The sequence below is a fragment of the Acinetobacter sp. Swhac1 genome (assembly GCF_013390985.1).
Classification (GTDB): Bacteria; Pseudomonadota; Gammaproteobacteria; order Pseudomonadales; family Moraxellaceae; genus Acinetobacter; species Acinetobacter towneri.
Genome location: NZ_JACASN010000007.1, coordinates 57,672 through 115,342, shown reverse-complemented (window position 1 = coordinate 115,342; position 57,671 = coordinate 57,672). Strand labels below are relative to the sequence as shown.

59 protein-coding genes and 1 pseudogene (2 of these 60 cut by a window edge) are annotated in these 57,671 nt (G+C 40.6%); 30 read left to right on the top strand and 30 right to left on the bottom strand.

Annotated features, from left to right (window positions below):
- Positions 1–731 carry the 3' portion of a TrkH family potassium uptake protein gene (locus HX743_RS05455; protein WP_004973423.1) on the top strand. It extends 610 nt beyond the left edge of the window, so the window shows 731 of its 1,341 coding nt (coding positions 611–1,341); its start codon lies beyond the left edge, outside the window; the stop codon is at positions 729–731.
- Positions 732–827: 96 nt separating this feature from the next.
- On the opposite strand, the gene HX743_RS05450 is transcribed toward HX743_RS05455, so the two are convergent.
- The 3 genes from HX743_RS05450 to HX743_RS05440 form a co-directional block, all read right to left on the bottom strand.
- Positions 828–1,976, bottom strand: a complete 1,149-nt coding sequence (locus tag HX743_RS05450) for a phospholipase A (RefSeq protein ID WP_178318695.1) — start codon at positions 1,974–1,976, stop codon at positions 828–830.
- 34 nt (positions 1,977–2,010) lie between these two features.
- On the bottom strand, positions 2,011–4,950 hold the full coding sequence (locus HX743_RS05445) for an insulinase family protein (protein ID WP_178318694.1): 2,940 nt from the start codon (positions 4,948–4,950) through the stop codon (positions 2,011–2,013).
- A gap of 151 nt (positions 4,951–5,101) precedes the next feature.
- Positions 5,102–5,551: a GNAT family N-acetyltransferase gene (locus tag HX743_RS05440; RefSeq protein WP_004973417.1), complete on the bottom strand. Its 450-nt coding sequence runs from the start codon at positions 5,549–5,551 to the stop codon at positions 5,102–5,104.
- 139 nt (positions 5,552–5,690) lie between these two features.
- On the opposite strand from HX743_RS05440, the gene HX743_RS05435 reads away from it, so the two are divergent.
- The 8 genes from HX743_RS05435 (at position 5,691) to HX743_RS05400 (ending at position 11,685) form a co-directional block, all read left to right on the top strand.
- Positions 5,691–6,695 (top strand): adenosine kinase, encoded by a 1,005-nt coding sequence (locus HX743_RS05435; protein WP_178318693.1) that lies wholly within the window; start codon positions 5,691–5,693, stop codon positions 6,693–6,695.
- Positions 6,696–6,709: 14 nt separating this feature from the next.
- A complete protein-coding gene (locus HX743_RS05430; protein WP_171287411.1) occupies positions 6,710–7,021 on the top strand; it encodes a Rieske (2Fe-2S) protein in 312 nt (103 codons plus the stop codon).
- A 152-nt stretch (positions 7,022–7,173) separates the two neighbouring features.
- Positions 7,174–7,782, top strand: coding sequence for an OB-fold-containig protein (locus HX743_RS05425; RefSeq protein ID WP_096900848.1), 609 nt, complete (start codon positions 7,174–7,176; stop codon positions 7,780–7,782).
- Positions 7,783–8,335: 553 nt separating this feature from the next.
- The gene (gene cydP, locus HX743_RS05420) at positions 8,336–8,527 is read left to right on the top strand and encodes a cytochrome oxidase putative small subunit CydP (RefSeq protein ID WP_070155611.1); all 192 of its coding nucleotides are present in this window, start codon (positions 8,336–8,338) and stop codon (positions 8,525–8,527) included.
- Positions 8,527–10,107 (top strand): cytochrome ubiquinol oxidase subunit I, encoded by a 1,581-nt coding sequence (locus tag HX743_RS05415; RefSeq protein WP_096900849.1) that lies wholly within the window; start codon positions 8,527–8,529, stop codon positions 10,105–10,107. Before cydP ends, HX743_RS05415 begins: the two co-directional genes overlap by 1 nt.
- A 2-nt stretch (positions 10,108–10,109) precedes the next feature.
- Positions 10,110–11,255, top strand: a complete 1,146-nt coding sequence (gene cydB, locus HX743_RS05410) for a cytochrome d ubiquinol oxidase subunit II (protein ID WP_178318692.1) — start codon at positions 10,110–10,112, stop codon at positions 11,253–11,255.
- Positions 11,256–11,279: 24 nt separating this feature from the next.
- Positions 11,280–11,381 carry a cytochrome bd-I oxidase subunit CydX gene (cydX, locus tag HX743_RS05405; RefSeq protein ID WP_004860610.1) on the top strand — a complete coding sequence of 34 codons (102 nt, stop codon included), beginning with the start codon at positions 11,280–11,282 and terminating at the stop codon, positions 11,379–11,381.
- A 4-nt stretch (positions 11,382–11,385) separates the two neighbouring features.
- The gene (locus tag HX743_RS05400) at positions 11,386–11,685 is read left to right on the top strand and encodes a cyd operon YbgE family protein (protein WP_004973403.1); all 300 of its coding nucleotides are present in this window, start codon (positions 11,386–11,388) and stop codon (positions 11,683–11,685) included.
- A gap of 251 nt (positions 11,686–11,936) precedes the next feature.
- On the opposite strand, the gene aroC is transcribed toward HX743_RS05400, so the two are convergent.
- The 3 genes from aroC to HX743_RS05385 all read right to left on the bottom strand — a co-directional run bounded on the left by aroC (position 11,937) and on the right by HX743_RS05385 (position 14,542).
- Positions 11,937–13,031, bottom strand: coding sequence for a chorismate synthase (gene aroC / locus HX743_RS05395; protein ID WP_178318691.1), 1,095 nt, complete (start codon positions 13,029–13,031; stop codon positions 11,937–11,939).
- 13 nt (positions 13,032–13,044) lie between these two features.
- Positions 13,045–14,055, bottom strand: a complete 1,011-nt coding sequence (gene prmB, locus HX743_RS05390) for a 50S ribosomal protein L3 N(5)-glutamine methyltransferase (protein ID WP_178318690.1) — start codon at positions 14,053–14,055, stop codon at positions 13,045–13,047.
- A 106-nt stretch (positions 14,056–14,161) separates the two neighbouring features.
- Positions 14,162–14,542 (bottom strand): hypothetical protein, encoded by a 381-nt coding sequence (locus HX743_RS05385; protein WP_178318689.1) that lies wholly within the window; start codon positions 14,540–14,542, stop codon positions 14,162–14,164.
- A gap of 230 nt (positions 14,543–14,772) precedes the next feature.
- Between HX743_RS05385 and HX743_RS05380 the strand changes: the two genes are divergently transcribed.
- Together HX743_RS05380 and HX743_RS05375 are read left to right on the top strand one after the other, a co-directional pair.
- Complete coding sequence (locus tag HX743_RS05380; RefSeq protein ID WP_154320717.1) at positions 14,773–15,078, top strand: hypothetical protein; 306 nt, start codon at positions 14,773–14,775, stop codon at positions 15,076–15,078.
- Positions 15,079–15,221: 143 nt separating this feature from the next.
- On the top strand, positions 15,222–16,595 hold the full coding sequence (locus tag HX743_RS05375; RefSeq protein ID WP_178318688.1) for an AarF/ABC1/UbiB kinase family protein: 1,374 nt from the start codon (positions 15,222–15,224) through the stop codon (positions 16,593–16,595).
- A 182-nt stretch (positions 16,596–16,777) separates the two neighbouring features.
- On the opposite strand, the pseudogene HX743_RS05370 reads toward HX743_RS05375, so the two are convergent.
- Together HX743_RS05370 and lpxB are read right to left on the bottom strand one after the other, a co-directional pair.
- Positions 16,778–17,017, bottom strand: a pseudogene (locus HX743_RS05370) (integrase core domain-containing protein); the annotation flags it as partial.
- A 31-nt stretch (positions 17,018–17,048) separates the two neighbouring features.
- Entirely contained in the window at positions 17,049–18,224 is a 1,176-nt protein-coding gene (gene lpxB, locus HX743_RS05365) for a lipid-A-disaccharide synthase (RefSeq protein ID WP_026438134.1), read from the bottom strand.
- Positions 18,225–18,449: 225 nt separating this feature from the next.
- Between lpxB and HX743_RS05360 the strand changes: the two genes are divergently transcribed.
- The 3 genes from HX743_RS05360 (at position 18,450) to HX743_RS05350 (ending at position 21,182) form a co-directional block, all read left to right on the top strand.
- On the top strand, positions 18,450–19,337 hold the full coding sequence (locus tag HX743_RS05360; protein ID WP_178318687.1) for a sulfite exporter TauE/SafE family protein: 888 nt from the start codon (positions 18,450–18,452) through the stop codon (positions 19,335–19,337).
- Positions 19,338–19,507: 170 nt separating this feature from the next.
- Positions 19,508–20,599: a 3-deoxy-7-phosphoheptulonate synthase gene (locus HX743_RS05355; RefSeq protein ID WP_042068745.1), complete on the top strand. Its 1,092-nt coding sequence runs from the start codon at positions 19,508–19,510 to the stop codon at positions 20,597–20,599.
- Positions 20,600–20,660: 61 nt separating this feature from the next.
- Positions 20,661–21,182, top strand: a complete 522-nt coding sequence (locus HX743_RS05350; RefSeq protein ID WP_178318686.1) for a protein tyrosine phosphatase family protein — start codon at positions 20,661–20,663, stop codon at positions 21,180–21,182.
- A gap of 34 nt (positions 21,183–21,216) precedes the next feature.
- On the opposite strand, the gene ispF is transcribed toward HX743_RS05350, so the two are convergent.
- Positions 21,217–21,705, bottom strand: a complete 489-nt coding sequence (gene ispF, locus HX743_RS05345) for a 2-C-methyl-D-erythritol 2,4-cyclodiphosphate synthase (RefSeq protein WP_019837276.1) — start codon at positions 21,703–21,705, stop codon at positions 21,217–21,219.
- A gap of 98 nt (positions 21,706–21,803) precedes the next feature.
- Between ispF and HX743_RS05340 the strand changes: the two genes are divergently transcribed.
- On the top strand, positions 21,804–22,454 hold the full coding sequence (locus HX743_RS05340) for a hypothetical protein (RefSeq protein WP_004973366.1): 651 nt from the start codon (positions 21,804–21,806) through the stop codon (positions 22,452–22,454).
- Between the two features lie 28 nt (positions 22,455–22,482).
- On the opposite strand, the gene HX743_RS05335 is transcribed toward HX743_RS05340, so the two are convergent.
- The 7 genes from HX743_RS05335 to HX743_RS05305 form a co-directional block, all read right to left on the bottom strand.
- A complete protein-coding gene (locus HX743_RS05335; RefSeq protein WP_154320714.1) occupies positions 22,483–23,391 on the bottom strand; it encodes an AEC family transporter in 909 nt (302 codons plus the stop codon).
- A 194-nt stretch (positions 23,392–23,585) separates the two neighbouring features.
- Positions 23,586–24,722, bottom strand: coding sequence for a rod shape-determining protein RodA (rodA, locus tag HX743_RS05330; protein WP_096900860.1), 1,137 nt, complete (start codon positions 24,720–24,722; stop codon positions 23,586–23,588).
- A gap of 127 nt (positions 24,723–24,849) precedes the next feature.
- Positions 24,850–25,581, bottom strand: a complete 732-nt coding sequence (ispD, locus tag HX743_RS05325) for a 2-C-methyl-D-erythritol 4-phosphate cytidylyltransferase (protein WP_178318685.1) — start codon at positions 25,579–25,581, stop codon at positions 24,850–24,852.
- Positions 25,538–25,942: a septum formation initiator family protein gene (locus HX743_RS05320; protein ID WP_070154623.1), complete on the bottom strand. Its 405-nt coding sequence runs from the start codon at positions 25,940–25,942 to the stop codon at positions 25,538–25,540. The genes ispD and HX743_RS05320 overlap by 44 nt, the downstream gene beginning before the upstream one ends.
- Before the next feature lie 13 nt (positions 25,943–25,955).
- The gene (gene eno, locus HX743_RS05315) at positions 25,956–27,245 is read right to left on the bottom strand and encodes a phosphopyruvate hydratase (protein ID WP_178318684.1); all 1,290 of its coding nucleotides are present in this window, start codon (positions 27,243–27,245) and stop codon (positions 25,956–25,958) included.
- A gap of 73 nt (positions 27,246–27,318) precedes the next feature.
- Positions 27,319–28,176 carry a 3-deoxy-8-phosphooctulonate synthase gene (gene kdsA, locus HX743_RS05310; RefSeq protein WP_004973345.1) on the bottom strand — a complete coding sequence of 286 codons (858 nt, stop codon included), beginning with the start codon at positions 28,174–28,176 and terminating at the stop codon, positions 27,319–27,321.
- 31 nt (positions 28,177–28,207) lie between these two features.
- Positions 28,208–29,848 (bottom strand): CTP synthase, encoded by a 1,641-nt coding sequence (locus HX743_RS05305; RefSeq protein ID WP_004973343.1) that lies wholly within the window; start codon positions 29,846–29,848, stop codon positions 28,208–28,210.
- 226 nt (positions 29,849–30,074) lie between these two features.
- Here HX743_RS05305 and HX743_RS05300 point away from each other — a divergent pair, with 226 nt between their 5' ends.
- Positions 30,075–30,494, top strand: coding sequence for a hypothetical protein (locus HX743_RS05300; RefSeq protein ID WP_004973341.1), 420 nt, complete (start codon positions 30,075–30,077; stop codon positions 30,492–30,494).
- 197 nt (positions 30,495–30,691) lie between these two features.
- On the opposite strand, the gene HX743_RS05295 is transcribed toward HX743_RS05300, so the two are convergent.
- The 3 genes from HX743_RS05295 to HX743_RS05285 all read right to left on the bottom strand — a co-directional run bounded on the left by HX743_RS05295 (position 30,692) and on the right by HX743_RS05285 (position 34,467).
- Positions 30,692–31,798 carry a YheT family hydrolase gene (locus HX743_RS05295; RefSeq protein WP_026438425.1) on the bottom strand — a complete coding sequence of 369 codons (1,107 nt, stop codon included), beginning with the start codon at positions 31,796–31,798 and terminating at the stop codon, positions 30,692–30,694.
- A gap of 90 nt (positions 31,799–31,888) precedes the next feature.
- The gene (locus HX743_RS05290; RefSeq protein ID WP_004973337.1) at positions 31,889–32,302 is read right to left on the bottom strand and encodes a nuclear transport factor 2 family protein; all 414 of its coding nucleotides are present in this window, start codon (positions 32,300–32,302) and stop codon (positions 31,889–31,891) included.
- Positions 32,303–32,442: 140 nt separating this feature from the next.
- Complete coding sequence (locus HX743_RS05285) at positions 32,443–34,467, bottom strand: NADPH-dependent 2,4-dienoyl-CoA reductase (protein WP_004973335.1); 2,025 nt, start codon at positions 34,465–34,467, stop codon at positions 32,443–32,445.
- Between the two features lie 134 nt (positions 34,468–34,601).
- On the opposite strand from HX743_RS05285, the gene HX743_RS05280 reads away from it, so the two are divergent.
- The gene (locus tag HX743_RS05280; protein WP_004973333.1) at positions 34,602–35,153 is read left to right on the top strand and encodes a PadR family transcriptional regulator; all 552 of its coding nucleotides are present in this window, start codon (positions 34,602–34,604) and stop codon (positions 35,151–35,153) included.
- Positions 35,154–35,278: 125 nt separating this feature from the next.
- Entirely contained in the window at positions 35,279–36,187 is a 909-nt protein-coding gene (locus HX743_RS05275) for an alpha/beta fold hydrolase (RefSeq protein ID WP_096900864.1), read from the top strand.
- Positions 36,188–36,265: 78 nt separating this feature from the next.
- Here the strand turns inward: HX743_RS05275 and HX743_RS05270 are convergent, their stop codons facing one another.
- The gene (locus HX743_RS05270) at positions 36,266–37,507 is read right to left on the bottom strand and encodes an acyl-CoA dehydrogenase (RefSeq protein WP_178318683.1); all 1,242 of its coding nucleotides are present in this window, start codon (positions 37,505–37,507) and stop codon (positions 36,266–36,268) included.
- A 264-nt stretch (positions 37,508–37,771) separates the two neighbouring features.
- Between HX743_RS05270 and HX743_RS05265 the strand changes: the two genes are divergently transcribed.
- The 4 genes from HX743_RS05265 (at position 37,772) to HX743_RS05250 (ending at position 40,657) form a co-directional block, all read left to right on the top strand.
- Positions 37,772–38,473 (top strand): NAD-dependent deacylase, encoded by a 702-nt coding sequence (locus HX743_RS05265; RefSeq protein ID WP_178318682.1) that lies wholly within the window; start codon positions 37,772–37,774, stop codon positions 38,471–38,473.
- A 162-nt stretch (positions 38,474–38,635) separates the two neighbouring features.
- The gene (gene trmA, locus HX743_RS05260; RefSeq protein WP_178318681.1) at positions 38,636–39,718 is read left to right on the top strand and encodes a tRNA (uridine(54)-C5)-methyltransferase TrmA; all 1,083 of its coding nucleotides are present in this window, start codon (positions 38,636–38,638) and stop codon (positions 39,716–39,718) included.
- A gap of 241 nt (positions 39,719–39,959) precedes the next feature.
- Complete coding sequence (locus tag HX743_RS05255) at positions 39,960–40,184, top strand: hypothetical protein (RefSeq protein WP_004973321.1); 225 nt, start codon at positions 39,960–39,962, stop codon at positions 40,182–40,184.
- Positions 40,185–40,408: 224 nt separating this feature from the next.
- Positions 40,409–40,657 (top strand): hypothetical protein, encoded by a 249-nt coding sequence (locus HX743_RS05250; protein ID WP_004973320.1) that lies wholly within the window; start codon positions 40,409–40,411, stop codon positions 40,655–40,657.
- Positions 40,658–40,687: 30 nt separating this feature from the next.
- Here HX743_RS05250 and HX743_RS05245 read toward each other — a convergent pair whose 3' ends face one another.
- Positions 40,688–41,440 carry a phosphodiester glycosidase family protein gene (locus tag HX743_RS05245; protein ID WP_250316202.1) on the bottom strand — a complete coding sequence of 251 codons (753 nt, stop codon included), beginning with the start codon at positions 41,438–41,440 and terminating at the stop codon, positions 40,688–40,690.
- A 135-nt stretch (positions 41,441–41,575) separates the two neighbouring features.
- Between HX743_RS05245 and HX743_RS05240 the strand changes: the two genes are divergently transcribed.
- Positions 41,576–42,109, top strand: a complete 534-nt coding sequence (locus HX743_RS05240) for a lecithin retinol acyltransferase family protein (protein WP_096900868.1) — start codon at positions 41,576–41,578, stop codon at positions 42,107–42,109.
- Between the two features lie 130 nt (positions 42,110–42,239).
- Here HX743_RS05240 and HX743_RS05235 read toward each other — a convergent pair whose 3' ends face one another.
- Positions 42,240–43,964: a glutamine--tRNA ligase/YqeY domain fusion protein gene (locus HX743_RS05235; RefSeq protein ID WP_178318680.1), complete on the bottom strand. Its 1,725-nt coding sequence runs from the start codon at positions 43,962–43,964 to the stop codon at positions 42,240–42,242.
- 206 nt (positions 43,965–44,170) lie between these two features.
- On the opposite strand from HX743_RS05235, the gene HX743_RS05230 reads away from it, so the two are divergent.
- Entirely contained in the window at positions 44,171–44,680 is a 510-nt protein-coding gene (locus HX743_RS05230) for a peptidylprolyl isomerase (RefSeq protein ID WP_004973310.1), read from the top strand.
- 117 nt (positions 44,681–44,797) lie between these two features.
- The gene (locus tag HX743_RS05225) at positions 44,798–45,517 is read left to right on the top strand and encodes a UDP-2,3-diacylglucosamine diphosphatase (RefSeq protein ID WP_178318679.1); all 720 of its coding nucleotides are present in this window, start codon (positions 44,798–44,800) and stop codon (positions 45,515–45,517) included.
- 102 nt (positions 45,518–45,619) lie between these two features.
- Here the strand turns inward: HX743_RS05225 and hpaI are convergent, their stop codons facing one another.
- Entirely contained in the window at positions 45,620–46,414 is a 795-nt protein-coding gene (hpaI, locus tag HX743_RS05220) for a 4-hydroxy-2-oxoheptanedioate aldolase (protein ID WP_096900940.1), read from the bottom strand.
- A gap of 241 nt (positions 46,415–46,655) precedes the next feature.
- Between hpaI and nfsB the strand changes: the two genes are divergently transcribed.
- Together nfsB and HX743_RS05210 are read left to right on the top strand one after the other, a co-directional pair.
- Positions 46,656–47,309 (top strand): oxygen-insensitive NAD(P)H nitroreductase, encoded by a 654-nt coding sequence (gene nfsB / locus HX743_RS05215; protein WP_004973304.1) that lies wholly within the window; start codon positions 46,656–46,658, stop codon positions 47,307–47,309.
- Positions 47,310–47,426: 117 nt separating this feature from the next.
- Positions 47,427–47,645 (top strand): hypothetical protein, encoded by a 219-nt coding sequence (locus HX743_RS05210; RefSeq protein WP_004973302.1) that lies wholly within the window; start codon positions 47,427–47,429, stop codon positions 47,643–47,645.
- Here the strand turns inward: HX743_RS05210 and HX743_RS05205 are convergent.
- The 4 genes from HX743_RS05205 to HX743_RS05190 form a co-directional block, all read right to left on the bottom strand.
- A complete protein-coding gene (locus tag HX743_RS05205; RefSeq protein ID WP_004973300.1) occupies positions 47,608–48,468 on the bottom strand; it encodes a DMT family transporter in 861 nt (286 codons plus the stop codon). The two genes, HX743_RS05210 and HX743_RS05205, sit on opposite strands and share 38 nt — an antisense overlap.
- 103 nt (positions 48,469–48,571) lie before the next feature.
- Complete coding sequence (gene fba / locus HX743_RS05200) at positions 48,572–49,609, bottom strand: class II fructose-bisphosphate aldolase (protein ID WP_004973298.1); 1,038 nt, start codon at positions 49,607–49,609, stop codon at positions 48,572–48,574.
- A 138-nt stretch (positions 49,610–49,747) separates the two neighbouring features.
- A complete protein-coding gene (locus HX743_RS05195) occupies positions 49,748–50,020 on the bottom strand; it encodes a hypothetical protein (protein WP_131260911.1) in 273 nt (90 codons plus the stop codon).
- Positions 50,021–50,160: 140 nt separating this feature from the next.
- The gene (locus tag HX743_RS05190; protein ID WP_004973295.1) at positions 50,161–51,348 is read right to left on the bottom strand and encodes a phosphoglycerate kinase; all 1,188 of its coding nucleotides are present in this window, start codon (positions 51,346–51,348) and stop codon (positions 50,161–50,163) included.
- A 139-nt stretch (positions 51,349–51,487) separates the two neighbouring features.
- On the opposite strand from HX743_RS05190, the gene HX743_RS05185 reads away from it, so the two are divergent.
- From HX743_RS05185 to HX743_RS05175, 3 genes are all read left to right on the top strand, one after another.
- Positions 51,488–51,871 (top strand): DUF2237 family protein, encoded by a 384-nt coding sequence (locus tag HX743_RS05185; protein ID WP_136144481.1) that lies wholly within the window; start codon positions 51,488–51,490, stop codon positions 51,869–51,871.
- A gap of 7 nt (positions 51,872–51,878) precedes the next feature.
- A complete protein-coding gene (locus tag HX743_RS05180; protein WP_178318705.1) occupies positions 51,879–52,472 on the top strand; it encodes a nucleoside triphosphate pyrophosphatase in 594 nt (197 codons plus the stop codon).
- A 120-nt stretch (positions 52,473–52,592) separates the two neighbouring features.
- Complete coding sequence (locus HX743_RS05175) at positions 52,593–53,759, top strand: cupin domain-containing protein (protein WP_004973287.1); 1,167 nt, start codon at positions 52,593–52,595, stop codon at positions 53,757–53,759.
- A gap of 33 nt (positions 53,760–53,792) precedes the next feature.
- Here HX743_RS05175 and HX743_RS05170 read toward each other — a convergent pair whose 3' ends face one another.
- The 3 genes from HX743_RS05170 to HX743_RS05160 form a co-directional block, all read right to left on the bottom strand.
- Positions 53,793–55,703: an ATP-binding protein gene (locus HX743_RS05170; RefSeq protein WP_178318678.1), complete on the bottom strand. Its 1,911-nt coding sequence runs from the start codon at positions 55,701–55,703 to the stop codon at positions 53,793–53,795.
- Entirely contained in the window at positions 55,700–56,404 is a 705-nt protein-coding gene (locus tag HX743_RS05165; RefSeq protein WP_178318704.1) for a response regulator transcription factor, read from the bottom strand. Before HX743_RS05165 ends, HX743_RS05170 begins: the two co-directional genes overlap by 4 nt.
- 276 nt (positions 56,405–56,680) lie before the next feature.
- Positions 56,681–57,671, bottom strand: partial view of an alpha/beta hydrolase gene (locus HX743_RS05160; RefSeq protein WP_096900878.1) — the 3' portion only. It continues 53 nt past the right edge of the window; the window shows 991 of its 1,044 coding nt (coding positions 54–1,044); its start codon lies beyond the right edge, outside the window; its stop codon occupies positions 56,681–56,683.

The window sequence follows — 57,671 nt, the reverse complement described above, 5'->3', positions numbered from 1 at the left end:
TTGGCGGTATTGGTTTTGTGGTACTCATGGATATTAAACGTGCAAAACGCTGGAAAAAACTCTCACCCAATAGCAAGCTGATTTTATCGACCATTGCTGGTTTAAACTTTGTGGCCTTTCTGCTGATTTGGGCGATTGAAGCCAATAATCCACATACCCTTGCAGCCATGAGTATTGGCGATCAAGCCCTCAATGCATGGTTTCACGCTACCGTTCCTCGCTCATCAGGCTTTAATAGTCTAGATGTCGCAAGTATGCAAAATAGCTCGACCTTGCTCACCATGCTTCTGATGTTTATTGGTGGTGGTTCGCTCAGTACCGCAGGCGGTATTAAAGTTGGCACATTTATTATTGTCATTTTAAGTGTGATCAGTTTTTTAAGACGTTCAGATGAGGTGCGTGTGTTTAATCATGCTGTACCTGAACGTACCACCTTTAAAGCTTTGGCGGTGATCAGCATCACAGGTATGTTAATTTGCCTCGGTTTGTTTAGCTTACTTGCCCTTGAACCGAAACTGAATTTTTTAGACCTGTTGTTTGAGGCTGTATCTGCAGCGTGCACGGTGGGTTTATCCCGTGGTGTTACAGGTGAATTACAACCTGCCAGCTTAATTATTTTAATGTTGTTGATGTTTGCAGGTCGTTTAGGGCCGCTGACTTTGGCTTATTTAATCGCCACACCACAAAAAAGCCGACTTAAACATCCAACCGCAGATATTCAAGTTGGATAAAAGCTGGATACGATCCGACTTCAAAAACAAACGCCAATCTTCAAGATTGGCGTTTTATATTCAGCGAGCAATAATGAGAAATCAATCTTAATCTACTTAAAACCAATTCATTAAAGACACACCCAAACCAACATAGGTGGCGCGGTGGTTATAATCAATCAGGCTTTCGCCATAACCATCAAACAACTGGAAATGACCGCGTAATTTTCCACTGATTGGGAAAACCCAGTCAAACTGTGCTGCACCGTGCGCGTCATCACCGCCTTTTAAGCTATGACGAAGCATCAAAGAAAAGTCATGCTCTTTCCAGCGATAAAATGCCAACATATCGCCACGCCCGATATAATTTTTAATTTCAGGGTTATTGTCATCGCTGCGGTCTTCTTCAATGCGATACCACGGACGTAACATCAAGGCAAAATTGTCTTTTTCAAAACCTAAATTAAAAATCACCCGATTCCAACTGCGTGATAATGGATCGGAACGACCATTGGACTGGTGATTCAATGTCAGCCCCATCAAACGCCCATGTAAACCAAAAAGCTGATAATTGGTACGGAACATTAAACTGGCTTCAGGCTCATAATTGGTTTCACGAAATGGGCGTGACTCATCACCATTGTAAACTTGCCAACGTGATGACTGGGTATAACCTAGCCACACATCACCGTTATCACCCAACAGATTTTCTACCGCTTTGGTTTTTAAAGACAGCTGAAATTTGGTTTCCATTGAGGTCAGGTTTTGCTCCTTACCCACGGGAACGGTATTTTGCTCATTCAAGCTTTGTGGACGTTCATTTTTATCGGACGTCCAAAAAGTAGGCATCAAATACACAGGTTGATAAGCACGTAAATTCCATGTGCCTAATTTGCTATCGGGTGAAAGCTCCCAGCGCTTATCCAGTAAAGATACATTCGGATCAAGCTTTGGTACATCAAATGAAAATAAATTACTCACACCCACTGCAATTTTTTCTTTCACAGTTTCAGGTGCAGGAGCAAGTGCCTGAGCGGCTTGACGTTCGCTAATCAGCGCTGTTTTTTCTGCTTCAGGAGTTTTAAACAGAGCATCGTAACACACCAAACGATCAGCATTTGACTCTAAAGCCACACAGGCTTCAGGTGTTGCAGGTGCAACTAAGCTAGCTGGGTCTTGTGCATAGGTTTTCGCCACAAACACAGTGCTGAGTGCGGCAACACTCAGCGACAGTCCTGTGCGTTCAAACAGTTTGAACGCGCTCATAAATCCCCCTAAGTTTTCGTTGTTATTTCACGTATCAGTTCACTTGTTTAATTTCAAAACCAAGTTCGAGCAATGCTTCACGTTTTGACACAGGTGCGACTACGGCTTTAGATGCTTGCTGCTGACGCAAATATTGCTCCGCAACACGTTTTAAATCGTCTAAAGTAACCGCCAATAAACGCTCTCGCAAAACTGTGCGGAATGCGGGTGTACGCGCGTGCAATAATGCATAACATGCAGTAATCGCTTCACCTGCAGGCGAACCCGGTTTATCCATGCTGGCAATCAAACCTAAAATCGCTTCTTCTAGTTGATGCGGCAACTGCTCTGCATTAAATAACCAATCAATACTCGCTTCAAAGTCTGCAAAAGTTTCTGCCAAGCGTGGGTCACGATAACTATAGAAACGGAATGAACATGCATTGCCATCGTAGCTTGCACCGCCACCGTAAGCGCCGCCTTTTTCACGGATTGCGCTGTGTAAGAAACCATTGCGCAAATATGCAGCCAATACCATCAAAGGTGCAGCATCAGGATGCGACACTTCCACCGCAGGATACGCTGCTGCACAGAATTGCACATTGGCTTGAATCAACCATGCTTGATCTTGCGCTGAATCATCTACAGGAACTTGAGTTAAAGCAGCAGGATTTTCTGCAACAGTAAGTTTATCCCAAACTTCTTGAACTTCTTCGACCAAACGGTCAGATTGATGTTCTTCACATACCAACAAAAATTGTTTAGGTGCTTGCAGTAATTTATGGTGGATCAATTGCAATTCAGCAATCAGTTTCTCGTATTCCGCTGCATCTTTTTCAATTTTAGCAACCAAGTCTGCCAACCAATTTAATGCGCCCAAACCTGTGTTGTTGTAATCGCGCTGTGCCAAAGCACTGTGATGACGTCCTGCAATTTGCATGGCATAACTGTGCCCCGAACCCGACAAACGCGACTGCCAACGGGTTTTACGTTGTTGTAATAGCTCGATAATACGGTCTTTTTCATCAAAACGTAATTGCTCAAATGCCAGTTTCAGCAAGCGGATGGCTTCAAGATTATTCACCAAAGACTTAGTGGTTAAAGTGAGCCATGCACTGATCTGATTTTTGTCATCGACTTTAGAGCGTAAAGATGCGCCCATGCCCAAACCACCGCTGACTGCGGTTTGTAGCTGTTGTAATTCTAAATAGTCGTATTCACCTGCACCCACTTCGCCCATCAAAATAGACAGCAAATTAAAATATGGCGATTGAACAATTTCATCAGGAATTTGAATCAATACTTGCTGATAGTAAATTCCATTGGTTCCTGCATGATATAAATTTAAAGGATAATCAATGCGGTTACTGATAATTTCACGCAACTCACCCTGCACAATATGCAAAGCTGCAGGCACATCTTCCAAACCAACTTTTGGCAATAAATTCAAATCATCTGGCGTATCTTGACGGACTTTTAAAGCTTCCGTTTGCGCGACGATTTCTGCTTTTTGCTCATCTGTGAGTTGTGCGCCTATATCAGCCAGACGTGCTTTTTCAAGTGCAGCATCTTTGGCCGATTTTTCTGCATCCGGTACCAAAGTCATTTGCACACGGTGTGGGTTATCAATTAAATGTGTCTGAATTAATTGCGATAACCACATTGGGTCTTTAAGTTCTTCTTTGACTTGTTCAATTGCGGTATCTACATCCCACACCTGAATTGGGTCATTGTGGTGAATTGCACTGCTTAAACCATTTAAAATCAAGCTCAACCCGTATGGCATACCATCACCATTAATTTCACGCTGATGCAATTCAATTTGATGCAAAATTGCATCGACCAATGCCGTATCTACAGGCTGTGCAGCCACGTCTTGTAAAACTTTTAAAACGCCCGCCTGAAATTCTGCTGCATGTTCAGGGTTAGAACCTTGCACACCACAGAAGAACGTCATTTCAAAGTTGGAATCATCTACACCCATCAATGGCCCTGTAGATTGTGCATGCGCCCAAGTTTCCAAATAATGACGCAGTGGTGATGCAGAATTTTCAAGTAAAACACCTTCAACCAAACGCATACCTAAGCGTAATTTAATATCGCTTGCTTCAGGCAATAACCACGCCAAAACATGATAAGTTTTATCTTTCAGTTCTTCTGCATCGACTGCATAACTTTCAGTCACTGCCACTGGCGCAGCTAAACGACGCTCAGGCTTCGAATACAACGTTTCGCCCTGTTCAAATTTCGCCAAAGCCAACTGTTCAAACTGTTCTTGTAAATCGTATGCAGGCGTATTGCCAAAAGTCATAAATACCGCATTACTTGGGTGATAATGTGACTTATAAAAATCTACCAATTCTTGATAGGTTAAATCTGGAATATCTTTCGGGTCGCCACCTGAATTGTAGTGGTAAGTTGTTTCAGGGAATAAATGATAAGCCAATTGGTGATAAAGCTGATCGGATGGCGAACTCATCGCACCTTTCATTTCATTAAATACCACGCCTTTATAAACAGGCTCACCATTTTCCAACTCAATACGAATACCTTCCTGAGCAAAATCGAGAGGATTTAAATTGGCTGCAAAAGCCGCATCCATATATACCGCAAGCAGGTTTTGGAAATCTTTTTTGTTTTGTGTTGCAAATGGATAAGCCGTCCAATCTGCCGCGGTAAATGCGTTCATAAAAGTATTCAATGAACGACGAATCATTAAAAAAAACGGGTCACGGACAGGGAATTTTTCAGAACCACACAACGCAGTATGTTCTAAAATATGTGCCTCACCTTTGGAGTCCATCGGCTGAGTGCGAAATGCGACTAAAAATACATTTTCATCATGATCTGTCGCCAAATGATAATGCACCGCACCTGTAACTTTATGTTTATATTCAGACACTAAAATGTCTAAGGCTTCAACATGGTGTTGACGTACCAACTGAAACGCAGGATGTACAGTCTGGGAAATGGTTTCAGTGACATCTACAGTCATGTGATCTCCTAAAAATAAGCAAATAAAAAACTAAAGCCATTATAGCTTTAGTTCTTTAGATAATTCACGTTGAAAACCCGACTAAATTGATTGAAATTTGCAAAGTATCAACAAAATGCTGCCTACACTGCTGCTTGTAGCATGAGCAAAACTAGATCAGGTATTTAAAATAACTATAGTTTGGATGATTTTCGACATACACATAATTCTGTTTTTGATAAAAATGCGCTGCCGATTTGGTATCAGTGTTTAAACACAACGCCGAAAAATTAGCACGTGCTTTTTTCTCTAAATGTTGCAAGAGCTGTTTACCTACGCCATGTTTACGATAATTTGGCAAAACATAAAAACGACGTACACGTCCAATACGACTTTCAATATCTTGCTCATTCCATTGCTGGTTTAAGCCACCACATGCAACCAATTGATCACCATCGTAAACAAACAATAAAAACTCACCAGGCTGATTAAAGCGGTTTTTACCACTTTCCCATTCTTCAATTAAACGATGGACAAAATCAAAGCCTTCTTGAGCAGCATGTTTGGCCAAAGTCTGAATTTGCGTTGGTAACTCTTGTGCTTCTTTAATTTCGATGTTCATCTAACCTTCCTGATAACTCTGCTAAACCCCTATTTTTCATCAATAACATTCATTCAGCTGAATTTTATTCATGAAACTACAGCAATCCTGAGCATTGGTGTAAACTTAGCGTTTTTAATTTTGACTGTGATTTAAAGACATGGCAACTGTTGACCTTTTTGCAATTGGTAATGCATTAATTGACCAAGAATTTCAAGTCTCGGATGACTTTCTCATTCAACATAGCTTGCAAAAAGGTACTATGCAATTAACCGATGGTGAAACACAAGCAAATTTATACAACAACTTAATTAAAACACAAAGACATAAAGGCCAAGCTTCGGGTGGTTCTGCCGCAAATACCACCGTTGCATTTAGTGCTTTAGGTGGTCAAGCCTTCTATGCCTGCCGTGTTGGTAACGATGAATTGGGTGATATTTACCTCAAAGGCTTAAATGAAGCAGGTATTCACACCACAACCAAATCGGTCAGTGAAGGCGTTACAGGGACTTGTATGGTACTTGTGAGTGATGACTCTGAACGTACCATGCACACTTACTTGGGCATTACCGCAGAACTTTCTGCTACACAAATTGATTTTGAGCCACTTAAAACAGCAAAATGGCTTTATATCGAAGGTTATTTATCTACTAGTGATACTGCACGTGCTGCGGTAAAACAAGCGCGTGAAATTGCCAAAGCCAATCAGGTTAAAATTGCACTGACTTTATCTGATCCTGCCATGGTGCAATATGCGCGTGAAGGTTTGGATGAGTTACTAGATGATGGTGTGGATTTGATCTTCTGTAACCAGCAAGAAGCCATGATGTACACAGGAACGGAAACGGCTGAAGCGGCATTAGAACAACTAAAACAAAAAAGCAAATACATTGTCATTACATTGAGCGCACAAGGTGCCCTAATTTATGATGGCGACAACGCTTTTTCTGTACCAGGTCGTCAAGTCACTGCTGTTGATGCCAACGGTGCGGGTGATGCCTTTGCAGGTTCATTCCTGTATGCACTCAATGCAGGCTTAGGTTTCCAAACTGCAGCTCAACTTGCCATTCTGATTTCAAGTGAAGTGGTTTCTCAATTCGGCCCTCGTCTTGCGGTAGAAGATTACGCTAAACTTTTACATAGCATTCAAAAGGAATCTGCATAATGAATAAAATTTGTATGATGGAAGACATTCCTGAGCGTGAAGCACGTGCCTACGAAACGCCAAATGGTGACACAATTTTTATCACCCAACGTGATGGCATGTATTACGCTTACCAAAACGTCTGCCCACACCTACAAGTGGAATTAGAATTTTTAGAAAACCAGTTCTTAGACCGCGACCAAGAATATATCGAATGCTCAACGCATGGTGCTTTATTTTTAGTTGAAACAGGTGAATGTATTTCTGGCCCATGTTTAGGTCAATCACTTGAGAAAGTTGAGATCAGCGTTCATTCAGATGGTGGGATTTACTTGATCAACGACTAACTTTTTTGCAACTTTCAGAAAGAAGCGAAAAGTTCCAAATCTTAGCTCTATACAAAACCAGATCATTTATCTATGCTCTCTAAGCAGAGTTAGATCAATGATCTGCATCTAATAACATCACCTATAAATATTTCAACACGTGAGTTTAGCGCATGCATGAGTTTTTATCTGATTTGAACTTAATGCCCTTTCATCTCAGCCTAGTTGTTTTATTGCTACTCAGCACTGTCGAAACGATTGGTTATTACTTTAATTTTCGCCCAAGTCAGTTGCTCAAACGTGCATTTTCACAACGAATTACAGAATCGCCACTTTTAGATGTTAAATTTTCTAAAGTACTGATTTTTGTTTTTTTACTGATGAATTTCAGTGTTGCAGGATATTTTTTACAGTTTTTGATTTACTCACAACAACAACATTTCGTTCCTGCTTATTACATTATTATTCCAGCGTTTATTATTGCCATCTTTTTTACAGTCTTCATGATTCACTGTTTAGACCAAGTGATTAAGCCCAAATATAGCGTGCGCCAAGTCGATTTACTCGGACGTTTAGCCACAATTTCCAGTGGTAATGCCCGTCCTGGTTTTTCTGCACAAGCACGTGTACGTGATGAGTTTGGGCAACTGCATTATGTGCAGGTTGAACCTGAATTTGGTGAACTTGAATTTCAAGCTCAAATTATTATTGTGCGCAAAAAAAGATCTCACTATCTTGCCAAAAAAATTTCGGCATCAAATAACCTATTTAGCAATCAATAAGTTATTTTTTAAGATTTAAAACCAATCATGCTGACCTAAGAAAGTTAAAATTTTTCACTCAAACTCAACACAATCTGTTTGTTTATAAACGATACATTTCATGTGATCTGAACAATATTTACACAAAATCATTATGAAAAAATGCTGTTTACCCTAGACTAAGCCAAAGACAAAGCACCACTACATTGTAGGGAAATAAAAAAATATGCGGAATCGTCATTAAACTTTAACAAAAGAATGAGAATAATTATTAGCTGATAATATCTCTAATTTATTGCTATTTTTAGATTGATTTTTATTCATAGCAATTTAGTCTGATTTGCTTTTTTAAAATATAAGTATTTTAGTCAGATTTTGAATTATTAATTACAAGTGTTTCTGTCAAGTTTAAAAAATATTACTTTCCTCCATTTATTCTCTGCAACACCCAAAAACAAACTATTGATTTATAATAAGTTAACAATATATTTGCATTTTAACTGTGCCAGCTATTTTTTTTTGTATGTTTTTGTTTAATAATATAAAACACAGTTTAAAAAATAGGCTTATAAAAGTGAGCTTAGTTCCTAAAGATTTAAATAGAAAAGTAGTTCGTGAACTCACGATCATTTTAATAATTAAGGTCGTGCTGTTAATGGTCATCAAAAATATTTGGTTTGATGCCCCAACTATTCCTCAAAATTTTGATTCACAAGTTGCTGAGCGTATTGCTGGCAGTCCTTCCTCAATCAAGGAGACACGTTGATGATTTCTGAAAGCGTGGTCGATCTCTCGCGGTTCCAATTCGCAATGACCGCGATGTATCACTTTATTTTTGTTCCACTGACTTTAGGTCTGGCTTTTATTCTTGCCATTATGGAAACCACGTATGTGATTTCTGGTAAAGAAATTTATAAAGACATGACCAAATTCTGGGGAAAACTCTTCGGTATTAACTTTGCCTTAGGGGTAACCACTGGTTTAACCATGGAGTTCCAGTTTGGTACAAACTGGGCGTATTACTCACACTACGTGGGTGATATCTTTGGTGCACCACTCGCAATTGAAGGTTTAATGGCCTTCTTCTTAGAATCGACCTTCATTGGTTTATTCTTCTTTGGATGGGATCGCCTCTCCAAAGTGCAGCACTTATGTGTAACGTGGCTGGTTGCGCTTGGTTCTAATATGTCCGCTCTCTGGATTTTAGTTGCCAACGGCTGGATGCAGAACCCAGTGGGTTCTACCTTTAACTACGAAACCATGCGTATGGAATTGGTTGACTTCGGGGCGTTAATTTTTAACCCTGTTGCGCAAGTTAAATTCGTACACACTGTTTCTGCAGGTTATGTAACGGGTGCTATTTTCGTTTTAGCGATTTCAAGTTATTACTTATTGAAAAAGCAAGACTTGCCATTTGCGCGTCGTTCATTCGCTATTGCAGCAATTTTCGGTTTAGCTTCTACTTTATCTGTAATTCTACTTGGTGATGAATCAGGTTATGAATTAGGTGATGTTCAAAAAACCAAACTCGCAGCAATTGAAGCAGAATGGGATACTCACCCTGCTCCTGCAGCGTTCACTTTATTTGGTATTCCAAACGAAGAAACGCAAACGACAGATTACGCAGTTAAAATTCCTTATGTAATGGGGATTATTGCAACGCGTTCTATCACCGAAGAAGTGACTGGTATTAAAGACCTGATCGCAAACCACGAAGTTCGTATTCGTAACGGTATGGTTGCTTATCAACAACTTGAGCAATTACGTGCGGGCGACCAATCTCCTGAACTTAAAGCTGCATTTGAGCAAACTCAAACCGATTTGGGTTATGGTTTATTGTTGAAAAAATACACGCCAAACGTAGTAGATGCGACTGACGAACAAATTAAAATGGCTGCTGCGGATACTATTCCACACGTACCAAGTTTGTTCTGGGCATTCCGTGCCATGGTAGCTTCTGGTTTCTTAATGCTGTTGTTATTCGCACTTGCAACTTTTGCAGTGGCTAAACGCAACGCAGAAAGTAAACCTTGGTTATTAAAATTTGCGTTATTCTCATTACCATTACCTTGGATTGCAGCGCAAACAGGTTGGTATGTAGCAGAAGTTGGTCGTCAACCATGGACAATTGGTGAAGTACTTCCAACACACTTGTCTGCATCTTCACTCAGCACTGGCGACGTATGGGGCTCAATCATTGCATTGGCAGCGTTCTATACCGTATTGCTGATTATTGAAATGTACTTGATGATCAAATTCTCACGTCTAGGCCCAAGCTCGCTTCATACTGGTAAATACCACTTCGAGAAAATTGAAGCTGCGAAAAAAGCCAATGAGGAGGCTTAAGCATGATCGAATATGAATTACTCAAAATCATTTGGTGGGTGTTGGTGGGTGTATTACTCATTGGCTTTGCCCTCACCGATGGCTTCGACATGGGCTCAATGGCGATCATGCCATTTGTAGGTAAAACTGACGAAGAACGTCGTGCTGCGATCAACACGATTGCACCGCACTGGGATGGTAACCAAGTTTGGTTCATTACAGCGGGTGGTGCGTTATTTGCTGCTTGGCCAATGGTATATGCAACAGCATTCTCAGGCATGTATTGGGCACTGCTCTTAGTTCTGTTTGCCCTATTCCTGCGCCCAGTTGGTTTTGACTACCGTTCAAAACTTGAAAACACCAAATGGCGTACATCTTGGGACTGGGGTTTGGCTGTAGGTGGTGCAGTTCCTGCATTAGTATTCGGTGTTGCGTTTGGTAATATGTTCCTTGGCGTACCATTTACCCTAGACGAAACTGTACGTTCAACATATACAGGCAGCTTCTTTGCATTATTAAACCCATTTGCTTTAGTGTGTGGTTTAGTCAGCTTGTCTATGCTTTGTGCGCATGGTGGTGCATGGTTAATGCTGCGTACCGATGGTGACTTACGTGCACGCTCTGCAAAAGCAACGCAAATCATGGGTATTGTGTTCCTTGTGTGTTTCTTAGGTGCAGGCGCATGGTTATACTTCGGTGGTATCGAAGGTTATACCCTAGTAACTCCATACGACACGAATGGCGTAGCAAACCCATTGGCTAAAGAAGTTTTAACCAATGCAAACCCAGGCTGGATGAATAACTACTCAGCGTACCCTATTACCATGATTGCACCAATTATGGGCATCTTGGGCGGTATTTTGATTATTCTTGCAGCAGGTAAAAACAAAGCTGGTTTAAGTTTCACAGGTTCATCTTTAGCGGTGATCGGTGCGATTTTAACTGCAGGTTTTGCATTGTTCCCATTCTTAATGCCATCAAGCCTCAACCCAGTTGCAAGCTTGACCATGTGGGATGCGGTATCAAGTAAAAACACATTAACTGTAATGACTGTTGCAGCATGTATCTTCGTACCAATTATTTTGCTATACACCACTTGGTGTTACTACAAAATGTGGGGCGTTATCACCAACAAGCACATTAAAGAGAATTCACACAGCCTTTACTAAGGCTGTGTCTAAGGAGAATAAATTATGTGGTACTTTGCATGGATTCTCGGTATTCTGATGGCATGCTTTGCAGGTGTCTTGAGTGCCCTGTATATTGAATCTCATCAAGACCTTGACGAGGAATAATTAGATGACAGACACTGCAGTGAACGCTGAAACAACAGTTCAAAAACCGAACAAGATTGCGATGGTTATTTCATGTTTATTGGCATTCCCACTCGCAGCTGTACTGCTTCTTCATCCAGCAGCAATGCTGGATGCCAACGGTGAATATAGCCACCGTGCCATGATGTTTATTATGATTGGTATTTCAGGTGGCTTTGTACACGGTGTTGGTTTTATTCCACGCTTTTGGTTTTGGAAATGGTTATTTAGCCCATTTGTGGCTTGGCCATTGATGATTTGGGGTTATTACACTTGGTTTCTTTAATGAGGTGTAAATAAATTCCTTGAAAAGAGCGCAATATGCGCTCTTTTTTATTGGCTTAATATTTAGGAGCCGCAGATCATTCCTCTGCATGTTCACCATATAAAACAGCGTATAAAATTTTGAAACTTACAATCTAAAAGAAGAACTAAGCTCAAAACTCAGGCAGAAAAAGCCAAACACTACGGTTTGGCTTTTTTCACAACATATTTTCGCACTTGGCAATGATTATGCACCTTGCTTAAAGCATATTGTTATTTCGGCTCAATGGGTGCAAACGGTGCAACCACATCGGCATTCTGCGCACGATGACGCATGAAATGATCCATCAATACAATCGCAAGCATAGCTTCTGCAATTGGCGTTGCACGCACACCTACGCAAGGATCATGGCGTCCTTTGGTCAGTACATCCGTATCTTCACGGTTTAAATTAATGGTTTTACCAGGTGTAGTAATACTGGCTGTTGGTTTTAAAGCAATCGCAACACGAATATCTTGACCACTAGAAATACCGCCTAAAATACCGCCTGCATGGTTCGCCAAAAAGCCGTCAGTGGTCAGTTCGTCACGGGTTTCATGCCCAAACTGCGCTGCCACTGCAAAACCATCTCCAATTTCAACGCCTTTCACAGCATTGATAGACATCATGGCATGGGCAATATCGGCATCTAAACGATCAAAAATAGGTTCGCCCCAACCCACAGGAACTTTTTCAGCCACAATTTCCAGTTTTGCACCACAGCTTGTACCCTGTTCACGCAAAGACGTTACCAAAGCTTCAAAACGTGGTACAGCATCGGCATCGCCACAGAAAAATGGATTGTTTGGTACTTCGTTCCAATCTAGCTTTTCAGCTTTTTCTGTACCAATTTGAGTGACGTGACCACGAATCACAATTCCAAATTTTTCGAACAGGTATTTTTTTGCAATTGCACCTGCTGCAACGCGCATTGCTGTTTCACGTGCGCTTGAACGTCCACCACCACGATAATCGCGGAAACCATACTTTTGCGTATAGGTATAATCTGCATGCCCAGGGCGGAAAGTCTGTGCAATATTACCGTAGTCTTTCGATTTTTGGTCAGTATTACGAATCAGTAAACCAATTGAAGTTCCAGTGGTTTTACCTTCAAAAACACCTGAAATAATTTCAACTTCATCGGGTTCTTTGCGCTGTGTCGCGAACTTAGACGTACCCGGTTTACGGCGATCTAAATCTTTTTGTAAATCTTCTGCGGACAGTTCAATCCCCGGTGGCACGCCATCGACAATCGCCATCAGACCTACGCCATGAGATTCACCACAAGTCGTTACACGGAAAAGTTGCCCTATACTATTACCTGCCACGTCCAACGACTCCTTATGCTTGAACAGATTGAATAAATAAATCGCGATATTCACGGCATTGTGCTGCAGTCAATGCAAAAATACCTGAACCACCTTTTTGGAATTTTAACCAGTGCAAATCAACCGTGTTGAAATTCTGTTTCATCGCCCATTCAGAATTACCTACTTCAATCACAATCAGACCATCTTCAGTTAAGTAATCTGCCGCCTGCGCCAACATTTTACGGACTAAATCTAAGCCGTCTTGCCCTGCTGCCAATGCCAATTCTGGCTCATGATGGAATTCTTCAGGTAAATCTGCCATATCTTCCGCATCAACATACGGCGGGTTAGATACGATTAAATCATACTGATTTTCGGCTGGGATTTTGGCGAATAAATCAGACTCAAGCAACGCCACTTGGTATTGTTTGTTGTGATGTTCACAGTTAATTTGTGCGACTTCCAAAGCATCTTTTGAAATGTCAGTTGCATCGACTTCAGCATCTGGAAAAGCATAAGCCAAAGCAATCGCAATACAACCTGAACCCGTGCACATATCCAAAATACGTTGTGGGGTTTTAGGCGCAGCATTGGCTGGTAAATTGTTATCTGCTTCGCGCATTTGACCTTCTTCATCTAGGCAATATGGCGCAAAACGATTTTCAATTAGCTCGGCAATAGGTGAACGTGGAATTAGAACACGCTCATCGACATAAAATGGTTTTCCGAAGAAATACGCCAAGTTTAATAAGTAAGAAGTTGGTACTTTTTCATTGATACGACGTTCGAGCAAGCTTAAAAATTCAGCTGCTTCGCTCGGCAATAATTTTGCATCTAAAATTTCAGCGTCTGCATTCCAGTCTAAAGACAAAGTTTGTAACACCAATGCAGAACTTTCTGCAAAATAATCTTCTGTACCTTGACCTAAATGTGCATCGTATTGACGTAGTGCTGTAACCCCAAAGCGAATAAAATCACGAATGGTTGATAGGTTTTCAGCAGCTTCCTGCAAATGTTCAGGGCTAATTGTCGGTCGATCCACTTAAGGCGCTCCAAGGTCAAATTTTAAAACGCCTTATGATACCTTGTTTTGCTCGGTTTTATAATGTTTAAGCAGTTTCCAAGTAATTTATTTACTATGGTTTTACTTATTTGATTCCCACAAACTGACCTTGATAATAATCAGCGCGCTCTGCTGTTTGCAGCAAAACACATTGTGCACGTTGTAATGCGGCAAAATCGCTTTGAGTCGATAAATAACAGCGTTGTTTTACACGGTTTTCCCAAAGTTGATGCTGTTGTTGAATATTACTGGCATTGCCTGCGCTGCGTTTTACATAGGCTTTATAGTGTTTTTTGAGTCGTTTGGTTTGTGCTTTTTGCTCAGTTTTAATACATTTTTGCGATTGGGAAATTTTGCCATAACTATTGTTCATACATTGCGTATAGCCTTGTGAAACGCCATTCGCCCAAACTTGAGCTGTACCCAAAGTCAGCATCCCCAATAGTGTAAATGTCCAAACTTTCATATTTCCCCCTGAGCGCAGTCTGTTTTTAAAGCGCGGTAAATTTTCAATATTTTATAATTTTACAAAACCCAAATTGCTGCATTGATGCTACAAGATTCAGGTTAAAAAGCATATAGTCAATCCCCTGATTTTTATAGCTGAGTCGATGATAAATGAACAACAATCATTGAAAAATGTGACAACATCCCAATAATTGAATTACTCATTTTATAGATAAAGCTTTCAGCCTTATGAGCTACAAACACAATAATTTGATGGCCATGCGCCAAAGCTATTGGAATGACAACCACTCCGAAGCAGTCTTGATTGAAAAACAATTTTTTCAGCAAATTTTGATTGAAAACGGCATTTTTGAAAATTCGTCATTAGATGATGCCAAATATCTATTTTTTAGTTTGCCCAGCGTGATTATTGTTAAGGGATATGCGCATGGTTTTTTACACGATTCTGTAAAATTGATGATTCTCAAATTTATCCAAGACAACAAAGCGCAATTGATGAAAAAAGCCGAAACCAAAGTGCAATATCGGATGTAAAAGTACTTTTAAGCCGTTTTTCATACTTTTTTCACGAGGAAACTCGTCGTTCAGCAAGTTGAACTTTTTTAATACGTTAAGACGCGCTAATATCCGTTACAATCTAATTTTCCTGCATATTGCTGATTTAAGGATTGATTTTAATGTCAGATCAGAACGATAAGCTTAAACACCTCAAGACTTCCTCTATGGATCGACGCTTATCCATCGCAAAGGCATCTTTACTTGCAGGAACACGATGGGCAGCCTCGAATGCCACCTCTATGTTTTCAAGCGAAGAAGAAAAAGAACGTAAACGAAAAAAAGCCATGAAAGAACAAGCCGATTACTTGGTGGCTGAAATTGGCAAACTCAAAGGCTCTATCGTGAAGATTGGGCAAATGATGGCGCTGTACGGCGAACATTTTTTACCTGAAGAAATTACGCAAGCACTCAACACGCTGAATAACCAGACTGTCGCATTGGCATGGCCTGCAATTAAACAGCAATTACAGGCACAGTTAGGTGCCAAACTTGATGATCTCACCATTGATCATGAGCCATTAGGTACAGCCTCTTTGGCTCAAGTTCACCGCGCGACCCGCAAGTCGGATGGTTTGGAGTTGGTATTAAAAATCCAATATCCAGGCGTAGCAGATGCGATTGACTCAGACATGAGCCTATTTAGAAATATGCTCAAATTGACACGCATGGTGCCGCAAACCCGTGAATTTGATCAGTGGTTTGATGAAGTGCGTGAAATGATGCATCGTGAAGTCAACTATCAAATTGAAGCGGAAACGACACGTCGTTTTGCTGCCCGTTTAAAAGATGATCCGCGCTACATTGTGCCGCAAATTGTGGATGAATACTGTAGCGACCAAGTGCTGTGTATGACCTTTGAACGTGGCGTACCGATTAACAGCCCTGTCATGCTCTCATTACCTCAAGAACGCCGTAACCAATTAGGCGAAGCCTCTTTAGAAATTGCTGTGCGTGAAGTATTTGAATGGGGCGAAATGCAGACTGACCCGAACTTTGGCAACTACTTAGTTCGCTTAGGTAATGGTGAAGATATTCACGATAAAATTGTACTGCTCGACTTTGGTGCTATTCGTCAATTTGATCAACACTTGCTGACTGTGGCGCGTAATTTGATCAAGGCGGGTTATTACCACGACCCACAAATGATGGTGAATGCCATGACAGGTTACGATTTTTTTGACAGTATTCCTGAAAGCATTAAACCCGATATGGCTAAAGTATTTTTACTGGCCACAGAAGCCTTTAGTCACCTAGACAATAACCGTGACTTACCTGCTGGCGTAATGGATGAACAATCACGCTATGACTGGAAAAAAAGTCAGCTGCACAGCCGTGTCATGCAACAGGCATCTAAATCGATGGCTTCGCGTTACTTTAGCGTGCCGCCTAAAGAATTTATGTTCATTAGTCGTAAATTTATTGGTGCCTACACCTTTATGACCGTGATTGATGCGAAAACCAATGTCCGTAAAATGATTCAAAAGTTTATTTAAGCCCCAATTTTTTTCTTCAATCAAAGCTTTTTTATAGACCTAAATGATTGTTGTGCCCACTCGATGCAATTGTCATTTAGGTCAATTTATTTTAAAAGCGCACATTTTTATATAAATAATAAGAGGTGGCCCCACTTGTTTGAACAACTAAAAGCGTATTTATAAGTGATATGTCGCTCTAGTTAAGCCACCTTGTTTTGTTGGGGTAGCTGATCATAGTAAAACTCATTGGGTGTCATTTTGGCTAGACTCGAATGAGGTCGTTTTAGATTATAAAACTCAAAATATGCACTCAATTGCTTTTTTGCATCTGTGACACAGCTATAAGCTTTGAGATACACCTCTTTATATTTAACGCTCCGCCATAATCGTTCAACCATCACATTATCTACCCATCGACCTTTACCATCCATACTGATTTGAAAACAGCGAATCAATCGCTGACTAAACTGTTTAACGATTTAAAATTGCCAAAATTGCTTGCGCAGGGTCTTCACTGTTATCGGACAATAATTGCTTATGCATAGTGATATGCTGCATCACCTGAATTTGTGCTGTTTCGATATCAATTAACTTTTCAATTTCTACTGCCAAACGCTCGGGTGTTGCATCCTCCTGAATTAACTCCTGAATCACCTTTTTACCTGCAATAATATTTGGCAATGAATAATAAGGAATTTTCACCAACAGTTTCGCAATCCAATACGTGATCCGATTCAGCTTATAAAACGTAACCATTGGACGATGTAATAGCATTGCTTCTAGCGTCGCCGTGCCTGAAGCCAGTGCAATTATATCGGACGCATTCATCACCTGACGTCCAATTTTAGATTCTGTGCTACGATTTTCCATCAATTGCACTTTGTCTTGTAATGCACTCGGATAAGACTGTAATAACGCTTCAATTTGTTGTTTACGTGCATCATTAATGGCAGGAATTAAAAAGGTAAACTGCGGATATTTTTGCGTCAAAATATAAGCCGCGTCTAAAACCAACGGCCCTAAACGCTCAATTTCACCACGTCGGCTACCGGGCAAGAGTGCAATATATTGTTGCTGTTGGTCTAGACCCAATTCGAGTTTTGCTGCAACAATTGGATTTTCCAACGGCAATTGACTCGCCAAAGGATGTCCAACAAAGGCTGCAGGCACATCCCATTTTTTAAAAAAGGCTTTTTCAAACGGAAATAAACATAGCACCAAATCTATACTGGCTTTAATGCCATGTACGCGACCTTGTCGCCATGCCCATACCGAAGGACTGACATATTGCACGGTTTTAATTGGCAAGTTTTTCTGTTTTAAACTTTTGGCAAGACGTAAATTAAAATCGGGTGCATCAACCCCAACAAAGACATCAACAGGATGTTGGCTCCACTTTTCGACCAAACCATCCCGAACTGCAAAGAGTTTTTTCAAATCTTTCAGCACTTCAACAATGCCCATTACCGATAAAATATCCATCGGATAATAACTTTTAAAACCTTCCGCAATCATTTGCGGGCCACCAATGCCTTCAAACTCTGCATCAATGCCTTGCTCACGAAAACGTCGCATAAGTTGTGCCCCTAAAGTATCACCCGATACTTCTCCCACAACGATACCTATTTTAAGTTTCCGATTTTGCAAGCGTTTTATCCTCTAAATTTTAATGGATATGAATTTTCACATTTTAGCATAGCCACATTATTTTGTAAGAAACAGAAAGTAAGCCGTGGAATGAATCTGTAATTTTGCGCAGATTTTCTATATTGACTATATCTGTTTTAAGAATAAGTAAATCATTAATCATGACAACAGCTTATTGCCAAAAGTCATAATATATTCACGTTTTTTTGACTTCGGCATATCTTCATGGTTGGTCCTATTGAGTTTATTTTGGCAGGTGTATTGGTCGGCTTCTGCGTGGGTGTGACTGGCGTGGGTGGCGGCTCACTGATGACTCCCATCCTGATCAGCTTGTTTAAAATTGAACCGCATATCGCAATTGGGACAGACTTACTCTATGCTGCCATTTCAAAATTCTGCGGTTCATTGGTTCATGCCAAAAAAATGAATATTGTATGGCCCATTGTGATTTGGCTTGCAGTGGGCAGTATTCCTGCTTCATTTGCGACCCACTGGGTTTTGGAGAATTATTTAAGCCAATCTACCCATTATAAAATGGTACTGACCGTGGTATTGGGCTTTATGTTGACCTTAACTGGCATCTCAATTATGTTTCGCAGTCAAATTGAATCGTTTTTTAATAAACACCGTAAACAAGAATTGCCCGATATGACCCAAGACCTTGAAAAGGTCAAACTACAGGCTGCAGATAAGCGTGCCCTCATTGTAATTATGGGAGTTGTACTGGGTGTATTTGTCACACTTTCTTCAGTGGGTGCAGGTGCTTTTGGCATCATGGCATTGGTGCTGATGTTCCCGAATCTACCGATGATTCGTATTATCGGTTCAGATGTCGTGCATGCCGTCTTACTTACCCTAGTTGCAGGCTTAGGTCACATGAGTTCAGGCAATGTCGACTTTCACCTATTGGTTTGGTTGTTGGTTGGCTCGATTCCTGCAATTGTGGTGGGAACTTTAGTCAGTTCACGTTTACCTGAAAAAGTGATTCGTAAAGTTTTAGGTATTACCTTATTTATTATCGGGATTAACTTTATGGTCAATCCTGTGAAATCAAAACCTATCAGCACACCACAAACTGCAACAGCAGTTTCTGAGGCACAAGCCAGCCAATAATGAATGCTTTATCTGACAGGATTTTGCTAAAACAGACCGTTTAATTTATCTACCCGATTCATCACTTATTTTTTAAAGAAGTATTCATCTTTTTATAACAAAATACAGTGAAATTCATGTTATATTCAGACTATTAAACAATCTTTTGTATGATCAAACCAGTGACGGCAATGAATACTTTACAGTCTAATCCTCTTACACAATCAGACATCGATGACGTGAATATTGAAAGTATTCAGCCACTCGTGACTCCTGCAGAATTAAAAACTGAGTTACCTTTGACTGAAAATGCTTATCAAACCGTTCTTCGTGGTCGTGAAACAATCCGCAATATTTTAGATGGTAAAGACAAGCGTCTATTTGTGGTGATTGGTCCATGTTCTATTCATGACCCTGCTGCTGCACATGAATATGCAGATCGTTTAAAAGTATTAAGCGAAAAAGTAAAAGATTCTCTTTATATTGTGATGCGTGTTTATTTTGAAAAACCACGTACTACAGTGGGCTGGAAAGGCTTAATTAACGATCCAGACATGAATGACTCTTTTAACATTGAAAAAGGCTTGCGTCTTGGTCGTAAACTTTTACTTGAGTTAAATGAAAAAGGTTTGCCATGTGCGACTGAAGCACTTGATCCAAACTCTCCGCAGTATTATCAAGATTTAATTTCTTGGTCTGCAATTGGTGCACGCACTACAGAAAGCCAAACGCACCGTGAAATGTCATCTGGTCTTTCTTCTCCAGTCGGCTTTAAAAATGGTACAGATGGCGGCTTAACAGTTGCTACCAATGCCATGCAGTCGGTAAAACACGGTCACAGCTTCTTGGGTCTTAATGATCAAGGTCAGGTTTCAGTAATTCGTACTAGCGGCAACCCGTATGCACACGTGGTTTTACGTGGTGGTAATGGCAAGCCTAACTACGATGCAGGCTCTGTTGCAGATGCTGAAAATGCATTAAACAAAGCCAAAGTCAGCACCAAAATCATGATTGACACCAGCCATGCTAACTCAAACAAAGACCCATTCTTACAGCCATTGGTATTAAAAAATATCACTGAGCAAATTTTAGATGGCAATAAGTCTATTGTTGGGATTATGGTCGAAAGTCACCTGAAAGGTGGTCGTCAAGATATTCCTGAAAACTTATGCGATTTAGAGTATGGTAAGTCTGTGACTGACGGTTGTATCGACTGGGATACCACTGAAAAAGCATTGCTTGAAATGCATGAAGCATTAAAAGACGTTTTAGTGAATCGTTAAGATTTAAAAACGCCATCTTCATGATGGCGTTTCTATTTGTAGCATAGGAAATTCTGCGCGCATGAATGACATTGAAACCCAACTTAGCCAAATTAAAAATTTCCAGTTCATTCATGAGCGTTTGTTTTCTTCAGGTCAGCCTACGGCTGAAGAATTAAAACAAATTAAAGAATATGGTATTGGCACTGTCATTAATTTGGCTGAAAGTGATGCGGAACACACCCTTCCCCATGAAGACAAAATTTGTCTGGATGTTGGACTAAACTATATTCAACTGCCAATTTCATGGGAAACACCATCCTCTGATCAATGTTTATTATTGCTCGATTTGGTCAATCATTTATTAGAAAACCAAATGGTGTGGGTACATTGCAGCAATAACAACCACGTCAGTAGTTTGATGTATTTGTATCGTCAATATTTTATGGATATGGATATTGCCACAGCTCAAGACTTTTTACACGATATTTGGAAACCAAACGAAACTTGGACAGGTTTAATTCACGCCGTTTCTTTGCAGTTACAAGGTCGTAAAGCCACGCAAGATTTACAACAAGCTTTAGAATCTGCTGAACTTTCTTAATTCAGCAGATTGTATAGATAAAATTCTAACGCGATTATTTTGTATGAGAAATCAATACAGTCGCTGTTGCTAAAATACCTTCCTGACGCCCAGTAAAACCTAATTTTTCAGTGGTTGTCGCTTTGATACTGATTTGTGTGACCTCTACATCCAATACATCAGCGACACTTTGGCGCATTTCTAGCGTATGCGGTGCAAGTTTAGGACGTTCGCACGCCACAGTAATATCGGCGTTATTCAGTTTATAGCCACGGTCTAAAATGAGTTGATAAACCTGTTTAAGCAATACCCGACTATCTGCACCTTTATAATTTGGATCGGTATCTGGAAAATGCTGCCCAATATCCCCCAGCGCCAAAGCACCTAATAATGCATCGCATAGTGCATGCAGCACTACATCACCATCTGAGTGTGCTTTTAAACCTTGTGTATGAGGAATTTGAACACCTGCAAGCGTCACAAAATCTCCCGCTTCAAAGGCATGAACATCTAATCCTTGTCCAATACGAATCTGTGCAACCATGTTCAACTCCTGTAGAAATAAATCATTGAAATCTTGTATTCATACTTTCGATTTCGCTATATTAGACCTAGCGCAACATAGTGAAAGTATAAGCGATCATGCTGTTGAAATCTGAGATTCATCTTATCAAAAACTTAAGTACACTGCTGTTATTTGGCTGTTTATATTCATCTTTCTCTTATGCACAAGGGATTGATTGTAGATCTACACCCAATAAAAAGTTGGCGCAGGTGTGCACAGAAAATTTCTCAGAATTGCGTGAAAAATTAAGTGATCAACATTTAACAGCTTATTTGATGAGTGATGCGCCTATTCGCTTGTTAGAAGATACTCAGCAATTGTGGATCCAACGCTTACAGCAATGCAAAAGCTTAAATTGTTATACTCAGCAATTTGATTTTAGAATTGATCAACTGAATTTTTTCACTTCAATGAATCAAAGCATGACTCAACATTATTTAAAATATGAAAATGGTCAATTTGCTGCACAACCCGTACATTTACAAATTCATCAACTCAATAAAAACAGCATTAAAATTGAAGGTATTGCTTATCGCAATCCAAATAACCGCCTTGAAAGCCAAAGTATTGCCTTTTTAGCTTATACAACACCTGATCAAAAAAACAAAATCATCGACAATGAGCACGATTGCAGTTATGAGTTTAATTATTCTAAAGCAATCTTAAAAATTCAAACCAAACAAAAAGGTTGTGAACGCTTTGCGGGCATCTATCGTTTATACGATTAATGCTGAACAATAGATTGTATTAGACAGATTAAATGAGCAACCACAACACAATTGGCAAAGTTAATGCGGCGAATACGGTTTGCAAGCTAATAATTGAAGCCATTAAACGACTATCTCCCCCTAAAACTTGTGTAAGTACATAAGCTGCCGATGCAGTAGGTAAAGCAAAAAACAAGACTAAAATTTGCGACTCCAACACTGGAACATTTAAGCTCTGACAAATTAGCCAAGCCAAAGCAGGCATAAATAACAAACGCCCGAACACATTCAATGCCAATGCGAATACATCTCGTTGCAAGCCATTAAATTGTAATGCTGCGCCCACACACATTAATCCCAAAGGCAAACTGCATAACGCTATTTGACGAATAAAATGCGCTGCACCTTCCCACAAGCTCAAACCTGATAAATTAAATAGACCGCCAACAATACACCCTAAAATTAATGGATTTTTCATTAATGACCATAGGATTTGCTTTGCCTGTAAAGTCTTAGTATCGCTTAAAGCCAGCACAGATAAAACATTCACCAATGGAATGCAGAACACCAAAATAATCGCAAACAGCGCCATGCCCTGCACCTGAAACAATGCTGCGACCAAAGCCAAACCGATATACGTATTGAAACGTACCATGCTTTGCATATATACCCCAAAACGGACTGCGGGTGTTTTGAAATAGCCGCGCAAGGCATATAACAGACAACTTACTAAAGCCACAATAATCCCTACGACCGACAAAATCTGTGCGATTGATTTCGCTTCAATATTTGCTGTGGCGAGGTTTAAAAACAACATGCTGGGGAACAAAATATAGTAATTTAACTTTTCTGCACCCTTCCAAAATGGCTCATCCAGCATACGTGATTGCTTAAGCAGATAACCCATTGCAATTAAGGCAATCAAAGGAAAAAGTGCAATAAAAATTAAATGGGTCATAGGGTGCTCTGTATGTGTTACTGCTACGCTGTTCTTTTTGAATTATTGCTTAATAAACAAAGTAAATTTATTGGATATTATAGAGATTTTTTTTGTGCTTATCCTGTTTTGCTTAGGCTATTTTAGAGCCACAAAATGTGAAAAAGATGATGATAGCAACTTGCACCCACATCACCTTTCACATGGATTTTGTATTAACGATGAGTATGGATAGACATCACAATCCCCATACTCGCCAACATGGAAATGACTGCCGTTCCACCATAACTCATCAGCGGCAATGGGTCACCCGTTACAGGTAAAATACCACTCACCATCCCTGAGTTTAGAAATACAAAGAAAAAGAAAGTAAGACCAACCGTGCCTGCATACAAACGCCCGAAATTATGGAAACAATTCATCCCAATCATCAAACAACGTAAAATAATCGCGGCAAACAAACTGAACAGTAAAAACACGCCAATAAAACCAAACTCTTCGGCATAGGTCGACATAATAAAGTCAGTATGATGTTCAGGCAGATAACCCAAATGTGATTGCGTTCCTTCTAAATAACCTTTACCTGTAAAACCGCCTGACCCAATGGCAATTTTGGATTGAATAATATTCCAGCCTGCCCCCAAGGCGTCCGACTCTGGGTCAAATAAGGTTAGTACCCTTTTCTTTTGGTACTCCTGCAAAAAGAACATCCAAAGCAACGGTGCTGCAACAGCCAATGCGGTGATTGCCCCCAATATTAATCGCCATGACATGCCACTTAAAAATAGCGCAAAGACACCGGGAATAATCAAACCAATGTTTAAATCGGGTTGCAATGCCACCAAGACAAAAGGAATCATCATAATCACTAAAGCGACAATGATATGGATCAATTTAGGCGGGAAAGCACGACGCGAAAAATACCACGCCATCATCAATGGCATGGCAAATTTCATAAATTCACTGGGTTGCATACTGCCAATACCCGGCAAGCTGATCCAGCGTTTTGCCCCCATACGGGTTTCACCAATGACCAAAACCAAAGCCAGCATGATGACTGCAAAGATATAAAAATATGGACTGGCAGCTTGATATACCTTAGGCGGAATTTGCGCCAAAATAATCATGGCGATAAAACCAATGCCAAAACTGGTTGCTTGACGCAGCACCATCCCCATATCTTGCGCGGTGGCACTATATACCACCATTAAACCCAGAATCGCATTTAAAATCAGAAAACACAGCAACCATGGATCTAAATGTAATTTAGTCCAGCGTGAGGAATCATTTTTAATGCTTCTACCATCACGTAATGAGTGACGTAAAAAACGATACTGCTGCGATGGATTCATGCGACTCAAAGGTATTTAAAATAGACAGGATGGACAATTATAGAAGCAAAGCGGCACAGAGTGAATCATTAAAGCTTAATCGTTGAAGATTCAAGTTTAACGCGGTGTTAATTACACTAGATTTTTATCATCCATGTTGTTGTGAGGTTAAAATTAAACGTGCCAGCTCTAAATCATCGGGATAGGTGATTTTAATATTATCCGAACGACCGTGCACAACATTTACAATTTGCCCTGCTGCTTCTAAAGCACTGGCCTCATCGGTAATCGTCAATTGCTGTTTTAATGCAGATTCAATGGCTGTTTTAAGCACATCAAGTTTAGCAATTTGCGGAGTTTGCGCTTGCCAAAGTTGGTCACGGCTTACCGTGGTTTCAATTTTTGTGCCTTGGCTTACCTTTTTTAAAGTATCACGCACTGGAATAGCCAAAATTGCACTTTGATCTGTTGCCAGTGCAGTCTGATACAACTGTTCAAGGCAAGCAGCTGTCACACAAGGACGCGCTGCATCATGCACCAAAACCCAGTCATCTGCATGGGCGATTTCAGATAAATAATGCAGTGCATTTAAGACTGAATCCACTCGCTCTGCACCACCTACGCAAAAATGTGCTTTTTCTTTTTGCACCAAGTTTAGGCTTTGTGCTACATCATCTGCTTGACCAATCGCCAAAACATAACCCGCCAAAGGCAAATGATTTAAACGTGCGATGCTGTGCTCTAAAACTGTTTGATCTTGAATATACTGATATTGTTTGAGGTCAGTTCTAGAAAAACGACGACCAGAACCCGCTGCGGGAATAACCGCCCAAAGTTTAGGGTGTCGGGGCGGTTGATGCTGCAGGTTGTTGTGATTCATTGTTGCGTAAATCTACTGAGGAATTTGGTTGAATATAAATTGGTTTATATTGTGTACTGATCGTGCTCATTTGCACAAAGGTTTCATGTGGCTTAATTAAGCCTAAATCTAATCGGGCATGCTCTTCAATCGCTTCTACCCCATTTTTTAAATCATACACTTCTGCTGCAAGTACGCGATTGCGTTCCTTCAGTTCTGTATTTAATTCTATTTGTTGTTGAATTTTTTCTGTCAGTGCAGCATGGTCACGATAACCACCCTCACCAAACCAGTGTAAATATTGAAACCCTGCGATCAAAAAGATCGCAAGGCCCAACAATGCTTTACTCGCCTTGGAGTCAAATACATTTAATAGAGACATCTACTGATTTCGCTTAGTTCAAACCTTTGAACTCAGCTTTACCGCGATATGCAGCATTCGTCAATTCTTCAATACGAAGTAATTGGTTATATTTTGCTACACGGTCAGAACGGCAAAGTGAGCCAGTCTTGATTTGACCTGCTGCTGTACCTACTGCAAGATCTGCAATTGTAGAGTCTTCAGTTTCACCTGAACGGTGTGAAATAACAGTTGTGTACCCATTGGCTTTCGCAAGGTAAATTGCATCAAGCGTTTCAGTCAAAGTACCAATTTGGTTGTACTTGATCAGGATTGAGTTACCTACTTTTTCATCGATACCGCGTCGTAAGATTTTCGGGTTAGTAACAAACAAGTCATCACCGACCAATTGAATCTTGTCACCTAAGATCGAAGTGAGGTAAGACCAACCTTCCCAATCAGACTCATCTAAACCATCTTCAATTGAGATAATTGGATATTGATTTACAAGACCAGCTAAATAGTCAGAGAATTGGTTGCTTGTGAATGCTTTGTTGCCTTCACCTGCAAGAATGTACTGACCATTTTTGTAGAATTCTGAAGATGCACAGTCAAGCGCCAACATGATGTCAGAACCCGCTTTGTAGCCAGTCTTCTCAATAGCTTCAAGAATAACTGTGATTGCTTCTTCGTTAGAACGTAAGTTTGGCGCAAAACCACCTTCATCACCCACTGCTGTGTTTAAACCTTTTTGATTCAATACAGATTTTAATGAGTGGAAAATTTCTGCACCAGCACGTAATGCTTCAGAGAATGAAGTAAAGCCCACTGGCTCAATCATGAACTCTTGAATATCAACGTTGTTGTCTGCGTGTGAACCACCATTTAAGATGTTCATCATTGGTACAGGCATGGTTAAAATGCTGTTGTTACGAAGGTCTGCGATGTATTGGAAAAGAGGAATTTTCTTTTCATCAGCAGCAGCGCGCGCAGCAGCCAAAGACACGGCTAAAGTTGCGTTAGCACCTAATTTTTCTTTGTTTTCAGTACCATCAAGCGCAATCATGGTGTTGTCGATGTCTTTTTGTTCAAACACAGACTTACCAAGTAAAGCATCACGAATTAAAGTATTGACGTTATTTACCGCAGTTTTAACGCCTTTACCCAAGTAACGTGCTTTATCGCCATCACGAAGTTCTAGAGCTTCACGAGAACCAGTTGAAGCACCTGATGGTGCACATGCACGGCCAACTACGCCAGATGCTAAGATTACGTCTGCTTCGATGGTTGGGTTACCACGAGAGTCCAAAATTTCACGTGCACGAATGTCAACGATTTGGCTCATGAACAATTCCTCAGTTGATTAATAACGTGATGCTTTAGGCATCAATGAGTCTATAATTTAATATGGATCTAATTTAGTGTGTATCTAGCTTTTGGAAACCTTTTACCAAGGTATCCAATTCTTTAAGCTGTGCCAAGAACGGCTCAAGTTGTGATAGACGCAATGCACATGGACCATCACACTTTGCCTGCTCTGGTTCAGGATGTGCTTCTAGGAATAAACCTGCCAAGCCAGTTGCCATACCTGCACGTGCCAAGGTGGTAATTTGTGCACGACGACCACCTGCCGAATCTGCACGACCACCCGGAGTTTGCAAAGCATGGGTTACATCAAAGAACACAGGTACATTCATTTCTTTCATGATGTCAAAGCCCAGCATATCGACAACCAAGTTGTTGTAACCAAATGCTGAACCACGCTCACAAAGAATCAATTTGTCATTCCCTGCTTCTAAACACTTATGCAAAATATGACGCATTTCGTGCGGCGCAAGGAATTGTGCTTTTTTGATGTTGATAATGGCTTGAGTTTTTGCCATCGCTTCAACCAAATCGGTTTGGCGACTTAAAAACGCAGGAAGCTGAATAATATCTGCCACTTCTGCCACAGGCGCAGCCTGATACGGCTCATGCACATCGGTAATAATTGGCACATTAAAATGCTTTTTAATGTCAGCCAGCCATTCAATGCCTTTTTCCAAACCGGGACCACGAAATGAGTTCAGGCTAGAACGGTTGGCTTTGTCAAAACTGGCTTTGAATACATACGGGATATTTAAGCGTGTGCAAATATCCACATAAGTTTCAGCAATTTCAAATGCAAGGTCTTTAGACTCAAGTACATTCATGCCGCCAAACAATACAAATGGCAAATGATTCGCCATTTGTATATCACCCAAACGTACAATTTCTTGTGGTTTTAATTGTGACATTTCAACTTCCTAGTTTATCCCTAAAGCCATCTTATTTGGTTTTTTGATGCTGTTGTTTTGCCGCACCGATAAAGCCAGCAAACAATGGATGTCCATCACGTGGCGAGCTGGTAAATTCTGGGTGGAATTGTACCGCAATAAACCAAGGATGTTGCGGAATTTCAACAGTTTCAACCAAGTGCTGAATTGGTGAATAACCCGAAATTTTAAGACCTGCTTCTTCAAGCACAGGAATATAACGGTTATTCATTTCATAGCGATGGCGATGGCGCTCTACAATTTCTGCAGAACCATACACTTCACGAGTTTTGGTACCTTCAACCAATTCAGATTTTTGTGCACCTAAACGCATAGTGCCGCCCAAGTCAGAATCGACAGAACGCTGTTGAACTTCGCCGCGCTCATCTAACCATTCAGTAATCAAACCAATAAGTGGCGACTTAGTCGAACGGTTAAACTCTGTTGAACTTGCATCGGCAATACCTGCCACATTACGTGCATATTCAATCACAGCCAATTGCATACCCAAACAGATTCCCAAGAATGGGACACCGTTTTCACGTGCATATTTGATGGCTTGCATTTTACCTTCGGTACCGCGCTCACCAAAGCCGCCCGGAACTAAAATTGCATCGGCATCTTTAAGTACAGTATTAACGTCTTGGCTTTCAAGGTCTTCTGCATTGACATAGTCAATTTCAACTTTGACGCGGTTTTGAATACCCGCATGCAATAATGCTTCGTTTACAGATTTATAGGCATCTGGCAGTTCAACATATTTACCCACCATCGCCACACGAACGCTGTATTCAGGGTTCAATAATGCATCAACTACGTTATCCCAATCAGATAAATCTGCTTCTGGAAGATCATTGAAGCCAAAACGCTCACAAATTAAATCATCAACGTCTTGTTCATAGAATGTACGCGGAATTTGGTAGATGGTTTTGGCATCTTTACATACCACAACCGCACGTGCTTCTACGTTGGTAAATAACGCAATTTTACGGGTAGTGTCAGCATCAACATCATGTTCAGTACGGCAGATGAGAATATCTGGCTGAATACCGATAGATAACAATTCTTTAACTGAGTGTTGAGTTGGCTTGGTTTTTAACTCTGCCGCAGACTTGATATATGGCAATAAAGTTAAGTGCATGAGCATGGTACGCTTATGCCCTAATTCCACCATCAATTGACGTACAGATTCCATGAATGGGAGAGATTCAATGTCACCTACTGTACCGCCAATTTCTACGATTGCGACATCATAGCCTTCGCCTGCGCGAAGTACACGTTCTTTAATATTATCGGTAATGTGTGGAATCACCTGAACAGTACCGCCCAAGTAATCACCACGGCGCTCTTTGTTTAGAACGTCTTGATACACGCGACCAGATGTAAAGTTATTTAACTTGGTCATTTTCGCACGACGCAAGAAACGTTCGTAATAACCCAAATCTAAGTCAGTTTCGGCACCATCCTCTGTGACAAAAACTTCACCATGTTGGAAAGGACTCATTGTCCCTGGATCGACATTAATGTATGGATCCATTTTGACCATGGTTACTTTTAAACCACGGGCTTCTAAAAGTGCAGCAACTGAAGCAGCTGAAATACCTTTACCTAGTGATGAAACTACACCACCAGTCACGAAAATAAAATGGGTCATTGGGTTTCTCGTACAATCGAGCCTAAATCGGCCTGCAATGTTGCGCAATTTTACTTTACTCTGCACCAATAAAGCAAAGTCATTCCGCATCAATTCATAGAACAATAAACAATTGGTTATTCTATCAGCATTTCCTATAAAAAATTAGAACTTCTTGAGAGGATTTTCATCTGTCATTTTATTGCTATAATACGTCCGTCTATCCGATCTTTTATTTTGTGCAATTATGAATAAGAAACTTTTAATTTGTGGTGCAATTGCAACGGCGTTGTTATTAACTGCATGTGTAAAAAAAGAACAGCCAAAGCAAGATGAGCAAGAACAAGTAGAGGTTCAAACTGAACAAACTACTGAAACTGCTCAATTTGAACCACTAGAACCTGTTGAAAACATTCAAGATGCTGAACCAGAAGCGCCTGCACAGGTAGAAGTGGAGCGCACTGAAACAGCGAACACCACAACTGAAATCCGTCGTGAAACACCTGCACAACCTGCTGCTGCACCTGCGCCTGCGCCGAAAGCGGCAGCTCCTGTAGCAGAAGATAAACCAACTCAAGCACGTCCAAGCAATAACACAGGTGCTCAATCTGAAGATGATGCTGTTGCCGCTGCGATTGCTGCTGCAACCCCAGCACTTGAGAACTAAGTGCTCACTTAAAACTAAGCTTTAAGTTAAAGTCAGTTTTAAGGTGTAAGTTCTTATCTTAGATTTGAATTGACGTTAAAAAACCCAGTCATTGTGTACTGGGTTTTTTATTCATTTGGATGAGTCTTCGCTGAGATAACTCGTGAATACATTTGCAATACAGCTACCTATTTCTATATAAGTTTGTGCGCTTCACTTTAACTTGCCTGCAGCAACTGCGATTGCACTTTAAAATAATTAGAAATTAAACGCGATGCCCAAGATTTAGTAAAACCGACACCTTCATAAAAACCACAATGACTGCCTTTACGGGTCGTCACTACCATAATATTTGGCATTTTCCGTATGGTTTCTTTATAAGGATCAAAGTTTTTGATGTGGCACACTGGGTCATCTTCTGCATTTAAAACCATAAGCGGAATTTTGACATTCTCAAACACATAAATTGGGTTAATGGCTTGTGTGTAGCTGTCATAATCTTCAAAACCCGCCAATTCAAAATACGCCTTTTCAAACTCTGCCAATGTAGTCGCACTTAACACTTGCGATAAAGATTTTACGTTTTGCCAAATGTCCTGATGGGGCTGAATAAAAAACTGGAATAATTTTTTGGTCATCACTTTACTGTAAAAAGGATGCACATGCTGAAAGCCTAGTTCAGTGTTATATCCTGGGCACAGTGCAAACGCGGCTTTAATTGGGGTTTGCTCGCCTTCTTCGCCCAAATAGCGCACCAATAATCCTGTCCCTGCGGAAGAACCAACAGCATATAATTCAGATTGTGGAAATTGTTGCTGAATAAACACTATTTGTTCACGCAAATCATGCGTCGAACCAAACAGATTCATTTGTGGTACAGGCATCGGTAAATTGCCATGCCCACGACGTAAACATAAGGCAATACGCCACTGTGTCTGTTGATGTAAATCGCGCACCAACTCACGCATACTTTCCAAAGAACCTGTAATGGTATGCATCAACACAATTGTGGGAGTATCTGCAGGTAAGTCATAACCCACCCAAGCAACTGCGGTGATACCACCATCTTGCATAGTGAGTTGATCAACCCGATCATACTGCTGACGAATGGTTTTCTTTTTAATTAAATCAAAATATAAAAGATGCGCATGTGTATTGGACAGCCACGGTGTTGGACGGTATTTTTCTTTGAGCTGTGGTAAATAATCCAATACCCGACGGATTTCTCCATGTGGATGATAATACAACGTCGGTAAATCTGCGCCTGTGACCTGATCTAAAACCGCTTGTGTAATTTTCGCTATTTTTTGTAATGTAGACATCATTTTACTCCCAAGCAATACATGCACTTTCAAGCATGCCAACCCGAAACCGATTTCTATAAAACAACTTCATTGCCATACACACGCGGTATTTTATTTTTCGGTTGGCATAAAGGCAGCCATACGTTGTCCCATTTGCACAGCCAATGCCTCTAAACCACTTTTCGGGCGAATCATCACTTCAAAGTCCACAATTTGTCCTTGTGTATTGAATTGAATCATATCAATTCCTTTAAGTTTTTTATCTCCCACATTGGCGGAAAATTCAAGTACAACATTGCAACCATCTTCAGTATAAAACTCACGGTGATAAGTAAAGTTTTCAAAGACCTGAATTACATTGGTCAAAATAAAAAATACCACTTGTTTACCCGCATAAGGTTGGTACGCTACAGGTGAACGAAACACCACATCATCTGCCAGCAATTCACTCAAAATAGACATATCATGGTTTTGCAGCATTGTATGCCAACGCTGTACCGCTAATTTTGTTGTTTCCAAAGTCATGTTAAGTTCCTTTTTTTTGTTTTGATATTTCATTTCTATGCAGAGTCCCTGAGTGAGACTGAAGCACTGCTGCACTGGGCAGAAGCGATTATTAACTCTCTCCCCAGCCCCCTCCCAAAGGAGAGGGAGAAGGAATTACATTAAATTTTCGCTGCCAATTCAGCACCCTGACGAATTGCACGTTTGGCATCTAACTCGCCTGCTTCTTTCGCCCCACCAATTAAATGCACATTTTTGCCTGCTGCCTGTAATTGCTCATACATGGCGGTGTAAGACTCTTGCCCTGCACAAATCACCACATGATCAACTTCGAGCACTGTACTTTGACCATTGACGGTGATGTGCAAGCCTTGATCATCAATCAGGTCATAACTTGCCCCTGCAATCATTTTAACGTCACGGTTTTTTAAACCTGTACGATGAATCCAGCCTGTTGTTTTACCCAAGCCAGCACCCACGGATGATGCTTTACGTTGCAATAAATAAATTTCACGTGGCGATTCTTCAACTTTTGCTGCTTTTAAACCACCGACATGCGCATAATTGGTATCAATTCCCCATTCATCGTAGAATTTTTCAGGATTTAGACTACCACTTTCACCTTCATGGCTTAAATATTCTGCAGTATCAAAACCAATACCACCAGCGCCAATAATCGCAACACGTTGACCTACAGGCTTACGCTCTTTTAATACCTCAATATAGCTCAGCACTTTAGGGTGATTAATACCTGCGATATCCAATTGACGCGGGGTTACACCTGTTGCCACAACCACATCATCGAAGTCAGCATTGAGCAATTGTTCAAAACTAGCCGTATGATTCAATACCAATTTAATATTCGGTTGCAGCTCAATTTGGCGTTTGAAATAGCGCAAAGTTTCGTAAAACTCTTCTTTACCAGGAATGGTTTTAGCAATATTAAACTGCCCACCAATTTGATTCGATGCTTCAAAAATCGTCACCTGATGCCCACGTTCTGCAGCATAGGTTGCAAAGCTCAAACCTGCAGGCCCTGCACCAATCACCGCAATTTTTTTAGTCTGTGTTGCTTCTTTAAAAATGAGTTCTGTTTCATGGCAAGCACGTGGATTGACCAAACATGAAGCAATCTTCATTGAGAAAATATGGTCTAAACAAGCTTGGTTACAACCAATACATGTGTTGATTTCATCACTGCGACCTTGCTCTGCTTTTTGCACAAAGAAAGCATCTGCCAACATTGGACGTGCCATCGATACCATATCGGCATGTCCTGCAGCCAAAACATGCTCAGCCATTTCAGGGGTGTTAATACGGTTTGAAGTGATCAGTGGCACTTTAACCAAACCTTTTAATTTCTCTGTCACCCATGTAAAAGCTGCGCGAGGGACTTTGGTAGCAATGGTTGGGATACGTGCTTCATGCCAGCCAATCCCTGTATTGATAATGGTTGCACCTGCTTTTTCAATCGCTTGTGCCAATTGCACCACTTCTTCAAAACTCGAACCGCCTTCGACTAAATCCAACATCGACAAGCGGTAAATAATAATAAAGTTTTCACCCACTTCTGCACGGGTACGTTTAACAATTTCAATTGGGAAACGAATACGGTTTTCATAACTGCCGCCCCATTCATCATCACGATGGTTGGTACGCGCAACAATAAACTCATTAATTAAATAGCCTTCCGAACCCATGATTTCGACACCATCATAGCCTGCGTATTGTGCCAATTTGGCACAATTCACAAAGTCGGCAATGGTTTGCTGTACTTCTGCCGATGTTAGTGCATGTGGTTTACTTGGGTTAATCGGTGCCTGAATTGCTGACGGTGCGACAATATCGGGCTGATAGGAATAACGTCCCGTATGTAAAATCTGTAAAGCAATTTTGCCGCCTGCATCATGCACAGCCTGAGTCACCACTTTATGTTTTTCTGCTTCTTGACGAGTATCAAGTTTATTGCCGCCCGCAAAGGTTAAGCCTGCATCATTCGGTGAAATACCACCTGTTACAATCAGCCCAACGCCACCTTTGGCACGCTCTGCATAAAAAGCCGCCATACGTTCGTATCCACCCGGTGCTTCTTCTAGTCCAACGTGCATTGAACCCATTAAGACCCGATTTTTTAAAGTGGTAAAGCCTAAATCTAAAGGCGCAAGTAAATGTGGATAGTCAGACATAGAATCTCCCTGCTGGCAAAAATGCTGGCTGTTTTATGCTTAATGCAACTTGTTGCATACTTTTATATTCTAGATTTAATTTTTATGCAACATGTTGCATAATTAAAGCTGAAAAAAATAAAGTTGCTCTGTTTATGTCGCTCGCTCACGTTTTATTGACCAGTTTAATTGAAAAACCCAGTAACGGTATTGAATTGGCACGCCGTTTTGACCGCTCTATGGGGTTTTTCTGGAATGCGACACATCAACAAATTTATCGCGAACTAAATACCATGCTGAAAAAAGGTTGGATTTCAACCTTAGAAGATGAAGATTCTAGCAGTCGTAGCAAAACCTATCAGGTAGAAGCTTTGGGGCGGCATGAACTGGCAAACTGGATGGTCGAGCAAAGCCCGCCTGCACAATTACGCGAAGAACTTATGGTACGTTTACGTGCCGAAGCCCAACTTGGCGGCAACAGCGTCTTACCCGAACTAGAACGACATTTGCTGCTTCACAAAGCCAAGTTGCACACCTATCAACAGATTTTTGCCAAAGACTTTAGCCAAGCACCTGCGAACAACCGCACCCTGTATATTCATAAAATGATTTTGCAGCTAGGGATAGATCAGGAAATTGGCTGGATTGAATGGCTAGAAAATGTGATTCCTGAACTGAAAAAGTTTGATGCCGAAGCCTCATCTTAAAAGTATATTTTTAAGTAATAGCAACCACATCAATGTGAAATCAGGGTTGCTCACCATACAGAAATGATCAGGCTATGCTATAAAGAATAACGCATCTTTAATTACAACCATGCAAGGAAATGCTGATGCCTTTTTACCGCATGCCCGATGGCGAAGCTCTATTTGTACGTGAATTTGGTCAAGGTGAGCCTGTGGTTGTGCTTTCAGGTTTAGGCATGCACAGTTGGCAATGGTTGCCATTTCTGTATCAACATAAAAAGCAGTATCGTTTTATTATTCCAGACTGGCGTGGTTTTGGGGGTTCAAACCTGTGTGCCGTTCCAGAACTGGATGCTATTTCGAGCCATTGGCAAGATTTAAACAGTCTGCTTCAACAACAGAACCTGCAACAATTTAAACTGATTGGCTATTCCATGGGGGCAACCACTGCCATGCATGGCATGCAATATGGACAATTGGCTGCGCATTTAAGCAGTTATTTACAAATTGACCAAGCACCAAAAATTGGGGTAGATGAAAACTGGCCTTATGGCTTATTTGGCAATCAACATCAACAATTTAAACAGTTATTGATTCATCTGTCCGAGTTTTTACATGATCACGCGCAATATACTGATATTCAACAAATGGATGTGTTGCAGCGTAAAAACTTAGTCGAACTTTGGCTAGAATTTATAGAATTACAAGCCAGCAATAAAATCAGTCCGTTTTTATTTAAACTGGCCGTCAAACGTCCTGTTTTACAACGCTATATTTTACCTACACAGCGTTTAGATTATTTACGCTGGTATATCGACAATTATTTACACCATCAGGAAGATTATCGTGAGGCTTTAACTCAACTGGGTTGTCCGACAGTCTTTTTTACAGGCGCACAATCGACCTTGTATGCGGCAGAAGGACAACGTCAAGTGGTAGAAGCTATGCCGAATGCGAAACAAGTCATATTTCACCAATCTGGGCATACCCCTTTACTGACCGAACCGTTGAAATTTAATCAGGAAATTAGCCAATTTTTAAAACTAAACAGCTAAAGTAAAACGGTGGAAAATGTGGTTTGCAATATTTTCCACCGTAGCATCATTAGACCTAGATTTAGTTTAGATCTAGATTTAATTGGCAAAAGCCGCGATACCCGTTTGCGCACGACCTAAAATTAGCGCATGCACATCGTGCGTCCCTTCATAGGTATTCACGACTTCCAAATTGACCAAATGCCGCGCCACGCCATATTCATCACTGATACCATTCCCACCAAGCATATCGCGCGCCATACGAGCAATCTCTAAGGCCTTGCCACAGTTGTTGCGTTTAATCAGCGAAGTACCTTCGAGTGAAGCAATACCCTCATCTTTCATACGACCAAAACGTAAAGCAATTTGTAAACCCAGCGCGATTTCGGTTTGCATATCGGCAAGTTTCTTTTGAATGAGCTGATTGGCCGCCAAAGGACGTCCGAACTGAATCCGATCCATCGTATATTGATGCGCAGTATGCCAACAAAACTCAGCCGCACCCATAGCACCCCAAGCAATGCCATAACGTGCACTATTTAAACAAGTGAACGGCCCTTTTAAACCACGCACTTCAGGTAACATATTTTCTTCAGGCACAAAAACATTGTCCATGACAATTTCACCTGTGATTGAAGCGCGTAAACCAACCTTGCCTTGAATGATTGGTGCAGAAAGTCCATCCCAACCTTTTTCTAAAATAAAACCGCGAATATCACCCACTTGCCCATCTGCTGAAACTTCTTTTGCCCACACCACAAATACATCGGCAATTGGACTATTGGTAATCCACATTTTCGCACCGTGTAAACGATAACCGCCTGCAACTTTATGTGCTCTGCTGTTCATACTGCCAGGGTCGGAGCCAAAATCAGGTTCAGTCAGACCAAAACATCCGATCCATTCACCCGAAGCGAGTTTGGGTAAATATTTTTGTTTTTGTGCTTCACTGCCAAACTCATAAATTGGCACCATCACCAATGAACTTTGCACACTTGCCATTGAACGATAACCTGAATCGACCCGTTCAATTTCACGTGAAATTAGCCCATAACTCACATAATTTAAACCTGCACCGCCATATTGTTCAGGTATGGTTGAGCCTAACAAACCAAGCTCACCCATTTCACGGAAGATGCTGCGATCTACCGTTTCATGTCTAAACTGATCACGTACCCGCGGCAGTAATTTTTCCTGACAATAAGCATAGGCACTATCACGAATCATACGTTCGGTTTCAGTCAATTGCTGTTCAAGCAAAAAAGGATCTTTCCAATCAAATTTCACTTTTTTACTGTGAGTTGCAGGCGTGTGATTTGGCGATGGATTGTGTTGTGACATGGCATCCTCTGCACATTATTATAGGTTCTGGTTCATCAATATTTGATTTTGCAGCGTCATACTACTTTACTTTATGTTCTATCATTAAAATGAAATAACAAGCAATAAAAAGTGAACTTTGATTCAATTATTTAGCAAAGTTATAGACAGCACTAAACTTTCACATATTTAGATACTTAAAATTCTGAAAAAATGAGCTGTAGATTTGTGTTTCTATTTTCGGCACTTATACTCAAATCTAACCATCCATCAAGAGAATAAAACATGCGTAAATTAGTGGTTTTTTCGGGTGCAGGTATGAGCGCAGAAAGTGGAATCAACACCTTTAGAGATGGTGATGGCTTATGGGAAAAACATCGCGTGGAGGATGTCGCAAGTCCTGAAGCATGGGCAAGGAATCCTGAATTAGTCCAACGCTTTTATAATGAACGTCGTAAAAACATTCTTAATGCGCAGCCTAACTTGGCGCATCGCTTAATTGCTGAACTTGAAGATGATTTTGATGTACAAGTGATCACCCAAAATATTGATGATTTGCATGAACGTGCAGGCAGTTCAGAAGTTTTGCATTTACACGGCAATATTCGTTTAGCCAAAAGCTCAGGGCCTCATGCACAATACACGACAGAATTTTTTCCAATTGAAGGTGACTCGCTGAACTTGCAACAGCATCTTTGCCCACAAGGCTATCCTTTACGTCCGCATGTGGTCTGGTTTGGCGAAGCAGTTCCTGCCTATGAAGAAGCACTGGATTTGATTCAAGATGCCGATATTTTTATTGTGATTGGTACAAGTTTGGTGGTGTACCCTGTTGCTGGATTAGTACACGAAATTCCTGCAAATTGTCAGGCTTATTATATTGACCCAAAAGCCATGCAAGCCCAACTTCCTGCTCAATTTCAACGGATTTCCAAAACTGCCACTGAGGGCATGCAGCAATTGTTCGATCAATTACATCAAGTTTAAAGTAATTACAGTATCTAAATTTTTCCACTTGTAAGATGTCATCAACATGCTTAGGCTATTTTGACATCTTGCAGGATTGCATCATTTTCATAATAGTTTTAGGTATCTCTTTAAAACTTTGTTACCATCGCTCTTTCTCTGTGTTTGTGATGTTTACTGCATATGACCTCATCTTATCAGCAACAACTTGATGCAAAAGTTGCCCGTATTTCTGCCCAATTTGCCGAATATAACCCGCCTGCCTTGCAAGTATTTGCCTCACCAGAACACAACTACCGTATGCGGGCAGAGTTCCGAATTTGGCATATTGAAGATGATCTGTTTTATGCCATGTTTGAACGCAGTGAAGATAAGCAGAAAAAAGTTATTCGTGTAGATGAGTTTCCTATTGCAGACCGCAGCATTAACTTATTAATGCCAAAGCTGTTAGCCGCCCTGAAAGCCGATCCCGTATTATCGGCTCGTTTATTTGAAGTGCATTTTTTAGCGACTTTAAGTGGCGAAATGTTGGTTTCACTGCTTTATCACCGCAAACTTGAATCTGATTGGGAGCCTGCAGCCCAAGCTTTGAGCAAAGCATTAAACATTAAACTAATTGGACGCAGCCGTGGGCAAAAATTCGTGCTATCCGATGAGTATGTAGTTGAACAATTACAGGTTTTTGAGCGCACTTATACCTATAAGCAAATTGAAAGCAGCTTTACCCAGCCAAACGCGCAAGTTTGCCAAAAAATGCTGGAATGGGCATGTACGGTTGCCGAACATTCTGAGCAAGATTTATTAGAACTTTATTGTGGTAATGGTAACTTTACCCTGCCGCTATCGACTCGTTTCCGTCGTGTACTTGCCACAGAACTGGCTAAATCTTCGGTATATGCAGCGCAGTGGAATATTGAACAAAACCAGATTGAGAATATTCAAGTGGCACGCTTATCGGCTGAAGAGTTTACTCAAGCCTATAACGGTGAGCGTGAATTCCGCCGCTTGCAAGAAGCGAACATTGATCTTGCAAGTTATGATTTTGATACGGTCTTTGTCGATCCGCCACGCGCAGGAATTGACGATGACACCTTAAAACTCCTACAGCGTTTTAAGCGTATTATTTATATTTCGTGCAACCCAGACACTTTGCATGACAATTTAAAAACCTTGTGTCAAAGCCATAAAGTGACGAAATTTGCACTGTTTGATCAATTCCCATACACCCATCATGTTGAATCGGCTGTTTTACTGGAAAAGATTTAAACAATTTGTTGCATTTTTCTTCAATATTTACAAGTTCTGCTTTTGAGCACTTGTAAATATTATGATGTAAATGAATCAGTTAAAGCATTACAAGCCCTTTAACTGTCATAATTTCGTTAAAAAAATGCAATATCATCGAAAATTCTGCAACTCGATTGCTGCTTTTATCACTTAGGTCGACTTGATTTATTTTTTATATTGGCTATATTTCGATCTATGTTAGGTTGTGAATGAAGGCTCTATGAGTTTTTGGCAAAAGTTGTTCTCTACAGAACAGCAAAACGAGCATAAAAATCAAATTGCTTGTGTTGAAAATGATTGCTCTTGCAAGACAAATGAACAACTTCTCGAAGCTTTAACCAAAGCCACAGATGAAGATGTCATTATCGGGATTAAGAAGGTTCTCGCTTCGCGAGGTTATAGCCGCAAAGAGTTAAATGAACTCCAGCATCTACCATTCCAGTAATGGAATATGATAAAAAAGGCATTTAGTTGAACTAAGTGCCTTTTTTAATGGCTGCATATATATTAGAACGATAAATTTTATAAATCGCGACACGTGCTTGAACTTGCACAAAAACGCTAATCTTTTCAAACGCAGTCAATCATATCTTCATAATCATGCGCTAATATTTCTACACATAATCATTACACCAATAAATTCGAATTATTCAAACAGAGAAAATGACAATGAAAAAAACTAGCCTTAGCTGTCTTGCCCTACTCAGCCTAAGTTTAACAGCCTGTAGCCCAATGCCGAAAGAATGTGCCGAAACTTGGGAGAAAATGGAAAGTTTTGCTAAAAACATGGGTATTTCAGATGAGCAACTTAAACAACAAAAAAAGCAATTTGAAAATGAAGTCAAACAAATGAAAAGCGAAGAAGCAGTCAAAATCTGCAGGATGCAAGGCACAGCCTTAGGTTTTATTGGACAATAAATTCAGCCAAGCCAAAACCAAATTCCAATGTTAGGGTTTACAGCCTTGATGATCTATATAAGCTAAAATTGGACCTAAATTGCGATGTGGATGAGTATGACGTTGTAATTGCGGAATATACGCTGTAGAAATCGAACCATCTAAATACAAGGCATTTGGCGTTTGCAGCTCATCTTTAAAAAAGGTGGCAAATTGATGAAAATTCACAGGCGTGTTACTAATCACAAAGTACAGGCTTTGGTCTTTTAACCCAACCCCATTTCTAATTTTATAAGAAGTACTGTCTGCCAAAAAACGTGAATTTAACTGGCGATTAATAACTAACATTGGGCCAGACTGTGTCGCATACTGCGCTTTGAACGCTTGATTGGCATATTGTTGGGTTGTTCCTAAAAACACCCGTTGATGATTCCACGCCAGTACAGCATTGGGCTGAATTAAAAAATTCCCCCATCCCTGTTGCTGTCGGTTCAGCTTTTTAAGTTGTCGTCCTTGTTCCACATACAAACCCACAGGCGAATAATCTGGATGAAACATGCCTGCATTCATGGCAAATTGCATGTTTTCACAAGACTGTAGATTTTTTTGTAGTTGTGAAATTTGCAGATATGGTTTCCCTTGCCGATCTTTCAGATATAAGCCTAACTGTGACAACTGTGTCACTTCCACCACATCTGCATTGATTTTACTGTTGTTAACCGTCCATGCGCGAATTTCCGCTTGTGCAGTAGGCGTGCAGAATAAATAACAGAGCAATAAGCACTTCCACCGAGAACAAAACATTATCATCTCCATACCTGCTATGTTACAAATTGTGCATATAACTGAATGGGTTATCGCATATTTGCTTCAGACGCAGTACACTATAAAACCTGATTTCTTTTCTCTACTCATGTTACTTTATTGGTCAAGCGTACGATGCTCAAGCAGAAAACACGATTTCCTTTAGGGGCACATTTAATTGTGAAACACTTCGGCTATAGCCATCATGGTATCTATGCTGGGCGTGGTCGCGTGATTCACTATTCGGGTTTTGCACATCTTTTTAAAAAACACCCGATTGAAATGACCAGTATTGAAAAGTTTAGTCACGGCAAAAATATTATTGTGCAGTCGTATCATGCGCCCAAGTATAAAGGCCGCAAAGTGGTACGCCGTATGCGCTCCAGAATGCATGAAAACAATTATCATCTGATTATGAATAACTGTGAACATTTATGCACTTGGGCAATTACAGGTGTGGAAAGCAGCCCGCAAGTATTTAAGATGATGGATCGTTTAACCACCATTGGTTATGTCAGTTCATTGATGAGTTATATGAACAGTATGATGCTGACCCTGACCACCACTTGCTTTGCTTTAGTGCTCTATATTAAGAAGAAACTACGCGATAAAGCCAAAATGCAGTTACCGCAAATCCTGATGAAGCAGGAACAGCATAAAAACCGCTAATCGCAGTCATTTTAGCGACACTGTATATCTCACAAAATATTCTATAAACCTCAAATAGATAAAACCAAAAGCCCAACCTGAATTGATCAAGTTGGGCTTTCAAGTTGCAAGCTAAAACTTAAATAAGGTGTTACTTGCCAGGTTTGAAGCTGTCTTTTAAGTCTAAAATGCGGTTAAACACTGGTTTTTCTGCACTGTGATCATACTGATCTGCAACAAAATAACCTTCACGTTCAAATTGGAAACGATCTTCAGGTTGTGCTGTTGCCAATGCAGGTTCAACAATGGCTTGTACCACAGTCAACGATTCGGGGTTTAAATTTGCCAAGAAATCATCGCCCACTTCTGGGTCAGACTCAGTAAATAAGCGATCATATAAGCGAACTTCTGCCGCAACGCCTTTGCTTGCAGAGACCCAGTGAATCACGCCTTTGACTTTACGACCTTCTGGGTTTTTGCCCAAAGTTTCAGGGTCAATTGAACATTTCAGCTCAATAACTTCGCCGTTGGCATCTTTAATCACTTCATCACACTTGATTACATAAGCATGACGTAAACGTACTTCTCCTTCAGGCACTAAACGCTTAAAGCCTTTAGGCGGCACTTCTTCAAAGTCTTTACGGTCAATGTAAATTTCAGAAGTCAGCGGAATGATACGTTCACCCATATCTACATTTGGATGACGTGCATGGACCAAATCTAATGCTTCTGGCAAGTTAGTCAAAGTCACTTTAAGTGGATTTAACACCGCCATACCACGTGCTGCAGTATTTTCCAATGACTGACGGATGCAATATTCAAGCATTGCAACATCCACAATACCATCCGACTTAGACACACCTACACGCTTACAGAAATCACGCAAACCTTCTGGTGTAAAGCCACGACGACGCATACCTACCACTGTTGGCATACGTGGGTCATCCCAACCATTCACAAAACCGCCTTCAACCAATTTACGCAATTTACGCTTAGATGTGATGGTGTAATCAATATTCAAACGGCTAGATTCATACTGACGCGGCACAGCCTCGGATTTCACCTTTTCCACCACCCAATCATAGAATGGACGATGGTCTTGGAATTCTAAAGTACATAGTGAATGAGTAATGCCTTCAATGGCATCTGATAATGGATGCGCATAATCATACATTGGGTACATTTTCCATTTATCGCCCGTTTGGTGATGCGATGAATGTAAAACACGATACAAAATCGGATCACGCATGTGTACGTTTGGTGAAGCCATATCAATTTTGGCACGGAGTACTGCCTGACCTTCGCCTAATTCACCATTGCGCATTTTTTCAAATAAAGCCAAGTTTTCTGCTACTGGCGTATCACGATATGGCGAATTTTTACCCGGCTCTACAAAAGAACCACGATTGAGCTTAATCTCATCAGGGGTTTGCAAATCGACATAAGCATCGCCTTGTTCGATCAGCTGAATTGCCCATGTATATAATTGATCGAAATAGCTTGATGCATAGCGTGGTTCGCCATTCCACTCAAAACCCAGCCATTTCACGTCATTGGCAATACCATCAACATATTCTTGTTCTTCTGCATCTGGGTTGGTGTCATCAAAACGTAAGTTACACACCCCTTGATATTCTTGTGCGATGCCAAAGTTCAAGCAAATTGCTTTCACGTGACCAATATGCAAATAACCATTCGGCTCAGGTGGAAAACGTGTCACCACCTGCTGAGTGCGACCCGCCGCAATATCATCGGTAATGACTTGACGTATAAAGTCTAAGCCCGGCTGTTGTTCTTGCTGCACAGCATCGACAGAGGCATTTGAACTTGGTGTCGGGGTGTTTGGCAGAGATGCAACAACATCATTTGGCTTCATAGCAATAAAATCACTTCTAAAATAAAATTGGATAAACTAGGTTACAGAAACTTCAGTAGTGAAGCATACATCACCCATTAGAACGCTTTTCCTTGTTTTTAACAAAGAAAATAACGTTTTTACTTGCCTTGTAGTTTACAGTTTGCTTATGCTTCTCTCAACCAAAAAACCCATGGCATTCGTGTCCATGTTTAGGAGATTACACAATGAGTTTTCCTCAAGTCGAATTAAACACCAATAAAGGTCGTATTGTTTTAGAATTGAACGCTGAAAAAGCACCAATTACAGTTGCTAACTTCTTAGAATACGTTCGTGATGGTTTTTATGACGGCGTAATTTTCCACCGTGTTATTGATGGTTTCATGATCCAAGGCGGTGGCATGGATGAAAACTTCAAAGAAAAAGCAACACGTGATGCGATTGAAAACGAAGCAGACAACGGCTTAAGCAACGATGTTGGTACAATTGCAATGGCACGTACCCAAGCACCTCACTCTGCTTCTGCACAGTTCTTCATTAACGTAAAAAATAACTCTTTCTTAAACCACACAGGCAAAACTGCACAAGGTTGGGGTTATGCCGTGTTTGGTAAAGTTGTTGAAGGTATGGACGTTGTAGATGCAATTAAAGGCGTGCGTACTGGCAACCGTGGTTATCACGCAGATGTTCCACTAGAAAATGTGGTGATTGAATCTGCAAAAATCATTGCTGAATAAGAATCTTACCCGACCTCGCTTACGCACATCATTTTAAAGTACTGCTTTAAAATTCGTTTAGGGAGGAGAAATCCCTCTTTTAAAAGAGGGATTTCGGGAGATTCCAAGGAATAATTCGTGACCTATCTGTTTATCGCAGATTTACACTTGTCACCAAATCACCCTCGACTTGTTCGGGGGTTTTTAGATTTGCTAGACGCTTATCAAAATAAAAACACCCAACTGTATATTTTAGGTGACTGGTTTAATGCATGGATTGGCGATGATTACACCGCAGCGTGGCTCGATGAAGTTGTTGCACGTTTAAAGCAATTTAGCCAAGCAGGTAATCAAATTTACTTTATTGTCGGCAATCGTGATTTCGCTTTGGGTCAGAAATTTTTAGATCAGTTTTCAGGACAACTCCTGCCCGATGTGTACACGCTGCATATTGGTTCTCAACAGGTACGTTTAGAACATGGCGATGCACTGTGTACCGATGATGTGTCCTATCAAAAATTCCGTAAAATCATTCGCAATCCCATCATTTTAGGGATTTTAAAGAAAACACCTTTGGCTTTTCGGCAAAAACTTGCACAAGGTTTCCGCAAAAAAAGTCAGCAAGCCAATCAAATCAAAAGTTATGATGTCATGGACGTAAATGCAGATGCTGTGTCACAAGCCTTGCAGCATGCAGATGTGTTAATTCATGGGCATACGCATCGTCCAAATATTCACAATGAACACGGCAAACCTAGAATTGTATTAGGCGATTGGCGCGCAGATGCTGCACTAATTTTAGTAGTTGAACCAAATCAAGCCTTAGCAACTTGGCAACTGAGTCATTGGAACTATTAAGCGCAACATCTTTACATAAAAATAATGGATACAACGCTAAAGGTACTTAGCTAAACATAGCTAACTAAAACCTCTTTAGCCAAAATCTCTTCAGCTAGCAGATTAATACCCACCTTCCGTTTTAATCACTTCGGCATCAGCTTTATATTTAGCCAACAACTCACGCAGCGAAGTCATCAACACACTGGTATCTACCCCAACTGCCACAAATTCTGTGCCTAAATCCAAATACTTTTGTGTCACTTCATGTTGGGTCGATAAAATCCCTGCTGCTTTGCCTGCTGCACGAATCCGTTGAATCGCATCGACCACAGCGGCTTGTACTTCTGGATGGTTCGGATTGCCTTCATAACCCATCGTGGCAGATAAATCCACCGCACCAATAAACACCCCATCAATCCCATCGACTTGTAAAATAGCATCCAGATTTTCTAAACCTGTGACCGATTCAATTTGAATGAGCAAACAAATATTTTCATGCGCTGTCGCGTAATAATTTGGAATACTGTTCCAGCGAGTTGCACGTGCTAAAGCTGCGCCTACGCCGCGAATACCTTCAGGTGGATAACGTACCGCTTTGACCATCAACTCAGCGTGTTCAACGCTTTCAACCATAGGAATCAGCAAAGTTTGTACGCCAATATCCAACAGTTGTTTAATGAGTTGCACACTGCCAATCGGCGGGCGCACCACCGCTTGAGAGGGATAAGCCGCAATACTTTGTAATTGTGACAAAGTGGTTCTTAAATCACTCGGTGCATGTTCCCCATCAATTAAAAGCCAGTCATAGCCTGCATTGGCGGCAATTTCAGTGCCATACGCATCTGCTAAACCTACCCATAAGCCAATTTGCTGCTGAGTTTTTAATTTACGCTTAAAATAATTGATATATTCCATCCATACACCTTTGGGATGCACCATGCTCAAGTTTATATTTAACGCCTATTTGCTATAAACAACCAATAGTGAAAACGTCTTGCATGATTGAATTTAACACTAAGTTTAAAGATGTTTATGTCGTGCTCATCTCATCTTAACCGCATAAATAGCACATGGATTCATTCCGTTAGCATAGCGAGGCATGTTAAGCTTTTGGCGCACACCTGCCCCAAATATAGTCTTTAAATGGAGATGATTCATGGATTTGCTCAACGTTGCACAAACTCGTTATACGACCAAAGCCTATGATGCGAGTCGCACTATTCCTGCAGAACAATTTGAGCGTTTATTAGAAATTCTGCGTTTAGCACCATCTTCCATTAATATTCAGCCGTGGCATTTTTTTATTGCAGATCGCCCTGAAGCCAAACAACGTATTGCTAAAGCTTTAGTTGGAAAGTACGCCTATAACGCCCCTAAAGTTTTAGATGCTTCGCATACCATTTTATTTTGCACCAAAGCTGACATTAGCGAATTACATTTAGAAAACCTGCTTAATCAGGATGCTGCTAGTGGACGCTTTAAAGATGAAGCCGCTAAACAAGGTCAGAAAGACAGCCGCACAGGTTATGTCGATTACTACCGCAATGAAAAAGGCGATATTCAGCGTTGGGCAGAAAATCAAACCTTTATTGCACTCGGACAAATGCTTTTGGCTGCAGGCATTGAAGGAATTGACGCAACGCCAATTGGTGGTTTTGATGAAGCAATTTTAACTCAAGAACTGCAACTCACTGAGCAAGGACTGATTCCTTCGGTTTTATTGTGTTTAGGCTATCGTAGTGAACAAGATTTTAATGCCAAACTGCCAAAATCACGCCTTGATAAACGCGAGATTTTCACGCAACTGTAAAACAAACATGCGATAACACTAGGGACAAAATTTGTCCCTATTTTTGGTCTGAATTTTGCTTTATCTATATTTGCAATCTGTACTCAATCTCTATCAAAAATAAAAATGAGGTGTATGATGCTCAATTTAATGCCGCTAAAACTAGAATGCCGACGTTGTAAAAAACTGTATTTATATCAAGCCAAACCAAGCTATCCAACCCTGCGCTGCCCGATCTGCGATAGAACCACAATGCTGCATGGTCTTGCAGAAACTGCAGATTTATTGCGACATCCTTTTCGCTTTATGTTGAGTTATCTTAAACCGTCATGGCATAAGCGAGGCAAAGCACACTAAGCAATGCCAAGCCTAGCCCAATAGTGGTCGTGCTTTTCAGCTTTTCTTTAAAGAACAATACTCCACTGATCACGCCAAATAGCACCACTAAAATATTCATCCCTGCAAATACCACTGCAGGGCTGTCTTTGAGCAGCATGTGAGCTTTGACATACAAGGCAATATTGGCAAAATTCAGTGCACCCAAAATTAAACCTGCACTGATATTTTGCATACTGCCCATGCTTTTATCGCGGATTAAGATATAAGCCATCGCCAAAACAAAAGCACATACAAACATCAAATTCAGCGCAACTGCAAATTGCAGTCCTAAACCTGTGCTGTATTTAAGCAAAACATCAATCAGTGCATAACCCAGCCAAACACAGCTCAAATATAAGATGCCTTGTTGCGCTTTAGCAGACTGCCCTGCAGCACGATGCGAATACAAAATACATAAGACTGCGATAATCCCAAGCGCGATTCCCACAATTTTCAGTTGGCTAAAATTTTCCTGAAAAATAAAATAAGCGGCTGCCAAAGACAAAACCACTGACAAACGCTGTGCAATTTCAGTTTTTAAAATACCTGCGCTGTCTAACGATTTTGCTAATGCTAAAAAGACACTCGGCAACAACACACCCAAACTAATAATGAGCCACCACGGCGTATGTTGGATTGAGATCGTGCCCAAGTTGGGTTTAAACCAGTAAAAACACAACACACTGGCACTGACATAATTCCATGTGATCATCTGCATAGGGTTAAAACCCTGCATTTTGCAGACTTTTAATAAAATAGAGACCAGTACACTACAAAAGGCTGCGGCTACAATCAGTTCCATGACACGCTCGAGGATTGTTTTTGTTCTTGATTGGAAGTTGTGGATTCATCAGTAAAAAGCCCACAAGGACTGTGGGCTTTCGAGTTCTTAATTAAATTAAGAATTATTTGTAACGTTCAACCATTTTCTCTAAAGAAATTGGGCGAATTTTGTCTGCATTACCTGCAGTACCAAATGCTTCATAACGGTCTATACAAATTTGTTTCATTGCATCTACAGTTTTTGCGAAGAATTTACGTGGGTCAAATTCGCTTGGTTGTTCTGCCATCATACGGCGCATTGCACCAGTAGAAGCTAAACGTAAATCTGTATCGATGTTGATTTTACGCACACCATGCTTAATTGCTTCAACCAATTGCTCAACAGGTACACCATAAGTTTCTTTGATGTCACCGCCGTATTGGTTAATCACCGCCAACCATTCTTGTGGTACAGAGCTAGAGCCGTGCATTACAAGGTGTGTATTTGGCAACGCAGCATGAATTTCTTTAATACGGTCAATTGCAAGAATATCGCCTGTAGGTGGACGAGTAAACTTGTATGCACCGTGCGAAGTACCAACAGCAATCGCTAAAGCATCCACATTAGTATCTGCAACGAAGCTACGTGCTTCTTCAACAGATGTTAACAATTGAGAGTGGTCAAGTACGCCTTCTGCGCCCACGCCATCTTCTTCACCTGCCATACCTGTTTCAAGACTACCTAAACAGCCAATCTCACCTTCAACCGATACACCACACGCATGCGCCATTTGCACAGTACGACGCGTCACTTCGACGTTGTATTCATACGACGTTGGTGTTTTACCATCTTCACCCAAAGAACCATCCATCATTACTGATGAAAAGCCTAGTTGGATCGAACGCTGACATACATCAGGGCTTGTACCGTGGTCTTGGTGCATAACCACTGGAATATGTGGCCACTCTTCAATTGCAGCCAAAATCAGGTGACGCAAGAATGGCGCACCTGCATATTTACGCGCACCTGCCGAAGCTTGAACAATTACAGGTGAATTGGTTGCATCTGCGGCTAACATAATTGCGCGCATTTGTTCTAAGTTGTTGACGTTAAACGCTGGAACGCCGTAAGCATGTTCACCGGCATGATCCAAGAGCTGGCGCAATGAAATAAGAGCCATAATATCCTCCCAAATAATGTTGGTTATTCTACCCTGTGATTTGTTTCAATTCAGCAACAAATCGCCTTTTTCAAAAAAAAGTCCCTGCAAAAGCAGGGACTTTTAAACAAATTACTACAATTTGTTGTTTTTCAGCACTTATTGCGCTTCAGAAGCAGCAACTTCTGTGTCTGCAGTCGCAACGTCAGCAGGTGCATTTGCAACGTCTTCAGGAATATCGGTGTTGCCTTCATCCAAGATTGGTTGGTCAATTGCGTCGATTGCAGCTTGTTGTTCTGGTGTAACTTGAGCGTTATCTACAACTGCAGAAGATGCATCAGTTTCAGTCGCAGGTGCGCTTTCTTTTTTTGCACAAGCAGTCAAGGCTAAAGATGCAGCAATTAAAGCAGCAAGTGTTAGTTTTTGAATCATCGTCATTTCCTACAGTTAGGTCATTCATTTACTACAGTTTATTGCATATTTATGACATTTTGATGACTACGGCATGACATAAATATAAAAAAGTTGACCGAAGTCAACCTTTTTAAAAATTATTGATAAATTTTCTAGATTTAAGCGCGTTCTAATAATACCGCAACTGCAGGTAAGGTTTTACCTTCTACAAATTCAAGGAATGCACCTCCACCTGTAGAGATATAGCCGATTTTGTCTGCAACTTCATACTTGTCAATTGCAGCTAAAGTGTCACCACCGCCTGCAATAGAGAAACCTGCAGATTCTGCAATCGCCAATGAAAGTGCTTTCGTACCTTCACCAAATTGATCAACTTCAAATACACCCACTGGGCCATTCCAAAGAATTGTTTTTGAAGTTTTTAAAATTTCAGCAAATGCTTTTGCAGTTTCTGGGCCTACGTCTAAAATCATATCGTTGTCTGCAACATCTTCAACTTTTTTCACAGTTGCTTTCGCTGCTGCCAATGAACCCAAGAAATCTTCAAAATTAATTTCAGCGGCATCTGCAACTACAACATCGGTTGGCAGTGGTACAGAAACTTTTGCGGCAATTGCTTTGGCAGTGTCAATCAAATCATTTTCACATAATGATTTGCCCACGTTATAGCCTGCTGCAGCAAGGAAAGTATTGGCAATACCACCGCCTACAATTAATTGATCGCAAATATCAGACAATGAAGTCAATACATCTAACTTAGTCGATACTTTAGAACCTGCAACAATCGCCACCATTGGTTTTTCAGGTGTTTTTAAGGCACGACCCAAAGCATCTAATTCCGCAGCCAATAATGGGCCTGCTGCTGCCACTGGTGCTAAACGTGCAACGCCTTCAGTAGAGGCTTCTGCACGGTGCGCGGTACCAAATGCATCCATCACAAATACATCACACAATGCTGCATATTTAGCGGCAAGTTCTGGGTTGTTTTTCTTTTCACCGTGGTTAAAACGGCAGTTTTCCAATAAAACGACTTGACCAGGAGCAACGTCTACACCATCTAAATAGTCAGTGATCAGTTGAACATCTTGACCTAATGCTTGGGTTAAATACGCAGCTACAGGTGCTAAAGATTGTTCAGCTTTTGGCTCACCTTCAACAGGACGACCTAAGTGAGAATACACCATCACTGCTGCACCTTTGGCAACAGCAGCTTGAATCGTTGGCAATGCCGCACGTAAACGTGCATCGCTGGTGATCACACCATTTTTAACAGGTACGTTTAAATCTTCACGAATAAGGACACGCTTACCTGCTAAATCGAGGTCAGTCATACGCTGAAAGTTCATGTATAGCTCACTTTATTGATATCAAAACGCCACGATTTTAAATGATTATGCAGAAAAAGGTTAGCAACTTTTGTAGAATTGCTGTTTAAAGCAAAAGTTTTGATTATGATAGAAAAAAGCTACCATCTTTCTCGCACTTATGTCTATTCATCCCGATCCAAATATCAATCGTTTAAATGTTTTGGGCGAACCTCTCGCCAGTTGTTGCTTTGATCCTATTACTGGATATTTTCGTAACGGTTTTTGTCATACCGCCCCAACCGATTTAGGTCAGCACACCGTTTGTGCACAAATGACCTCTGATTTTTTAAATTTCTCGCAAAAAATTGGCAATGATTTAATCACGCCAGTACCAGAAGTTGGTTTTAACGGCTTACAACCGGGTGATTTCTGGTGTATTTGCGTCACCCGTTGGGTTGAAGCCTATCAGGCAGGTCAAGCACCACCAATTAAAATTCAAGCCTGTCATCAGTCAGTATTGTCTTATGTGCCTTTAGATATTTTGATGGATTATGCGGTGTGATGATCTGATGCAACATCCTGAAATTATTTTAGCGTCTGGCAGTCAAACTCGTCAGCAATTGATGAATCGTCTGCATTTGGCGTATAAGTCAATTTCTCCTGATATTGATGAATCTGCACAGGGTGAATTGCACGCAGATGATTTAGCGCAACGCTTGGCTTTTGAAAAGGCACACTATATTGCGCAGCAATATCCTAATGCAATAGTAATAGGTTCAGATCAAGTGGCATGGCGTGAACAGCAGCCAGATGTTTTTATCGGTAAACCACTTACTTCAGAAAAAGCCATACAACAATTACACGCCAATTCAGGTCAAACCGTGTATTTCAGCACGGCACTCAGTGTGCAGCAGCAATCTACAGGCTTTGTACAGACAATTGTAGAGCATTACACCGTCAAATTTCGCAACTTAACCGATGATGAAATTGCACGATATGTTGCTCTCGAGCAACCACTGCAATGCGCAGGCAGTTTTAAATGTGAAGGTTTGGGCATTAGCTTGTTTGAAGCTATGCAAGGCAATGATCAGACCACGTTAATGGGACTACCTATGATTCAACTGTGTCGTATTTTAAGAATGCTGAATATTCAGGTTCCTTAAGTTTAAAACTGTGTAATTTAACAGCCGTGAATATTTATAAAGACTATAAATCACCTTGCCCTTTGCAGCGACAAATCAGACAATATTGAGATTATTGGTAAAACTTGCTTAGGCTATTTTATGTCGCAACCTTTAGATGTTTTGGGCGGAATTACCGCAGAACAATTCCTAAGTGAATATTGGCAAAAAAAACCACTTTTGGTACGCAATGCACTCCCAGAAATTGCCAACCTACTTGAACCTAGTGATGTAATGGAACTGGCACTTGAAGAAGATGTGACTGCCCGTTTAATCAAACAAAAAGATCGCGATCCAAATCAATGGACTGTGAAATCATCACCGCTCATTAAGGCTGATTTTCAAAAAATGCCAAAGTTGTGGACGCTATTGGTACAAGCCGTTGATCATTACTCTTTTGATCTCGCTGAACTTTGGAAAAAATTTCCTTTTATTCCGCAATGGCGACGTGATGACATAATGGTGTCTTATGCCCCTAAAGGCGGCTCTGTAGGTCAGCATTTTGATTTCTACGATGTGTTTTTGCTACAAGGCTATGGACATCGTCGTTGGCAACTTGGGCAAATGTGTGATGCTGAAACTGAATTTGTCGCAGGACAACCGTTAAAATTATTGCCTGAAATGCAGGTCAATTTTGATGAAGTTCTTGCACCTGGCGATTTACTCTATGTGCCACCGGGTTTGGCACATTATGGCGTGGCGGAAGATGATTGTCTGACGTTCTCGTTCGGTTTCCGCATGCCGAATATTAGTGAAATGATGGATCGAGTGAGCGATAAATTCTCTGCCGATGAAATGTTACGCACGCCACTACAAGACCTTGTTCGTAAAAAAAGTACCCAAATTGGCGAAATGACTGCGACAGAATTGGATTATCTGAAAGCAGAATTGTGGGCGCGTTTACAAAACTCATCGGTGTTGGATGATGCGATTTTAAGCTTAATGTCTGAACCGAAATATCCTGAAAATATTCCTGAAGTAGATGAAATAGGTGTAGGCGATTTAGAAGATGCGCTAGATCAGGGTTATCAAATCATGTTGGAACCCGCCTCTCGCCTACTTTATGCAAATCAGCTAGATGAAGTTTTATTTTGGGCGAATGGTGAAGCGATTTGTGTCGCAGAAGCATCTATCCCTACGCTGCAAAAAATTGCCAATGGTGAACGCGTGCTGCTCGATGAAAACCTTTACGACGCAAATATTTTGGAAGATTTGGTACAACTGCTCAATGAATCCATTTTAATGTTGTTACCTGCTGAAGACGCTTAAAATATTCGTTTCAGCCCCCTCAAGATGATCAATTCATCTTGGGGAATTTAGATAAGCGGGATCTAAAGTTAAAACTGCCTGAATTAACGTATAGCCAGGTGTCGAATTTAATTTTAATTGCCCTCCAACCCGTTCTAAACGCATTTTCATACTGCGCATCCCAATACTCATGCCATGTTCAAGCACGCTATTGGCTTCAAAACCTACACCATCATCCTGAATTTTAAGTACCAATTGCTTAGGCGGTACAAATTGCATACTGACGGATACATGCTTGGCTTGGCTGTGTTTAATCACATTGGTTAAACTTTCTTCTAATACCCGCATCAAAGTTAAGCACTGTAACGAATTCGGCTCAATCACCCATTCATTTGGAAAATCCCACTTGGAATGAATATCCATTTCATCCATCAATTGACTAAAACGATGACGTACTGGCGCAACCCAAATTTTAGGATTTTCAGGCACTTTAGAACCAATGGAAGAACCACTATCAATAATTTGACGTAAATCATCACGCAGTAATTTCAGCATAGATAAGAACTGCTGATTACTCATGTTCTGTTCGCTTTGGTCGACCATAATCATGGAACGTACCAAAGATGCACCCAAACCATCATGCAAATCATGCGATAGATGAATCCGCTCTTGCAAACGCACATTTTCCAATTCTAAATAATGCTTTTCTGACATACTGCGTTTTAAATCATCACTGACTTCAAAAACTTTAAGCTCTAAATCTTGATTAAATTTCTCAATTTTTTGAATATTTCTTTTTAGGCGCATGCCTAAAATAATCGCAATAAATAAAGTAATTACTGGCGAGGTATACGGTGATAATGGCTGATATAAACTTGCCGTTGCCGCATTACTTAAACGAAATACATCTACACCCGCAAAAAAGCCAATCAAGGTTAAACAAAATAGCAGCAGATATACTTCTGTTTTTGGGGATTTATACGCTAAATACGCCAAATAAAAATAAACCACGACTAGTAAGCTGGCATAACTTAAAAAGACAATCCCAAATACCAGTTTGACATAATCTAAGGGTGTTAAAAACACACAAACGATTACCGCTAAACTCAGAATAAAAATACTTTCTTCCAATATTGGCAAGCGTTGATTGACAAACCTAATTAAATACAGACTAAAAGCTAAAACATAGAGGATAAAAAAGCTTAAATTGGCTTGAGATGCCACCAATACACTTGGGTATGGAAAGGTTTCTGTGGTTAAAAAATGAGAAATAAATAATAACCAGAACATGCAACTCAACGCGAACCAACCAAAACTCTGATCACGGCGTAAAAACAGCCAAATAACCAAACATAAAATGCCTAAAGTGGCAGATAAAATCGCATTAATTTCAAATAAAGTACGTTTATTCCATATACTTTGCTGGTGCTGTTCAATATTGTTATGCACATTATTAAAACTTATTTTTCCTATACCCGCATTTTGAAATGCATATCCATTTACATAGACCAATATTTGATTTTTACCTTGTTTTAAGCCTGAAATAGGTAAAATCCAGTAACGTGGCATATTCCAGTTTTTTGACAAAGGCTCTTCTAAATGTTGACTTGCCCAAAGTAAATCTTGATTCAGATAAACTGCCCCTGCACTATTTAAAAAATTCAGTGCAAAAACGATGGGTTGATTTAAACGATGATCACGCTCACAAAACCACTCCCACTCTATTTTGTACCACGCCCCACCATTATAATTTTTCCAGCGATCATCCCAAACGTCGGGCAGTTGAACATTTTCCCAACCCGTTTCAGGTTTTTTATTATGTGATGCTGTTTTGGCAGAGCTGATTGAAAGTACATGCACATTGCAGTACTGATTAATTGGGTACACCACTTGCTGCGCATAGCTTTGCCACGCACAGAACAATAACAACACGCCCAAACCACACTGCCAAAGCCTTTGAATCATAAAAGACCTAAAGTTCTAGCGGTACTGACAGCCTTAGTGCGTTTAGTGACCGACAACTTCCGATAGATATGTTTAATATGACTTTCAACGGTATAACGCGACACAAATAATTGCTCAGCAATTTCACGGTTACTTAAGCCCTGCGCCACCAGATTTAAAATTTCTAATTCACGATTGGTGAGCTGTTCATAATGTGAGTTGAATGCTTGAGCATCGGCGCGATCTGATAAATCTTCGGTCAGCACGGGTACTTTTTGATGTGAAATTTGCGATAAAATTTCACGGGCGATAAATGGGTCTATCGGTGCACCACCTCTTAAAATGCTGCGTATTGCGATAATAATTTCAGTATCATCACGTTCTTTAAGCACATAGCCTGTTGCACCTGCTTGAATTGCAGAAAATAAGCTGTCTTGGGTGCTCCATGCAGAAATCACCAAAATTAATGCGCTTGGATCTCTAAAATGTAATTGTTCGATTAGTTCTTTACCATTGCCATCGGGCAAGCCTAAATCGACTAAAGCTAAAGCAATCGGATGATCTTCTATACACGTCATTGCAGCTTTAAGATGACTCACGAAAAATAGCATGTCATCTTGATAGCCAATATCATGCAAAATTTTTCTAAGACGTGACTGAATAATAGGCTCATCTTCAACAATTAAAACCGGTACGGGTAATATCGCTTCCATTTCTGCCATCATTCATCCCCTTGATTATGTTTGTAAATATATCAATCGTTTTGATGTAAACACTATCCCTAGAATTAAGGAGTTTTTCAAATTTAGCTTATTTTATAAACATGAGCATAGCACTGAAACATGAAACTCGAGCATGAAATAAAAAATAAATGTGAAGTACTATTTTATTTTAGAAATCGCTTCACATTTTAATGAGCAGCGCAGCATAAATATGCTTTGATGCCGAGAACAGCATCAAAGCAAATGTAGAGCCGTATTTAAAAGATGGTTGATAAATTAATAATAAGTCTTAGAGCTATGTGCATGTAAAAATGCAGGAATCAGCCCTGTTAAAGCCGCACGAATATCCGCACGTTCATTGATTAATTGATGCGAGCCTTCTTCTAACATGAGTAAGGTTTGCAGGCGGAATTTACGCCGAATAAACTCAATGTTGTAGCGCCAATCTACGGTTTGATCTTGCGCCCCTTGTGCCAACCAAACAGGAATACGGCAAGCTGGACGTTCTTCCATCTCCAACATCCATTTAGACATGGCTAAAATCCAATCCATGCCCATCATTCTAGGTTGCAGCGGGTCTTTTAAACGCACAAAGCGTAAAAATTCAGGATTATGATTATTGCGTCGGAAATGTCGCGGCACTTCACGCTTAATCCGACGGATAATGCCCAAACCAACAGAGTTATGCCACCATGCCGATTTTGCAGGACGAATCAAAGGCGATAACAACAACACACGCTCTACAAATGGATTTTCACGGCGCTGAGCAAATTCCAACAAGTGATGCATCCAAATTGCACCACCTGTACTTTGCCCAATGCCCAACCACGGTTTTGGCAATTGATCGGCATTTTTTACATATTGATAAACCGCATGTAATACTTGCTGATAATGATCAAAATTTTTGATGTTGGCAGGATAACCATCACTCAATCCATGTCCGGGCAAATCATAAGTCAAAACACTAAAGCCCTGCTCTAATAATTCTTTGACGATAGGTTGATAAATCCCGCTATGTTCCAAATAGCCATGCAGTAGAAATACCGTGCCCTGCACCTGATCAAATTTGGTTTTGCTTAAATCGGGTTGAAAAATTTGCACATGCAATTTAAACAACGGCATTTGCACATAGCCTTGCCAATGTTCACAGTCCAACAAATGAAAACCATAAAGCTGTCGATAGGCTTGTAACTCAACACTCGGTTCAAAACCACGATTCAAATTTAAAGGTTGTAGAATTTGTGGTGTGGTTTCCCGACTCGGCACT

Excerpts from the sequence above, each read along its gene's own strand:
- HX743_RS05245 (WP_250316202.1), bottom strand. The coding sequence starts at position 41,440 with ATGTTTTGTTCTCGGTGGAAGTGCTTATTGCTCTGTTATTTATTCTGC.
- HX743_RS05295 (WP_026438425.1), bottom strand. The coding sequence starts at position 31,798 with ATGATGTCTACATTACAAAAAATAGCGAAAATTACACAAGCGGTTTTA.
- HX743_RS05425 (WP_096900848.1), top strand. The coding sequence starts at position 7,174 with ATGCATGAGTTTTTATCTGATTTGAACTTAATGCCCTTTCATCTCAGC.
- eno (WP_178318684.1), bottom strand. The coding sequence starts at position 27,245 with ATGAGCCAAATCGTTGACATTCGTGCACGTGAAATTTTGGACTCTCGT.
- HX743_RS05355 (WP_042068745.1), top strand. The coding sequence starts at position 19,508 with ATGAATACTTTACAGTCTAATCCTCTTACACAATCAGACATCGATGAC.
- HX743_RS05350 (WP_178318686.1), top strand. The coding sequence starts at position 20,661 with ATGAATGACATTGAAACCCAACTTAGCCAAATTAAAAATTTCCAGTTC.
- HX743_RS05175 (WP_004973287.1), top strand. The coding sequence starts at position 52,593 with ATGTCGCAACCTTTAGATGTTTTGGGCGGAATTACCGCAGAACAATTC.
- HX743_RS05265 (WP_178318682.1), top strand. The coding sequence starts at position 37,772 with ATGCGTAAATTAGTGGTTTTTTCGGGTGCAGGTATGAGCGCAGAAAGT.
- HX743_RS05205 (WP_004973300.1), bottom strand. The coding sequence starts at position 48,468 with ATGGAACTGATTGTAGCCGCAGCCTTTTGTAGTGTACTGGTCTCTATT.
- HX743_RS05385 (WP_178318689.1), bottom strand. The coding sequence starts at position 14,542 with ATGAAAGTTTGGACATTTACACTATTGGGGATGCTGACTTTGGGTACA.
- nfsB (WP_004973304.1), top strand. The coding sequence starts at position 46,656 with ATGGATTTGCTCAACGTTGCACAAACTCGTTATACGACCAAAGCCTAT.
- HX743_RS05440 (WP_004973417.1), bottom strand. The coding sequence starts at position 5,551 with ATGAACATCGAAATTAAAGAAGCACAAGAGTTACCAACGCAAATTCAG.
- HX743_RS05400 (WP_004973403.1), top strand. The coding sequence starts at position 11,386 with ATGACAGACACTGCAGTGAACGCTGAAACAACAGTTCAAAAACCGAAC.
- HX743_RS05270 (WP_178318683.1), bottom strand. The coding sequence starts at position 37,507 with ATGTCACAACACAATCCATCGCCAAATCACACGCCTGCAACTCACAGT.
- HX743_RS05335 (WP_154320714.1), bottom strand. The coding sequence starts at position 23,391 with ATGACCCATTTAATTTTTATTGCACTTTTTCCTTTGATTGCCTTAATT.
- HX743_RS05320 (WP_070154623.1), bottom strand. The coding sequence starts at position 25,942 with ATGTCTCTATTAAATGTATTTGACTCCAAGGCGAGTAAAGCATTGTTG.
- HX743_RS05450 (WP_178318695.1), bottom strand. The coding sequence starts at position 1,976 with ATGAGCGCGTTCAAACTGTTTGAACGCACAGGACTGTCGCTGAGTGTT.
- hpaI (WP_096900940.1), bottom strand. The coding sequence starts at position 46,414 with ATGGAATATATCAATTATTTTAAGCGTAAATTAAAAACTCAGCAGCAA.
- HX743_RS05375 (WP_178318688.1), top strand. The coding sequence starts at position 15,222 with ATGTCAGATCAGAACGATAAGCTTAAACACCTCAAGACTTCCTCTATG.
- HX743_RS05285 (WP_004973335.1), bottom strand. The coding sequence starts at position 34,467 with ATGTCTGACTATCCACATTTACTTGCGCCTTTAGATTTAGGCTTTACC.
- HX743_RS05235 (WP_178318680.1), bottom strand. The coding sequence starts at position 43,964 with ATGAAGCCAAATGATGTTGTTGCATCTCTGCCAAACACCCCGACACCA.
- HX743_RS05190 (WP_004973295.1), bottom strand. The coding sequence starts at position 51,348 with ATGAACTTTCAGCGTATGACTGACCTCGATTTAGCAGGTAAGCGTGTC.
- ispF (WP_019837276.1), bottom strand. The coding sequence starts at position 21,705 with ATGGTTGCACAGATTCGTATTGGACAAGGATTAGATGTTCATGCCTTT.
- HX743_RS05445 (WP_178318694.1), bottom strand. The coding sequence starts at position 4,950 with ATGACTGTAGATGTCACTGAAACCATTTCCCAGACTGTACATCCTGCG.
- HX743_RS05165 (WP_178318704.1), bottom strand. The coding sequence starts at position 56,404 with ATGGCAGAAATGGAAGCGATATTACCCGTACCGGTTTTAATTGTTGAA.
- trmA (WP_178318681.1), top strand. The coding sequence starts at position 38,636 with ATGACCTCATCTTATCAGCAACAACTTGATGCAAAAGTTGCCCGTATT.
- HX743_RS05275 (WP_096900864.1), top strand. The coding sequence starts at position 35,279 with ATGCCTTTTTACCGCATGCCCGATGGCGAAGCTCTATTTGTACGTGAA.
- HX743_RS05240 (WP_096900868.1), top strand. The coding sequence starts at position 41,576 with ATGCTCAAGCAGAAAACACGATTTCCTTTAGGGGCACATTTAATTGTG.
- HX743_RS05300 (WP_004973341.1), top strand. The coding sequence starts at position 30,075 with ATGAATAAGAAACTTTTAATTTGTGGTGCAATTGCAACGGCGTTGTTA.
- ispD (WP_178318685.1), bottom strand. The coding sequence starts at position 25,581 with ATGAATCACAACAACCTGCAGCATCAACCGCCCCGACACCCTAAACTT.
- HX743_RS05180 (WP_178318705.1), top strand. The coding sequence starts at position 51,879 with ATGCAACATCCTGAAATTATTTTAGCGTCTGGCAGTCAAACTCGTCAG.
- HX743_RS05305 (WP_004973343.1), bottom strand. The coding sequence starts at position 29,848 with ATGACCCATTTTATTTTCGTGACTGGTGGTGTAGTTTCATCACTAGGT.
- HX743_RS05185 (WP_136144481.1), top strand. The coding sequence starts at position 51,488 with ATGTCTATTCATCCCGATCCAAATATCAATCGTTTAAATGTTTTGGGC.
- HX743_RS05255 (WP_004973321.1), top strand. The coding sequence starts at position 39,960 with ATGAGTTTTTGGCAAAAGTTGTTCTCTACAGAACAGCAAAACGAGCAT.
- cydX (WP_004860610.1), top strand. The coding sequence starts at position 11,280 with ATGTGGTACTTTGCATGGATTCTCGGTATTCTGATGGCATGCTTTGCA.
- HX743_RS05435 (WP_178318693.1), top strand. The coding sequence starts at position 5,691 with ATGGCAACTGTTGACCTTTTTGCAATTGGTAATGCATTAATTGACCAA.
- rodA (WP_096900860.1), bottom strand. The coding sequence starts at position 24,722 with ATGAATCCATCGCAGCAGTATCGTTTTTTACGTCACTCATTACGTGAT.
- HX743_RS05340 (WP_004973366.1), top strand. The coding sequence starts at position 21,804 with ATGCTGTTGAAATCTGAGATTCATCTTATCAAAAACTTAAGTACACTG.
- HX743_RS05170 (WP_178318678.1), bottom strand. The coding sequence starts at position 55,703 with ATGATTCAAAGGCTTTGGCAGTGTGGTTTGGGCGTGTTGTTATTGTTC.
- HX743_RS05195 (WP_131260911.1), bottom strand. The coding sequence starts at position 50,020 with ATGATTCAAAAACTAACACTTGCTGCTTTAATTGCTGCATCTTTAGCC.
- HX743_RS05430 (WP_171287411.1), top strand. The coding sequence starts at position 6,710 with ATGATGGAAGACATTCCTGAGCGTGAAGCACGTGCCTACGAAACGCCA.
- fba (WP_004973298.1), bottom strand. The coding sequence starts at position 49,609 with ATGGCTCTTATTTCATTGCGCCAGCTCTTGGATCATGCCGGTGAACAT.
- HX743_RS05250 (WP_004973320.1), top strand. The coding sequence starts at position 40,409 with ATGAAAAAAACTAGCCTTAGCTGTCTTGCCCTACTCAGCCTAAGTTTA.
- HX743_RS05280 (WP_004973333.1), top strand. The coding sequence starts at position 34,602 with ATGTCGCTCGCTCACGTTTTATTGACCAGTTTAATTGAAAAACCCAGT.
- HX743_RS05290 (WP_004973337.1), bottom strand. The coding sequence starts at position 32,302 with ATGACTTTGGAAACAACAAAATTAGCGGTACAGCGTTGGCATACAATG.
- kdsA (WP_004973345.1), bottom strand. The coding sequence starts at position 28,176 with ATGTCACAATTAAAACCACAAGAAATTGTACGTTTGGGTGATATACAA.
- cydB (WP_178318692.1), top strand. The coding sequence starts at position 10,110 with ATGATCGAATATGAATTACTCAAAATCATTTGGTGGGTGTTGGTGGGT.
- HX743_RS05210 (WP_004973302.1), top strand. The coding sequence starts at position 47,427 with ATGCTCAATTTAATGCCGCTAAAACTAGAATGCCGACGTTGTAAAAAA.
- HX743_RS05415 (WP_096900849.1), top strand. The coding sequence starts at position 8,527 with ATGATTTCTGAAAGCGTGGTCGATCTCTCGCGGTTCCAATTCGCAATG.
- HX743_RS05230 (WP_004973310.1), top strand. The coding sequence starts at position 44,171 with ATGAGTTTTCCTCAAGTCGAATTAAACACCAATAAAGGTCGTATTGTT.
- HX743_RS05360 (WP_178318687.1), top strand. The coding sequence starts at position 18,450 with ATGGTTGGTCCTATTGAGTTTATTTTGGCAGGTGTATTGGTCGGCTTC.
- HX743_RS05380 (WP_154320717.1), top strand. The coding sequence starts at position 14,773 with ATGAGCTACAAACACAATAATTTGATGGCCATGCGCCAAAGCTATTGG.